55 protein-coding genes, 1 tRNA gene, 1 pseudogene and 1 riboswitch (1 of these 58 cut by a window edge) are annotated in these 57,025 nt (G+C 53.3%); of the genes and pseudogenes, 37 read left to right on the top strand and 20 right to left on the bottom strand.

Going from position 1 to position 57,025, the window contains the following annotated elements:
* Positions 1-151, bottom strand: partial view of an NADH:ubiquinone reductase (Na(+)-transporting) subunit B gene (locus tag B5F38_RS08600; RefSeq protein WP_087408884.1) — the 5' end (the start) only. 1,070 nt of this gene lie to the left of the window's left edge; the window shows 151 of its 1,221 coding nt (coding positions 1-151); its start codon is at positions 149-151; the stop codon falls past the left edge of the window.
* A 33-nt stretch (positions 152-184) separates the two neighbouring features.
* Positions 185-1,534, bottom strand: a complete 1,350-nt coding sequence (locus B5F38_RS08595; protein WP_087408883.1) for a Na(+)-translocating NADH-quinone reductase subunit A — start codon at positions 1,532-1,534, stop codon at positions 185-187.
* Positions 1,535-2,140: 606 nt separating this feature from the next.
* Between B5F38_RS08595 and B5F38_RS08590 the strand changes: the two genes are divergently transcribed.
* The 25 genes from B5F38_RS08590 to B5F38_RS08470 all read left to right on the top strand — a co-directional run bounded on the left by B5F38_RS08590 (position 2,141) and on the right by B5F38_RS08470 (position 25,322).
* Complete coding sequence (locus B5F38_RS08590; protein WP_087408882.1) at positions 2,141-2,950, top strand: MotA/TolQ/ExbB proton channel family protein; 810 nt, start codon at positions 2,141-2,143, stop codon at positions 2,948-2,950.
* A gap of 27 nt (positions 2,951-2,977) precedes the next feature.
* Entirely contained in the window at positions 2,978-3,595 is a 618-nt protein-coding gene (locus B5F38_RS08585; RefSeq protein WP_087408881.1) for a biopolymer transporter ExbD, read from the top strand.
* 21 nt (positions 3,596-3,616) lie between these two features.
* Positions 3,617-4,300: a biopolymer transporter ExbD gene (locus B5F38_RS08580; protein WP_087408880.1), complete on the top strand. Its 684-nt coding sequence runs from the start codon at positions 3,617-3,619 to the stop codon at positions 4,298-4,300.
* A gap of 25 nt (positions 4,301-4,325) precedes the next feature.
* The gene (locus tag B5F38_RS08575) at positions 4,326-5,144 is read left to right on the top strand and encodes an energy transducer TonB (RefSeq protein WP_087408879.1); all 819 of its coding nucleotides are present in this window, start codon (positions 4,326-4,328) and stop codon (positions 5,142-5,144) included.
* Positions 5,145-5,243: 99 nt separating this feature from the next.
* On the top strand, positions 5,244-5,483 hold the full coding sequence (locus B5F38_RS08570) for a hypothetical protein (RefSeq protein WP_087408878.1): 240 nt from the start codon (positions 5,244-5,246) through the stop codon (positions 5,481-5,483).
* Between the two features lie 12 nt (positions 5,484-5,495).
* The gene (locus B5F38_RS08565) at positions 5,496-6,464 is read left to right on the top strand and encodes a substrate-binding domain-containing protein (protein ID WP_087408877.1); all 969 of its coding nucleotides are present in this window, start codon (positions 5,496-5,498) and stop codon (positions 6,462-6,464) included.
* Positions 6,465-6,498: 34 nt separating this feature from the next.
* Positions 6,499-8,169 carry a tetratricopeptide repeat protein gene (locus B5F38_RS08560; protein WP_087408876.1) on the top strand — a complete coding sequence of 557 codons (1,671 nt, stop codon included), beginning with the start codon at positions 6,499-6,501 and terminating at the stop codon, positions 8,167-8,169.
* A 477-nt stretch (positions 8,170-8,646) separates the two neighbouring features.
* Positions 8,647-8,997, top strand: coding sequence for an NADH-quinone oxidoreductase subunit A (locus tag B5F38_RS08555; RefSeq protein WP_087408875.1), 351 nt, complete (start codon positions 8,647-8,649; stop codon positions 8,995-8,997).
* Positions 8,988-9,572 (top strand): NADH-quinone oxidoreductase subunit B, encoded by a 585-nt coding sequence (locus B5F38_RS08550; protein ID WP_087408874.1) that lies wholly within the window; start codon positions 8,988-8,990, stop codon positions 9,570-9,572. Before B5F38_RS08555 ends, B5F38_RS08550 begins: the two co-directional genes overlap by 10 nt.
* Positions 9,573-9,586: 14 nt before the next feature.
* A complete protein-coding gene (locus tag B5F38_RS08545; protein WP_087408873.1) occupies positions 9,587-11,209 on the top strand; it encodes an NADH-quinone oxidoreductase subunit C in 1,623 nt (540 codons plus the stop codon).
* 32 nt (positions 11,210-11,241) lie between these two features.
* Positions 11,242-12,318, top strand: a complete 1,077-nt coding sequence (gene nuoH / locus B5F38_RS08540; RefSeq protein WP_087408872.1) for an NADH-quinone oxidoreductase subunit NuoH — start codon at positions 11,242-11,244, stop codon at positions 12,316-12,318.
* Positions 12,319-12,354: 36 nt separating this feature from the next.
* Complete coding sequence (atpD, locus tag B5F38_RS08535) at positions 12,355-13,866, top strand: F0F1 ATP synthase subunit beta (RefSeq protein ID WP_087408871.1); 1,512 nt, start codon at positions 12,355-12,357, stop codon at positions 13,864-13,866.
* Positions 13,867-13,881: 15 nt separating this feature from the next.
* Positions 13,882-14,115, top strand: a complete 234-nt coding sequence (gene atpC, locus B5F38_RS08530) for an ATP synthase F1 subunit epsilon (protein WP_087408870.1) — start codon at positions 13,882-13,884, stop codon at positions 14,113-14,115.
* A gap of 18 nt (positions 14,116-14,133) precedes the next feature.
* Entirely contained in the window at positions 14,134-15,216 is a 1,083-nt protein-coding gene (gene atpB, locus B5F38_RS08525; RefSeq protein ID WP_087408869.1) for a F0F1 ATP synthase subunit A, read from the top strand.
* Between the two features lie 32 nt (positions 15,217-15,248).
* Positions 15,249-15,503, top strand: coding sequence for an ATP synthase F0 subunit C (gene atpE, locus B5F38_RS08520; RefSeq protein WP_087408868.1), 255 nt, complete (start codon positions 15,249-15,251; stop codon positions 15,501-15,503).
* Positions 15,504-15,512: 9 nt separating this feature from the next.
* Positions 15,513-16,010 carry a F0F1 ATP synthase subunit B gene (gene atpF / locus B5F38_RS08515; RefSeq protein ID WP_087408867.1) on the top strand — a complete coding sequence of 166 codons (498 nt, stop codon included), beginning with the start codon at positions 15,513-15,515 and terminating at the stop codon, positions 16,008-16,010.
* Positions 16,011-16,016: 6 nt separating this feature from the next.
* On the top strand, positions 16,017-16,559 hold the full coding sequence (locus B5F38_RS08510; protein WP_087408866.1) for a F0F1 ATP synthase subunit delta: 543 nt from the start codon (positions 16,017-16,019) through the stop codon (positions 16,557-16,559).
* 1 nt (position 16,560) lies between these two features.
* Positions 16,561-18,138: a F0F1 ATP synthase subunit alpha gene (atpA, locus tag B5F38_RS08505; protein WP_087408865.1), complete on the top strand. Its 1,578-nt coding sequence runs from the start codon at positions 16,561-16,563 to the stop codon at positions 18,136-18,138.
* A 3-nt stretch (positions 18,139-18,141) separates the two neighbouring features.
* On the top strand, positions 18,142-19,029 hold the full coding sequence (gene atpG / locus B5F38_RS08500; protein ID WP_241147836.1) for an ATP synthase F1 subunit gamma: 888 nt from the start codon (positions 18,142-18,144) through the stop codon (positions 19,027-19,029).
* Positions 19,030-19,126: 97 nt separating this feature from the next.
* Positions 19,127-19,591, top strand: a complete 465-nt coding sequence (locus B5F38_RS08495; protein ID WP_087408863.1) for an NADH-quinone oxidoreductase subunit I — start codon at positions 19,127-19,129, stop codon at positions 19,589-19,591.
* Positions 19,592-19,603: 12 nt separating this feature from the next.
* Complete coding sequence (locus B5F38_RS08490) at positions 19,604-20,122, top strand: NADH-quinone oxidoreductase subunit J (protein WP_087408862.1); 519 nt, start codon at positions 19,604-19,606, stop codon at positions 20,120-20,122.
* A gap of 5 nt (positions 20,123-20,127) precedes the next feature.
* Complete coding sequence (gene nuoK / locus B5F38_RS08485) at positions 20,128-20,439, top strand: NADH-quinone oxidoreductase subunit NuoK (RefSeq protein WP_241147835.1); 312 nt, start codon at positions 20,128-20,130, stop codon at positions 20,437-20,439.
* 5 nt (positions 20,440-20,444) lie between these two features.
* Positions 20,445-22,352: an NADH-quinone oxidoreductase subunit L gene (gene nuoL, locus B5F38_RS08480; RefSeq protein WP_087408947.1), complete on the top strand. Its 1,908-nt coding sequence runs from the start codon at positions 20,445-20,447 to the stop codon at positions 22,350-22,352.
* 34 nt (positions 22,353-22,386) lie between these two features.
* The gene (locus B5F38_RS08475; protein WP_087408860.1) at positions 22,387-23,877 is read left to right on the top strand and encodes an NADH-quinone oxidoreductase subunit M; all 1,491 of its coding nucleotides are present in this window, start codon (positions 22,387-22,389) and stop codon (positions 23,875-23,877) included.
* 11 nt (positions 23,878-23,888) lie between these two features.
* The gene (locus B5F38_RS08470) at positions 23,889-25,322 is read left to right on the top strand and encodes an NADH-quinone oxidoreductase subunit N (RefSeq protein ID WP_087408859.1); all 1,434 of its coding nucleotides are present in this window, start codon (positions 23,889-23,891) and stop codon (positions 25,320-25,322) included.
* Positions 25,323-25,414: 92 nt separating this feature from the next.
* Here the strand turns inward: B5F38_RS08470 and ccsA are convergent, their stop codons facing one another.
* The 5 genes from ccsA to B5F38_RS08445 form a co-directional block, all read right to left on the bottom strand.
* Positions 25,415-27,598, bottom strand: a complete 2,184-nt coding sequence (gene ccsA, locus B5F38_RS14575) for a cytochrome c biogenesis protein CcsA (RefSeq protein WP_087408858.1) — start codon at positions 27,596-27,598, stop codon at positions 25,415-25,417.
* Positions 27,599-27,691: 93 nt separating this feature from the next.
* Positions 27,692-29,314, bottom strand: a complete 1,623-nt coding sequence (locus tag B5F38_RS08460) for a di-heme oxidoredictase family protein (protein ID WP_087408857.1) — start codon at positions 29,312-29,314, stop codon at positions 27,692-27,694.
* 22 nt (positions 29,315-29,336) lie between these two features.
* Positions 29,337-30,560 (bottom strand): imelysin family protein, encoded by a 1,224-nt coding sequence (locus tag B5F38_RS08455; RefSeq protein ID WP_087408856.1) that lies wholly within the window; start codon positions 30,558-30,560, stop codon positions 29,337-29,339.
* A 39-nt stretch (positions 30,561-30,599) separates the two neighbouring features.
* Positions 30,600-32,066, bottom strand: coding sequence for an autotransporter outer membrane beta-barrel domain-containing protein (locus B5F38_RS08450; protein WP_241147834.1), 1,467 nt, complete (start codon positions 32,064-32,066; stop codon positions 30,600-30,602).
* Positions 32,067-32,283: 217 nt separating this feature from the next.
* Positions 32,284-33,210: a helix-turn-helix domain-containing protein gene (locus B5F38_RS08445; RefSeq protein WP_241147833.1), complete on the bottom strand. Its 927-nt coding sequence runs from the start codon at positions 33,208-33,210 to the stop codon at positions 32,284-32,286.
* 175 nt (positions 33,211-33,385) lie between these two features.
* Here B5F38_RS08445 and B5F38_RS08440 point away from each other — a divergent pair, with 175 nt between their 5' ends.
* The 3 genes from B5F38_RS08440 to B5F38_RS08430 are packed head-to-tail and all read left to right on the top strand — an operon-like array spanning position 33,386 to position 38,923.
* Positions 33,386-34,444: an efflux RND transporter periplasmic adaptor subunit gene (locus B5F38_RS08440; RefSeq protein ID WP_241147832.1), complete on the top strand. Its 1,059-nt coding sequence runs from the start codon at positions 33,386-33,388 to the stop codon at positions 34,442-34,444.
* 5 nt (positions 34,445-34,449) lie between these two features.
* Entirely contained in the window at positions 34,450-37,593 is a 3,144-nt protein-coding gene (locus B5F38_RS08435) for an efflux RND transporter permease subunit (protein ID WP_241147831.1), read from the top strand.
* 13 nt (positions 37,594-37,606) lie between these two features.
* The gene (locus tag B5F38_RS08430; protein ID WP_087408853.1) at positions 37,607-38,923 is read left to right on the top strand and encodes a TolC family protein; all 1,317 of its coding nucleotides are present in this window, start codon (positions 37,607-37,609) and stop codon (positions 38,921-38,923) included.
* 157 nt (positions 38,924-39,080) lie between these two features.
* On the opposite strand, the gene B5F38_RS08425 is transcribed toward B5F38_RS08430, so the two are convergent.
* Positions 39,081-40,289 (bottom strand): acetate kinase, encoded by a 1,209-nt coding sequence (locus tag B5F38_RS08425; protein ID WP_087408852.1) that lies wholly within the window; start codon positions 40,287-40,289, stop codon positions 39,081-39,083.
* Between the two features lie 18 nt (positions 40,290-40,307).
* On the bottom strand, positions 40,308-41,315 hold the full coding sequence (gene pta / locus B5F38_RS08420; protein ID WP_087408851.1) for a phosphate acetyltransferase: 1,008 nt from the start codon (positions 41,313-41,315) through the stop codon (positions 40,308-40,310).
* Positions 41,316-41,546: 231 nt separating this feature from the next.
* Here pta and B5F38_RS08415 point away from each other — a divergent pair, with 231 nt between their 5' ends.
* The 3 genes from B5F38_RS08415 to B5F38_RS08405 all read left to right on the top strand — a co-directional run bounded on the left by B5F38_RS08415 (position 41,547) and on the right by B5F38_RS08405 (position 45,214).
* A complete protein-coding gene (locus B5F38_RS08415; protein WP_087408850.1) occupies positions 41,547-41,930 on the top strand; it encodes an START-like domain-containing protein in 384 nt (127 codons plus the stop codon).
* 112 nt (positions 41,931-42,042) lie between these two features.
* Positions 42,043-43,989: an LptF/LptG family permease gene (locus B5F38_RS08410; protein WP_087408849.1), complete on the top strand. Its 1,947-nt coding sequence runs from the start codon at positions 42,043-42,045 to the stop codon at positions 43,987-43,989.
* 4 nt (positions 43,990-43,993) lie between these two features.
* Positions 43,994-45,214, top strand: coding sequence for a bifunctional 3,4-dihydroxy-2-butanone-4-phosphate synthase/GTP cyclohydrolase II (locus B5F38_RS08405; protein WP_087408848.1), 1,221 nt, complete (start codon positions 43,994-43,996; stop codon positions 45,212-45,214).
* Between the two features lie 160 nt (positions 45,215-45,374).
* Here the strand turns inward: B5F38_RS08405 and B5F38_RS08400 are convergent, their stop codons facing one another.
* The 5 genes from B5F38_RS08400 to dacB all read right to left on the bottom strand — a co-directional run bounded on the left by B5F38_RS08400 (position 45,375) and on the right by dacB (position 50,295).
* A complete protein-coding gene (locus tag B5F38_RS08400) occupies positions 45,375-46,019 on the bottom strand; it encodes a hypothetical protein (protein WP_087408847.1) in 645 nt (214 codons plus the stop codon).
* A gap of 93 nt (positions 46,020-46,112) precedes the next feature.
* Complete coding sequence (locus B5F38_RS08395; RefSeq protein WP_087408846.1) at positions 46,113-46,988, bottom strand: hypothetical protein; 876 nt, start codon at positions 46,986-46,988, stop codon at positions 46,113-46,115.
* 18 nt (positions 46,989-47,006) lie between these two features.
* Complete coding sequence (gene rsmI / locus B5F38_RS08390; protein WP_087408845.1) at positions 47,007-47,732, bottom strand: 16S rRNA (cytidine(1402)-2'-O)-methyltransferase; 726 nt, start codon at positions 47,730-47,732, stop codon at positions 47,007-47,009.
* A gap of 9 nt (positions 47,733-47,741) precedes the next feature.
* A complete protein-coding gene (locus tag B5F38_RS08385; protein ID WP_087408844.1) occupies positions 47,742-48,725 on the bottom strand; it encodes a hypothetical protein in 984 nt (327 codons plus the stop codon).
* A gap of 163 nt (positions 48,726-48,888) precedes the next feature.
* Positions 48,889-50,295: a D-alanyl-D-alanine carboxypeptidase/D-alanyl-D-alanine-endopeptidase gene (gene dacB, locus B5F38_RS08380; protein WP_087408843.1), complete on the bottom strand. Its 1,407-nt coding sequence runs from the start codon at positions 50,293-50,295 to the stop codon at positions 48,889-48,891.
* 175 nt (positions 50,296-50,470) lie between these two features.
* On the opposite strand from dacB, the gene B5F38_RS08375 reads away from it, so the two are divergent.
* From B5F38_RS08375 to B5F38_RS08365, 3 genes are all read left to right on the top strand, one after another.
* Positions 50,471-51,073, top strand: coding sequence for a thymidine kinase (locus tag B5F38_RS08375; RefSeq protein ID WP_087408842.1), 603 nt, complete (start codon positions 50,471-50,473; stop codon positions 51,071-51,073).
* Positions 51,074-51,131: 58 nt separating this feature from the next.
* Positions 51,132-52,277 carry an AI-2E family transporter gene (locus B5F38_RS08370; protein WP_087408841.1) on the top strand — a complete coding sequence of 382 codons (1,146 nt, stop codon included), beginning with the start codon at positions 51,132-51,134 and terminating at the stop codon, positions 52,275-52,277.
* 98 nt (positions 52,278-52,375) lie between these two features.
* Positions 52,376-52,448, top strand: a tRNA-Lys gene (locus B5F38_RS08365).
* Between the two features lie 280 nt (positions 52,449-52,728).
* Here the strand turns inward: B5F38_RS08365 and B5F38_RS08360 are convergent.
* Together B5F38_RS08360 and B5F38_RS08355 are read right to left on the bottom strand one after the other, a co-directional pair.
* Positions 52,729-53,268 carry a flavodoxin family protein gene (locus B5F38_RS08360; protein ID WP_087408840.1) on the bottom strand — a complete coding sequence of 180 codons (540 nt, stop codon included), beginning with the start codon at positions 53,266-53,268 and terminating at the stop codon, positions 52,729-52,731.
* 18 nt (positions 53,269-53,286) lie between these two features.
* Complete coding sequence (locus B5F38_RS08355; RefSeq protein ID WP_087408839.1) at positions 53,287-53,670, bottom strand: nuclear transport factor 2 family protein; 384 nt, start codon at positions 53,668-53,670, stop codon at positions 53,287-53,289.
* Positions 53,671-53,826: 156 nt separating this feature from the next.
* Between B5F38_RS08355 and B5F38_RS08350 the strand changes: the two genes are divergently transcribed.
* The 3 genes from B5F38_RS08350 (at position 53,827) to B5F38_RS08340 (ending at position 55,127) form a co-directional block, all read left to right on the top strand.
* Positions 53,827-54,174: a helix-turn-helix domain-containing protein gene (locus B5F38_RS08350; protein ID WP_087408838.1), complete on the top strand. Its 348-nt coding sequence runs from the start codon at positions 53,827-53,829 to the stop codon at positions 54,172-54,174.
* Between the two features lie 126 nt (positions 54,175-54,300).
* Positions 54,301-54,363, top strand: a riboswitch (Fluoride riboswitch).
* 22 nt (positions 54,364-54,385) lie between these two features.
* A complete protein-coding gene (gene crcB, locus B5F38_RS08345; RefSeq protein ID WP_087408837.1) occupies positions 54,386-54,763 on the top strand; it encodes a fluoride efflux transporter CrcB in 378 nt (125 codons plus the stop codon).
* Position 54,764: 1 nt separating this feature from the next.
* A complete protein-coding gene (locus B5F38_RS08340) occupies positions 54,765-55,127 on the top strand; it encodes a DUF190 domain-containing protein (protein ID WP_087408836.1) in 363 nt (120 codons plus the stop codon).
* Positions 55,128-55,248: 121 nt separating this feature from the next.
* Here B5F38_RS08340 and B5F38_RS08335 read toward each other — a convergent pair whose 3' ends face one another.
* The 4 genes and pseudogenes from B5F38_RS08335 to B5F38_RS14280 form a co-directional block, all read right to left on the bottom strand.
* A complete protein-coding gene (locus B5F38_RS08335) occupies positions 55,249-56,217 on the bottom strand; it encodes a permease (protein ID WP_087408835.1) in 969 nt (322 codons plus the stop codon).
* Positions 56,218-56,275: 58 nt separating this feature from the next.
* Positions 56,276-56,632, bottom strand: coding sequence for a nitrophenyl compound nitroreductase subunit ArsF family protein (locus tag B5F38_RS08330; protein ID WP_087408834.1), 357 nt, complete (start codon positions 56,630-56,632; stop codon positions 56,276-56,278).
* An 11-nt stretch (positions 56,633-56,643) separates the two neighbouring features.
* A complete protein-coding gene (locus B5F38_RS08325) occupies positions 56,644-56,874 on the bottom strand; it encodes a thioredoxin family protein (protein WP_087408833.1) in 231 nt (76 codons plus the stop codon).
* Positions 56,873-57,025: pseudogene (locus B5F38_RS14280) on the bottom strand (IS982 family transposase); the annotation flags it as partial. The pseudogene B5F38_RS14280 and the gene B5F38_RS08325, both read right to left, overlap by 2 nt.

Below are 57,025 nucleotides of genomic sequence, written 5' to 3'. Positions count from 1 at the left end.
TGTCGTGAATGTGTACTCCCGAACGCGAGGTGGTGTTGGGAACAAACAGGAATGATTCAAACCCTTCGAATACCGATTGGAACATAGACAATTTCCCGCCCGGTTCGAAGTGGGGTTTGATTTTGTCTATATAATTCTTTAAAGCTTTCAAAGTTGTTTTGTATTAAAATGGTTATTGTTTCTCTTAGTTCATCTCTTTCATCAGGTGGTCGAGGCCGTTACGCACGATTTTCTGCAACTCGAGTTTCGAGGTGTCGACAAATTCGCACAGGGCAAAATCCTCGGGAGCCACTTCGTAGATACCCAGATTCTCCATCTTGTCGATGTCGAACGCCAGGATGGCCTTGATGAGGTATTCGGGATAGATGTCCATGGGGAATACCCGGTCGTACTCGTCGGACATGATGATGGCCCGCTCGCCGCCTCGTATACGGGCGTCGATGTCGTAGCGACGTTTCTTGCCCAGCAGCCACGAGAGGTACGAGTGGCTCATGCTGTATTTGTGGGGATTGAGCGAGGCCCAGCCCATGAACTCGTTGCAGTTGTTGCCTTCGGGGATTACGGTCACCTGGGCCTGTCGGGCACCCAGATAGCCGTCGGCTCCGGCGTTGAACCCGGTGAGTACGTTGCCGCTGATGTAGCGGCGCTCATAGTGGGCCGGCTTGACCATGCCCTGGGTAATCGAGGCAATAGACGCTCCGGCGCAGGTGCGCACATAGTGGGGCTTGTTCACCTCTGCACCGGTGACGGCCACCAGCCGCGAGAAGTCGACATGACCCGTCTCGAGCAGTCGTCCGATGAACAGCAGGTCGAGGGCGTTGATGGTCCACACGATTTCACCCTTGTTGATGGGGGAGATGTGGTTGATCTGCACCCCTACGTTGCCGGCGGGGTGGGGACCGTCGAATACGACCGTTTCGCCGTTCTTGACCTCGATGGGCGACCGTTTGGAGACACCCACATAGACCTTGCCCGGGGTGAGCCGTGCCAGCGCCTTCAACCCCGTTTCGAGGTGGTGCATCTCGTCTTTCAGCACAAAGGCATAGTCGGGGGCCAGCGGGGCCGAGTCGAATGCCGTCACGAAGATGTCGCGCGGCGTCGTGTTGGGGTTGGCGATAATGTCGTAGGGACGTTGCTTGATAAATGCAAACGTGCCCGACTTCAGCAGCAGCGCCTTCAGGTCGCTTGCCTGCATCGTGTCGGGCGATACTTTACCGAACTCGACGGCTTGTTGTGTGGCGTCGGGCTTGATGGTGATCTTCATCACCTTGCGCCGTTCGCCGCGCTCTACGGCAACTACCTCGCCGCTTACGGGCGAAGTGACCACTACATCGGTGAGCGTCTTGTCGTGCATGACTGGCGAACCGGCCAGAACCTTGTCGCCCGGTTTGACGTCGACCTTGGGAGTCAATCCCGTAAAATCGTCGGGGATAATGGCGTATAGCTGACTGTTTGTCGAGTTGGATATTTCAAGGGCTGGAGCACCTTCCAACTGAATGTCGAGCCCTTTTTTGATTTTGACTACATGATTCATCATGGATGTAGAAAATGAAATTTTTGGCAAAATTACAATTCTTTTCGGTTTCTGATAGAAACTTATCTCTATTTTTTTAAAGCGGTGTTTGTTGTGCACGCTTCTCGAGGGGGGCGTAAGGGGTGGTGCCGGGTGTAGAGGGTGGGGTATCCCTGCTTTTCGATAAGGCGTTCGACCAGAGACGTTCGGCCGAATGGCCGGCCCGGGATGCCGGAATGCCGGTGGCCGATTCGGGCTCTCGATTGCGGCCGCAGACAGTCGGGCAAAGGGGCAAAAAAACTCATTGTAAAGCGGTTGTGATTCCCTGTCTACATCGGAAATAGAGAACAAAGTGTCACAGAAAAAAAAAGAGAATTATTTTTTTCTCTCGAAATAATGTGCTACATTTGACGCACAAATGCAAAAAAGGTAACAATTGGACTCGAAAAGAAGGGATGAGCCCTCGGAAAGAGCCCTTTGCATATAATAAATGTAGGAGTGTATACGTTTTATGAAATAGGCAGTGTGCGAGCGAGGATAATTTCGCGGGATACAGTGCCGAACGGGTGAAATAAAGGATTGAACTGAACTAAATAACTAATACAAACACTTAGATTTTATTTAATTATGGAAGCTAAAAAAGCTAAAAAGAACAAGGTGCGCGGTATAAAAAACGCATTTATTGTAATCATCATCTGTTTTATCATCGCATTGGTGGTATTTACTCAAGTACTTGGTGCTCCTACAAACTTTGAAGGTGGCGATCCCGAGGGTGGACATCCTCTGAATCTGCTGGGTACAATCTATAAAGGTGGTTTCATCGTACCTATTCTGCAAACTTTGCTGTTGACGGTAATCGTTCTCTCGGTTGAGCGTTTCATCGCCATGTTGAGCGTTAAAGGTAAAGGTAGTGTCGACAAATTCGTTGCCGCTGTAAAAGCTGCTTTGGAAAAAGGCGACATCGCCGGTGCTCAAGCTCTCTGCGAAAAACAACGTGGTACGGTTGCCAGCGTAGTTGCTTCGGCTCTTATCCGCTACGGCGAAGTTGAACACGACGACACGCTGTCGAAAGAACAAAAAATCGAGGCTATCCAAAAACAACTCGAAGAGGCTGCTGCTCTCGAAATGCCTGCCATGCAACAGAACTTGCCTATCGTTGCTACCATGACGACGCTGGGTACGCTGGTCGGACTTCTCGGTACTGTGTTGGGTATGATCAAATCGTTCCAGGCTCTGGCCACTGCCGGTGCTCCTGACTCGGTTGCCCTGTCGACCGGTATTTCCGAGGCCCTTGTAAACACGGCATTCGGTATCGCAACTGGTGCACTCGCTGTAATTTCGTATAACTATTTCTCTAACAGAATCGACAACATCACCTACGCTATCGACGAGGTAGGTTTCTGCATTGTTAACACATTCGCTGCTACTCACAAGTAATCGGCATAAAATCGAAAGGACCATTATATGGCTAAAGTAAAAGTAAAAAAGAAGAGTACGCTCATCGATATGACCGCGATGAGTGACGTTACCGTGCTTCTGCTTACTTTCTTCATGCTGACATCGACCTTCGTTCAGAAAGAGCCTGTGCAAGTGAGTACCCCCTCTTCGGTATCCGAAATCAAAATCCCTGAAATCAATGTGCTTCAGGTGTTGATCGAGCCGTCCGGGAAAATCTTTATCAGTCTCGACAAACAAGAGGATAGGGTGAATGTATTGAACGCAATGAGTAGTATGTACGGAGTCTCGTTTACTCCCGAGCAAATAAATAAGTTCAGATTGGCAAACTCGTTTGGTGTACCTATCAAACAGATGCCGGGTTTCCTTGATCTGAAATCCGATATCCAGGATAAGACCCTCAAAAACTACGGTATCCCCTGCGACAGTACCAACAACGAGTTTAAAGAGTGGGTACGTGCTGCCCGCAAGAACAATCCCGATTTGAAGATTGCCATCAAGGCCGACCAGTCGACCCCCTATGACAAAATCAAAAACGTGATGAGTTCGTTGCAGGACATCAAGGAAAACCGTTACAATCTGCTTACTTCATTGAAGAGTTTACCCGCAGAAGAAGAAAATAACTAAAGTCATGAAAGGAATTGAATTATGGCAGAAGTAGAAGTAAAAGACTCGGGTAAAGGCGGGAAGAAAGGACAACAGAAGAAAATGAAAATCCATGTGGACTTTACTCCCATGGTTGATATGAACATGCTTTTGATCACCTTCTTCATGTTCTGTACGACGTTGAGCAAACCCCAGACAATGGAGATCAGTATGCCTACCAACGACAAGGTAACAGAAGAAGAGCAAAATAAGGTGAAGGAATCGGAGGCTATAACCATCCTGTTGGGCGACAACGACCGGGTATTCTACTACCTGGGACAACCCAAATACGAAGATTATACCTCGCTGGTTGAATCGTCTTATGGAGCTGATGGTCTGAGAGCTCTCCTCCTTGAACGCAACAAGACCGTTGTGAACAAGGTGAAAGATTTGAAGGAACGTAAAAAGAGAAAAGAGATCGACGAGGTGACTTTCGATTCGCTGGTTACCGAGGCCAAGAAAACCAAAGGTTCGCCTGTGGTGATGATCAAGGCCAAACTGGCTGATGAGAATGGTAAAAACGGTGCTTCGTACCGCAACCTGATCGATGCCCTCGACGAGATGATTATCTGCGATATTGGCCGTTATGCCATCGTCGATATCACCGAAGGCGACCTGTTCCTGATAGAGAATTACGAGAAGAAGGGTGCTCTTTCCGATCAGATAGACACCGCATTGAAGAACTAATAGTACACATTAAAGGAGAAGAAAAATGTCAAAGAATGTAGATTTAACTTCGAAAGAATGGTGCGACTTAGTTTTTGTCGGGAAAAACAAAGCATTCGGCGCATACCTGTTGCGGGTAAATTCGCCTAAGCGTTACACATGGGCCACCGTAGGTGTTATCTGTGTTGTAGCTTTTGCCTTTGCGCTCCCGTATATTGTGGATTCTTTCAAGATTGGTGAAGCTGAAGAAGAGATTTCTACCGTAGTAGAAATGTCGCAACTGCCCGAGGCCGAGGTAGAGAAACAAGAGGTTCAACCCTTGGTAGAAACGCCTCCCCCCCCTCCCTTGAAGAGTTCTATCAAATTTACCGCACCTGTAATCAAGAAAGACGAAGAGGTTTCTGACGAAGAAGAGTTGAAGTCGCAAGACGAGTTGACTCAGTCGAAAGTAAACATCTCTATCGCCGACGTAAAAGGTAATGACGAAGAACACGGTCAGGATATTGCCGACTTCCGCGAAGTGATTGCCGAACCTGTCGTAGAGGAAGAGAAACCCTACGAAGCTGTAGAGCAGATGCCTACCTTCCCCGGTGGCGAAGCCGAGCTGATGAAGTTTATCCGTGATAACCTCAAATACCCGGTTATCGCTCAGGAAAACGGTATTCAGGGTCGTGTAATTCTGCGATTCGTCGTATCGAAGACCGGTACCATCGACAACGTGACTGTATTGCGTAGTTTGGACCCCACTTGCGACAAGGAGGCTATCCGCGTTGTGAAGAGCATGCCCAAGTGGATTCCCGGTAAGCAAAACGGTAACAACGTGCCGGTATACTTCACATTGCCCGTTGTATTTAAACTTTTGTAATCTCTCGATTGTTTTAATCAAGAGATTCGTGAATATAATACTCGCAGCCTATTATCCCATGATTTTAGGTTGCGGGTATTTTATAAAAAATCAATATTTATGGAACAGAAATACGGCCGCTATGACGAAGAAGAGAACGCCGAGGCAAAACGGCGTCCGCTGGGTATGAATGTCGTTTTGGGCATGATTATGATAGCCATCTATCTGAGTATGGCTTATTTGTTGCTTTTCACCACCTTCTTTTCCAACTTGTATGACATTGTGCGCTATATTATGGGGGTCGTGTTTGCTGTATATGGAGTTTTCAGGGGATACCGATTGTTCGTAGGAATGAAATAAAAAAATGGGATTATGAATAAGTTGCTGTCATTTTCGTTTGTCGTGCTTCTTGCAGCCCTCGTTTCGTCGTGCTCGTCGTGCCAAAACAGTGAAGATGAGAAGGGCGAGCGCAAAGTGAAGGAGACCATCACCTCGGGGGTAATCGACATTAGTTGTGACGAAAGTTTCGAGCCCATCATGGAGCAAGAGATTACCGTATTTGAGGCCGCTTATCCCAAGGCTTCGATTATTCCCTATTATGTGAGCGAAGCCGAGGCGTTGAACATGTTGCTGCAAGACAGTGTGCGGTTGGCTGTAGCCACCCGCAAGCTCACTCCGCAGGAAGAGGCGTCGTTCAAGTCGCGTCAGTTGCGGGTACGTACCGTACAGATTGCTCTCGACGGCATCGCTTTTATTGTGAACAAGAACAACAAGCACGACGTCATCTCGGTCGATGAGTTGCGCAAGATTGTGACCGGCGAGGCTACGGCCTGGAATCAGATCTATCCCGGTTCGTCGCTGGGCAAAATCAATTTCGTGTTCGACAATCAGGGCTCCAGTTCCATGCGCTATGCCATAGACTCCTTGTGTCAGGGCAAACCTCTGTACCAAGGGCTGTATGCCCAGAAATCCAATCAGGCTGTTATCGACTATGTGGCACAAACCCCCAATGCGATAGGTGTGATAGGTGCCAGTTGGATAGGCAATGAGGCCGACTCGACCAACACCTCGTTTACCGATGTGGTCAAAGTGATGGCCGTTCGCAAGGCTCCGGGATACGATCCCTACAAACCTTATCAATACTACATAGCTACGGGCGACTATCCGCTCACCCGTCCGATTTACATGATTACGACAGATCCGCGCAACGGACTGCCCACCGGTTTTACCAAGTTTGTCTCTTCGCAACGTGGTCAGTTAATAATTTTTAAGACAGGTATTGTACCTTGGCAAGCCAATATCGCGTTAAAAAGAGATGTAAGCATTACCGAAAATTTTTAACTAAGCAGAAAATTATCAACTTAAATATATATCAATGAAATCAAGTCTTAAATTCGTATTTTCACTGTTCCTTGCTGCCGGCACGTTGACCGCTTTTGCTGCCAGCTACACCGATGGAATAGAGTATTTCAAAGCAGGTCAGCCCGATCGGGCAAAAATCCTGTTGGAGCGTACGCTCGACGATGCAGGAACCAATAAGGCAGAATCGTATTATTACCTGGGCGAAATCGCTTTCGGTAACAAAGACTACACCACGGCTGCCGAATATTACAAGAAAGGTCTCACCGAAGATCCCCTCTATGCCTACAATATCGTAGGCCAAGGTAAACTCGCTTTGACCGGTTCGGACAAGGAAGCTGCCGAAAAAGAGGCCGAGAAATATTTCAAGGAGGCTCTCAAAGGCAAGAACAAGAAAGATGCCGGTATCAATCTGGCAATTGCCAAAGCCTACTACGAAACCGGTACCCCCGGCTACGAAGAGTATATGAAGAAATCGTACAAGGCCGATAAGAAATACCCCGACTATTTCATGTTCGAGGGCGATGTGCTGGTAGACCAACAGAAGTATGGCGACGCTTGCGGACGCTATGAAAACGCAATCTATTTCGACCCCAACTGTATCGAGGCTTATGTAAAGTATTCGCACATCTACTTCGACATCAACCCCACGCTGGCTATCCAGAAACTCGAGGAGTTGCAGGAGATCGCTCCCAACTCGGCTATTGCACAGCGCGAAATGGCCGAAGCCTATTACAAAAACTCGCAATACACCAAGGCCGCTGCCGCTTATGAGAAGTATATGCAGAATCCCAACCACTTCCAGACCGACCGTCCCCGTCTGGCTACGCTGCTCTTCTACGGCAAGCGCTATGACGAGTCGCTGGAGCTGGCCAAAGAGATTTTGGCTCACGACCCCGAGAACTTCGTAATCCGCCGTATCGTCATGTACGACAACTACGAGTTGGGCAACATGGAGGCTGCCGAGCAGGCTGCCATCGAGTTCCTGGGCATGAACCCCGGCGACAACGTATTCACCGCTCGTGATTACCTGACCTATGGCGACATCCTCTCGAAAGAGAAAAAATATGCCGAGGCTATCGTACAATACGAGAAAGCCTACGAACTGGACAACACCCGTACCGACATTCTCAAAGTGTTGAGCGATACCTACGAGCGCAACAAAGACTATGTAAATGCCATCAGCGTATACGAGCAATACATGGCTGCCGACACCGTAAACAACCAACGCGTGATGGACTACTATCTGCTGGGTCAGATCTGTTACAGCGCCGGACAGGCTGCCATGGACAGCATCCCCTTGCGCGACATGTATCTGATTAAAGCCGACTCGATGTTCCAGGTGGTTGTAGAGCGTTCTCCGACGGACTACCGCGGTTATCTGTGGCGTGCCCGTGCCGCCGCCGTGCGTGACCCCGAACTGAAAGAGGGCTTGGCCAAACCGCTCTATGAAGAGACGCTGGGTATCCTCGACCAGGATGCTACCAACAAAGAGAAGGCCGCTACGAAACGTGTTTACATCGAGGCTTACAAATACCTGGGTTACTACAACTATCTGCAGACAACCAATCCCGCCAAGAAAAACGAGGCCATCGCTGCTACCAAAGACTATTGGAACAAGATGCTCGAACTGGATCCGCAGAATACCGAGATTATCGAGGCCCTCAAGACACTCGATACCTTGTAATCGAATCGACTCGCTCGATATATGCCCGAGCGGCAGCCATAAGGCTGTCGCTCGGCTTTTTTATGGGACTGTCCCAAATCCCGGATAATTCGGCTCCAAATGCAGATAAAAATAAAAAAGAACAGACCCTTGGCCTTTTGTTGAAAATAAAATTTGTATATTTGTGCGACAAAAATTTTCGAGGGATAATTTGCAGTAAAACGAAGGATTTCTGGACGGACAACGCTGCTCGGGAATATCTGAAATTGCGGCATTAACCCCTTGAATAGAAATAAAATAGAATTTATATGCAAGTCTCGGAATGGAATAAGGCGATATGGAACTGCACGAAGGGTTGTATGGCAGGGCCGTGTCGTATCTCTTTTTCGGGATTCGTGTATAACAATTATCAACCGGGCCTTGTATTGCATTCGTGACAATACGGGGCTTTGTTATTTGGAAAGGAAAATAAAAAATAAATACAAACTAAATTAACGTATGAATTCTGCACTATTTGTAGTTGTATTGATTACCGGATTGGCGCTGGTAGGAGCGGCTCTGTTGATAGCCGGCCTCATTTCGCCACGCTCGTTCAATCCGCAAAAGGGAGAGCCCTATGAGTGTGGTATCCCCTCGCGAGGAGAATCGTGGATGCAGTTCAAGGTAGGCTATTATCTGTTTGCCATTCTGTATCTGATGTTCGACGTCGAAACGGTATTCTTGTTCCCCTGGGCGGTTATATTGAAAGATTTAGGTGTAGCCGGATTATTTAATATTTTATTTTTCATGGTAGTACTTATCCTGGGATTGGTATATGCCTGGAAGAAAGGAGCACTCGAATGGAAGTGAAAATCAAATCGATGAAGTATGAAGACTTCAAAGACAATGAATATATTGAACAGCTTATCAATGAACTCAAAGCGTCCAATACCAATGTGGTGGTGGGATGCCTTGACGAGGTTATCAACTGGGGCCGCTCCAACTCGCTGTGGCCTCTTACCTTTGCGACAAGTTGCTGCGGTATCGAGTTTATGTCGCTCGGCGCAGCGCGGTACGACATGGCCCGTTTCGGGTTTGAAGTAGCTCGTGCCAGTCCGCGTCAGGCCGACTTTGTGATGGTAGCCGGTACCATCGTACACCGCATGGCGCCTGTATTGCGCCGGTTGTACGACCAGCTGGCCGAGCCCAAGTATGTGGTAGCCGTGGGTGGTTGTGCCGTATCGGGCGGGCCGTTCAGAAAATCGTATCACGTATTGAAAGGAGTTGACGAAATTCTTCCGGTCGATGTCTATATCCCGGGGTGTCCTCCGAGACCCGAAGCCATGTTCTACGGCTTGATGCAGTTGCAACGTAAGGTGAAAGTGGAGAAATTCTTCGGTGGCGTAAATCGTCAGGAAAAACGAGAGAAAGTATTAGGAAAATAATATAAGTTACCTATATGGCAAACATACAGCAAGAAATAAGCAGTTTTCTGCCGGAGGCTACCTTTGTAGAAGGAACCATTCTGGAAGTGTCGGTTCCCGATGCCAAGTGGCACGATTTGGCACTCTATTTGCACGACAAACTGCACTTCGACTATTTGGTTTCTATCGTAGGCATGGACTGGGGCGAGACCTTAGGTTGTGTCTATTATTTCACATGCACGGCCGACAATTCTCAAATTTCGGTAAAAGTCGAAACGGCCGACCGCGAAAACCCGTTGCTCCATTCGGTTACCGACCTTTGGAAATCGGCCTATCTGTACGAACGTGAGGTCTACGACTTCTTCGGCATCCGCTTCATCAACCACCCCGACATGCGCCGGTTGTTCCTGCGCAACGACTGGGTGGGATACCCCCTGCGCAAAGACTACGATGCCAGCCCCGAGGTTAACCCCATTCGGCTTGAGCACGAGGCTGTCGACGATGTAACGCACGCTATTGTCGAGACTCCCGACGGTAAACTCGAGGAGCGCACCAACACGATATTCGCACCCGAAGAGTTCGTCGTGAACATCGGTCCCCAACACCCCGCTACGCACGGTGTATTGCGTCTGCGCACCTCGCTCGAGGGTGAGATTGTCAAGAAAATCGATGTCTATTGCGGTTATGTACACCGCGGAATCGAGAAGTTGTGCGAATCGCTCACCTATCCGCAGACACTCCACTTTGCCGACCGTCTCGACTATCTGTCGGCTCAGCAAAACCGTCACGCCGTGTGCCTCTGTATCGAGGATGCCCTTCAACTCGAAATCCCGGCCCGTGCACAATATGTGCGCACCATCATGGATGAGTTGATGCGTATCTCGTCGCACTTGCTCTTCTATGCAACCTTTTGCATGGACTTGGGTGCAACGACGGCTTTCTTCTACGGTTTCCGCGATCGTGAGAAAATACTCGACATCTTTGAAGAGACTTGCGGTGCCCGCATGACCTTCAACTACTATACGATTGGCGGTCTTATGGCCGACATTCATCCCGACTTCCAACGCAAGGTGAAAGAGTTTTGCGCCTACTTGCCCGGCATGCTGAAAGACTATCACACCCTCTTTACGGGCAACGTGATTGCACAGCAACGTATGAAAGGCGTAGGTCTGCTCTCTCGCGAGGATGCTATCTCGTACGGCATTGCCGGCCCGTCGGGCCGTGCTTCGGGCTGGGCCTGCGACGTGCGCAAGAACCACCCCTATGCCATGTACGACAAGGTAGAGTTCAAAGAGATTGTCCGCACCGAGGGCGATGTATTTGCCCGCTACATGGTGCGTATGGATGAAATACTGGAGTCGATCCACATCATCGAACAACTCATCGACAATATCCCCGAGGGCGATTATGCACTGAAGATGAAACCTATTATCAAACTGCCCGAAGGCCGTTACTTCCGTCAGGTCGAGGCCAGTCGTGGCCCGATAGGTATCTTTATCGAGAGTCATGGGGATAAGAATCCGTATCGGTTGAAAATCAACTCGGCCTGCTTGCCGCTGGTCGGCGGGCTCGACCCGATGTGTCGTGGTGGTAAAATTGCCGACCTCATTGCCATCGGCGGTTCGCTCGACTATGTAATCCCCGATATGGACAGATAATTAGTAATCAAAAATAAATTAAAGAATAAGTTATGTTCGACTTTTCGATAGTTACCCACTGGATAGATAATTTGTTGAGGAGTGTAATGCCCGGCTGGGGAGCTTTGCTGATTGAATTTGTACTGGTAGGCGTGGCGCTGCTGCTGTTGTATGCGGTGTTGGCCCTGTTCTACATCTATTTCGAGCGTAAGGTGTGCGCCTTCTTCCAATGCCGTCTGGGTCCCAATCGAGTAGGCCCCTACGGTATATTCCAGAGCGTGGCCGATATGTTCAAGATTCTGATCAAAGAGTTGATCTCGTTGAACCACATCGATAAGTTCCTGTTCAATCTGGCTCCTTATCTGGTTATTGTGGCCTCGATGTTGGCCTTCGGCTGCTTGCCTTTCGGTAAAGGGTTGCAGGTGATCGATTTCAACATCGGTATCTTCTTCCTGATAGCCGTATCGTCGATTGGCGTGCTGGGTATCCTGCTGGCCGGTTGGTCGAGCCACAACAAATACACCCTGATCGGTGCCATCCGAAGCGGTGCTCAAATGGTGAGCTATGAGCTCTCCATCGGGTTGTCGGTGTTGACGATGGTAGTCTTTGCCGGTACGATGTCGATTACCGGTATCGTCGAGGCACAGAACAACGGCTGGTTCATCTTCACGGGTCATATCCCCGCCATCGTGGCTTTCCTCATTTACCTGGTTGCCGGTACGGCCGAGACCAACCGTGGCCCGTTCGACTTGCCCGAGGCCGAGAGTGAGTTGACGGCAGGTTATCACACCGAGTATTCGGGTATCCACTTCGGTTTCTTCTATCTGGCCGAGTATTTGAACCTGTTCATTGTTTCGGGTGTAGCCTCGCTGCTCTTCCTGGGAGGTTGGATGCCGTTGCATATTCCCGGATGGGAGAGCTTCAACCACGTTATGGACTATATCCCGTCGGTGGTTTGGTTCTTTGGTAAAGCCATTGTGATTTCGTTTATAATCATTTGGTTCAAGTGGACTTTCCCTCGTTTGAGAATCGACCAGCTGTTGCGTCTCGAGTGGAAATACTTGTTACCGCTGAACTTGATAAATCTCTTTGTAATGGTGCTCATCGTGATTTACGGGCTGCACTTTTAATGGATAAAATATAATACTGATAATAGAGGTAAAGCTATGGCAGATAAATTTGGATATATCACGCAGGTCATCGGGCCGGTTGTCGATGTCACCTTCGAAGGCGAAGGTAACGACGTGCCGCCTATTTATGCTGCACTGAAAATCGAGCGTGAAAACGGCTCCGACCTGATTGTCGAAGTGGAGCAACATATCGGTGAAAATACGGTACGCTGCGTCGCAATGGATTCTACCGACGGTCTTGTCCGCGGTATGAAAGCAATCGACTTGCAACGGCCCTTGTCAATGCCTACGGGCTCACAGTTAAAAGGGCGTTTGATGAATGTGTTGGGCGAGACGATCGACCATCTTCCTGCTCTGGATTATACCGAATTGAAATCGATACACCAGGAGGCTCCGGCTTTTGACGACCTCTCTATCAGTACCGAGATACTTTATACGGGAATCAAGGTAATCGATTTGCTCGAACCCTATTCGAAGGGTGGTAAAATCGGTTTGTTCGGTGGTGCCGGTGTAGGTAAGACCGTGCTGATTAAGGAACTTATCAACAACATTGCCAAGGGACACAACGGATTCTCGGTATTCACCGGTGTAGGTGAGCGTACTCGTGAAGGTAATGACCTCTTGCGCGAGATGATCGAATCGGGTATCATGTCGTATGGCAAGAAGTTCGAGGAGGGTATGGCTCGTGGCGAATGGAATCTGCAGGATGTCGATATGGGTCAGGTGAACCAGTCGCAGGCCACCTTGGTGTTCGGCCAGATGAACGAACCGCCGGGAGCCCGTTTGCGTGTGGCTCTGGCCGGTTTGACGGTTGCCGAGCAATTCCGCGACTCCGATGGCGGTGGTAAAGAGATTCTGCTCTTTATCGACAACATCTTCCGTTTCACTCAGGCCGGATCCGAGGTGTCGGCGCTTTTGGGCCGTATGCCTTCGGCCGTAGGTTATCAGCCGACGCTGGCCTCCGAGATGGGTAAATTGCAAGAGCGTATCACCTCGACCAAGCAGGGATCTATCACTTCGGTTCAGGCCATTTATGTGCCGGCCGACGACTTGACCGACCCCGCACCGGCCACGACCTTCAACTTCCTGGATGCAACTACGGTGTTGAGCCGTAAAATATCGGAGCTGGGTATCTACCCGGCCGTAGACCCGCTGGAGTCGACCTCGCGTATTCTCGACCCCCATATCGTGGGCGAGGAGCACTATCAGGTGGCTCAGGCCGTGAAACAGTTGTTGCAGCACTACAACGAGTTGCAGGATATTATCGCTATCCTGGGTGTCGACGAGTTGTCTGACGAGGACAAGCTGGTGGTAAACCGGGCTCGTCGAGCACAACGGTTCCTCTCGCAACCCTTCCATGTAGCCGAACAGTTTACCGGCGTGCCCGGTGTGATGGTTCCGCTCGAGGAGACGATTCGCGGTTTCAAGATGATTCTCAGCGGCGAGATGGACGAGTATCCCGAGCAAGCCTTCTTGAACGTAGGTACGATCGACGAGGCTATTGCCAAGGGTAAGAAATTGTTGGAGCAGGCCCAAGCGGCTCACTAAAAAGAGGAATGAATTATGGTACTTGAAATTATATCTTCGGAACAAATCCTTTTCCAGGGAGAGGTCGAATCGGTCACCTTGCCGGGTGCCCAAGGTTCGTTTACCGTTCTTGAAAATCATGCATCGCTGATTTCGACGCTCGATGCCGGTACCATTGAATATGTGACGGCAGGCGAACGCCATTCGGTACCTGTCGGTGGCGGGTTTGTCGATGTGGATAACAACCGTGTGGCTGTGTGCATACGGTAATTGCTGGAGTAAAAAGAGATGAGAAAACAAATCGCATACATAGTAGCTTTTTTGTTGATGGCCTTTTCGTTCAACCTGTCGGCTCAAGAGACGAGCGGCACGGAAGAGGAGAAAGCCTTTAACCCGAAAGAGACGATTTTTAAGCACCTGCTCGATGAATATAGCTGGGAGTTGCCTTTCTCGCACGAGCACAAGATCTCGCTTCCGGTTATTGTGAGAGACTATAAGGGCGACTGGAACATCTTCTGGTCGAGCCGTCTCGAACACGGGCAGCAGTACGAGGGTTTCTATATTGCTCAAGACGGCCCCAACAAGGGCAAGGTCGAGAGTGTCGACGACCAGGGCAACCGTTACCGGCCGCTCGATTTGTCGATTACGAAAAACGTGTTGGCCCTGATTATCGCCGCTCTGTTGTGCCTCTGGTGTGTGCTCTCGGTAGCTCGCTGGTACAAGAAGAAGCACTACAAGGCACCTCGTAAGGGGGTAGGAGCCATCGAGTTCCTCATCGAGTTTATCTATACGGGAGTCATCAAGAGCACGCTGGGCGACAAGGCCCCCCGTTTTGCCCCCTACCTGCTTACGATATTCTTCTTCATCTTGTTGATGAACCTGCTGGGGCTGATAGTCATCTTCCCCGGTGGAGCCAACCTGACAGGCAATATCGCCGTCACCATGGTGTTGGCCTTGTGTACCTTTATCGTGGTGAATGTGAAAGGAACCAAGGAGTACTGGAAAGAGACCTTCTGGCCCGATGTGCCTCTGTGGTTGAAGTTCCCGCTTCCCATCATGCCGCTCATCGAGGTGTTTGGTATCTTCACCAAACCGGCGGCCCTCATGGTCCGTCTCTTTGCCAACATGATGGGTGGTCACATGATTATCCTGTCGCTCATCTCGCTCATCTTTATCTTCGGCGCTTTTGGTGCCGTGGTCGTAGGCGGCATAACCGTCATATCGGTGCTCTTCTCGCTCTTCATGCTGATGATAGACACCCTGGTATCGTTTATCCAGGCCTATGTATTTACGATGCTTTCGACGCTGTTCATTTCGTTGGCACAGGTCGAGGGGCATCATGAAGGAAAAACAGAAAAAGTAGAAAAATAAAATAAGTGTATAATCTCTAAACAACAAACATTATGTTAGGAATGATTTTATTACAAGCAGCAGCCGGCGCAAGTCTGGCTAAATTGGGAGCATGTATTGGTGCTGGTATCGCAGCTATCGGAGCCGGTGTAGGTATCGGTAAGATCGGTTCGTCGGCAATGGATGCTATTGCCCGTCAGCCCGAAGCCAGTGGCGATATTCGAAGCAACATGATTGTGATTGCAGCCCTTGTCGAAGGTGTTGCCCTGTTTGCTGTAATCGTTTGCGTGCTGTCCTTGTTCATCTAATCATAAGATATGGAACTGTTCACGCCCGAAATAGGGTTGGTATTCTGGATGTTCGTTGTCTTCGTCATCCTGTTTGTCATACTCGCCAAGTTTGGCTGGCCGTACATCTTGCGCAGCCTCGACGAACGAGCCGAGTTCATTGACAAAGGGGTCGAGTATGCCCAAGAGGCAAAATCGCACCTGGACAACGCACAGGCCGAAGCCAAAGCTCTTTTGGTCGAAGCGCAGAAACAACAAATGGAGATTCTGCACGAAGCAGCCCAGATGAAGACTCAGATTATAGAAGAAGCTCGTCAGGCTGCCTCGGTAGAAGCTAAAAAAGTGATGGACGCTGCGGCCGTGTCGATCGAGCAGGCTCGCAAAGAGTCGGAACTCCAGTTCCGTCGCGAGGTGAGCCAGTTTGCCCTGCAAATTGCCGAGAAGATGGTGCGTAAGCAACTCTCCGATGACAAGACCCAGGTCGAAATGGTCGACAAACTGTTGAATGAAATTGAGAATCAAAACTAATAGAACATGAACGAGGGGTTAATACCGAATAGATATGCGAAGGCTCTTTATAAATATGCCCGGGAACATGGTGTAGCCGAGGCAATTTATGAAGAGATGAAACGCTTTGATGATGCCTTCAAGACACATCCAGAGTTTTCCAAGATATTGGGTAACCCGGCTCTATCTCCATCGGACAAGGTACGGGTGTTGTCATCGGCTTTCGGTGAAAAGCCCGACGACTACCTGCTCCGTTTTGTTCAGTTAGTTATCAAGAACCGTCGCGAAACGTTTGTAAGGTCTATCGGGTTGGCCTATCAGGATATCTACCGTCGGGCCAATCACATTGCCCGGGTGACGATAACCACGGCTACCGCTTTGCCTAAAGAGGTGCTGGGCCGTATCGGTGACCTTATGAAAAAGCAAACGGACAAGACGCTGGAATTTGTTTATGAAATAGATCCCACCCTTATCGGCGGATTTATTTTGCGCGTAGATTCGATGCAATTAGATGCTTCGGTCAATAGTGAATTAAAAAAATTGCGTTTGAAATTGCTAAACAGCAAGTGATATGATAAAACCCAGTGAAATATCGGATATATTGAAAAAACAACTCGACGAGGTCGATTCCAAAATCAATTTCGAAGAAGTAGGTACTGTTCTCGAAGTCGGTGATGGTGTGGCCCATGTGTACGGGCTCGACAATGTGCGCTCCAACGAACTGATCGAGTTTGAAAACGGCGTGCACGGCGTGGCCATGAACCTGGAGGAGAGTAATGTGGGTGTCATTTTGCTCGATAATGTCGATAAGGTTACCGAGAATATGACGGCTCGCCGTACCGGCGAAATTGCTTCTCTGCCCGTAGGCGAAGGTTTGCTTGGTCGAGTTATCAACACGTTGGGTGAACCTATCGACGGTGCAGGGCCTATCCAGGGCGATCTCATCCGATTGCCCCTCGAGCGCAAGGCTCCGGGTGTAATCTTCCGTCAGCCTGTGAACCAGCCTTTGCAGACCGGTATCAAGGCCATCGACTCGATGGTGCCCATAGGCCGCGGACAGCGTGAGTTGATTATCGGCGACCGCCAGATCGGTAAAACGGCTATCGCCATCGATACGATTATCAACCAACGAGAAAATTACAAAAACGGCGACCCCTTGTACTGTATCTATGTAGCTATCGGACAGAAAGCCTCGTCGGTAGCTGCCTTGGTCAATACGTTGCGGGAGCATGGCGCGCTCGACTATACGGTTGTGTTGGCGGCCAACGCCTCCGACTCGGCTGCGATGCGCTACTATGCACCGTTTGCCGGAGCCGCTATCGGCGAATACTTCAGAGACCGTGGCTGTCACGCTCTGGTCATCTACGACGACCTCTCGAAACAGGCTGTGGCCTATCGTGAAATTTCGCTGATTCTTCGCCGTCCGTCGGGTCGTGAAGCCTATCCGGGCGATATTTTCTATCTGCACTCCCGTCTGCTCGAGCGTGCAGCCAAGATTATCGACAACGACGAGGTTGCCGCTTCGATGAACGACCTGCCCGAGGTTTTGAAACCGATGGTAAAAGGTGGCGGTTCGCTCACGGCATTGCCTATCATCGAGACTCAAGCCGGCGACGTATCGGCCTATATTCCTACCAACGTAATTTCGATTACCGACGGTCAGATATTCCTGGAGACCGCCCTCTTCAACCAGGGTGTGCGCCCCGCCATCAACGTAGGTATATCGGTATCGCGTGTAGGTGGCGATGCTCAGGTGAAGGCCATGAAGAAGATTGCCGGTACCCTGAAGATCGACCAGGCCCAGTTCCGCGAGCTCGAGTCGTTCACCAAGTTTGGTGGCGATGTAGACCCCGTAACGGCCATGACCATCGACAAGGGTCGCAAGAACGAGCGAATCCTCATTCAGCCCCAATACTCGCCGATACCTGTCGAGGAGGAGATTGCCATCATCTATTGCGGTACGCAAGGCCTGTTGCACAATGTACCCCTCGAGAAGGTAGCCGAATTTGAGAAATTGTATTTGCAGATATTGAAATCAAAATATAGCCACGAGGTCCTGGACGAACTGCGTATAGGACATCTCGACGACAAGATTGCCGCCCTGATGACCGAAGTCGCTACCGAGGTGGCTAACCGATTTAAGGCATAAACTATGGCATCAATGCGCGACTTGAAAGGAAGAATCGGCTCGGTCGCTTCTTCCGAAAAAATAACCGGTGCGATGAAGATGATTTCGTCGGCCAAGATGCACAAAGCCGATATGGCTTTGCGCCGTGTTCGGCCGTTCCGGGATCAGATTCAGCGTACTATCAATCATCTTATTTCTGCCGATGCAGAATACAGTTCTCCGCTCACCGAGGCACGTCCCGTGAAGCGGAGGGCCGTAGTCTTGCTCAGTTCGGACGAGGGATTGTGTGGCGCATTCAACATGAATCTGTTTAAACGCACACTCGAGCTGATAAACCGGGGGCGTGAAGAGGCCGGTAATTCCGTGATGTTTGTTGTTTATCCGGTAGGAAAGAAAGCCTCTCAATTTGCCCGTAAACTGGTGGGCAAGGGTGTGGAGATTGCCGTAGTCGATTACATGACGGCCAAGAGTTCGGGCGAAGAGATTGCCCGTTTCACGAGCGAACTTACCCGCGACTTCCTGGCAGGCAAAATCGACGAAATAGAGGTCGTATATACCCATTACAAGAGTGCCAGTAAACAACTGTTGGCTACGCGCAAGCTATTGCCTATCTCGGCCGGCGATTTGGTTACCGGCGAGAAGGTCGAGCGCAATAAGCCCTACTTGTTCGAGCCCGATGTGAATACCATCTATAATGAGGTACTGCCGCTTTATGTCTTGGCAAATATGCAGGAAGCTATCAGTTCGAACCGGGTTTCGGAACAGGCGGCACGGGTGATGGCCATGCAGTCGGCAAACGATAATGCAAAAGAATTGTTGGACGATTTGCAGCTGGAATACAACAAGTTGCGTCAGCAAAGCATTACTTCCGAGTTGTTGGATATTGCAGGAGGACAAGGCGCACAAGATTGATATATCGAGATTGGGAGCTTGGTGTGCCAGGCTCTTTTTGACGAACGAAATAAACCATAGTGTTAACTAATAAAATAAGAGTTCTATAAAGAAATTTATGGGAAGTTTAAAAAATTACATGACATCTTTCTGGAAAGGATTGCTGAGCCTTCTTCAAGGAATGGGGGTTACCGGTAAATACTTCTTGAGCCGGAAAGTTACCGAACAGTATCCCGAAAACCGGGCGACCTTGAAAATCCCCGAGCGTTTCAGAGGTACGTTGACCTTGATTTACGATGAAAACGGGCAGCACAAATGTGTGGCTTGCGGTATTTGTCAGATGAATTGCCCCAACGGGACGATTAAGATCGAGGCGTCGAAGATTACCACCGAAGATGGTAAGACCAAGCGAGTGTTAGATAAATATGTGTATGACCTGGGCAGTTGCACCTTCTGTCAGATGTGTGTGACTACATGTCCTCACCATGCCATCAAGTTCACCAACGAATTTGAACACGCCGTATTCCGGCGCGAGAAACTGGTGAAGATTCTCAATCATACCGATAACCCAACCGAAAAATAATAGATTAACATTATGGAACAAATAGCAAATCAAGTTATTTTTGGCTTGCTGGCATTGGTCATCGTGGTGTGCTCGATCTTGACAGTCACCACGCGACGCATTTTGCGGGCAGCCACGTACCTCCTGTTCGTTCTGTTTGCGACAGCCGGTATTTACTTTCAGCTTGACTTCACCTTCTTGGGAGCAGTACAGTTAGCCGTCTATGCCGGTGGTATCGTCGTGCTGTTTGTCTTCTCGATCTTGTTGACGAGTCATCCCGGCGACAAGGCCCCGTTGCTCACCTCGAAGAGACGTGTGGTCGGGCTCATTGCTTCGATATTCGGTACCATCGTGTGCGGCTATACGCTGCTCACCTATCCGTTCTTCACCAAACCGCTCACCAGTGTCATCACCGGCGAGGTAGAGATGAAGGAGATAGGACATGCGCTCATGGGTATGGACAAGTTCCAGTACCTGTTGCCGTTCGAAGCGCTCAGTGTGTTGTTATTGGCTTGTATCATCGGTGGCATTATGATTGCCCGTAAAAGATAAGAACTATGGAAATACCAATGATTGCCTATTTGGTGGTAAGTACCATCATGTTTTTTGCCGGGGTTTACGGGTTCGTTACGCGTAAGAATATGCTGGCGATGCTCATTTCGCTCGAATTGATGCTCAATGCGGCCGACATCAACTTTGTGGTGTTCAACCGTTACCTTTTTCCCGAGGCATTGGAGGGATTCTTTTTCACCCTCTTTGCAATAGGTATTGCCGCTGCCGAGACAGCGCTTGCCATTGCGATCATTATCAACATCTTCCGCCACATCCGGAATGTTGACGTGCATAACCTTGATAAAATGAAATATTGATCGATATGGAATATTCAGTGATAATACTTTTACTTCCGCTTTGCATGTTCCTCTTTCTGGGACTTGTGGGGCATAAGTTGAGCGAGCGTGTAGCCGGTATTCTGGGAACCCTCGGGCTGACCGTAACGGCCGTGCTGGCCTATGTGGTAGCGTTCAACTATTTTACTATGCCGCGCAATGCCGAAGGCGTTTTTGAAACCTTGCAGCCGGTCAATTTTGAGTGGTTGCGCTTTACCGAGCACCTGCATATCGATCTGGGTATCTTGCTCGATCCTATTTCGGTGATGATGCTGGTTGTGATTACGACAGTCTCGCTCATGGTTCATATCTACAGTATGGGCTACATGCACGGCGAGAAGGGCTTCCAGCGTTACTACGCTTTCCTGTCGCTCTTCAGCTTCTCGATGCTGGGTCTGGTGGTAGCTACCAACATTTTCCAGATGTATATCTTCTGGGAGCTGGTGGGTGTTTCGTCTTACCTGCTTATCGGATTCTACTATACGAAACCGGCTGCGGTATCGGCTTCGAAAAAGGCCTTTATCGTGACCCGTTTTGCCGACTTGGGCTTCCTGATCGGTATCCTTATCCTCTCGTTCTTTACCCAGACGTTCGACTTCCAGACGCTGATGTCGAATCCCACGTCGCTGGTAACCGAGACGGCCGGCATGACCTTCATGGGTTGCTCGGTAGCCGCCTGGGCCATGGCACTCATCTTCATGGGTGGTGCCGGTAAGTCGGCCATGTTCCCGTTGCACATTTGGTTGCCCGATGCCATGGAGGGTCCTACTCCCGTATCGGCCCTGATCCACGCCGCCACCATGGTGGTAGCCGGTGTTTATCTGGTAGCCCGGCTCTTCCCCATGTATTGCGCCGTGCCCGAGGTGCTCGACCTCATTACCTGGGTGGGTGCCATCACGGCTCTCTATGCGGCTGTCGTTGCCTGTGTACAAACCGACATCAAACGTGTACTTGCCTTCTCGACCATCTCGCAAATCGCCTTTATGATGGTGGCTCTGGGTGTGGCATTCGATAGTGACCTGCACGCCGGTCTCGGCTACATGGCCTCTATGTTCCACCTCTTCACGCACGCCATGTTCAAGGCTCTGCTCTTCCTCGGTGCCGGTTGTATTATCCACGCCGTTCACTCCAACGAGATGTCGGCCATGGGTAACTTGCACAAGTATATGCCGGTGACTCACATCACCTTCCTCATTGCCTGCTTGGCTATCGCCGGTATTCCTCCCTTCTCGGGCTTCTTCAGTAAGGACGAAATCCTCACGGCCGCTTTTGAAAAGAGCACCCTTTGGGGCGTTTGGATGACGGCTGTGGCCGGTCTCACCGCCTTCTACATGTTCCGGTTGTACTACCGCATCTTCTGGTGGAGCAAACCCGACTACGGTCACCACACACCGCACGAGGCTCCTGCCACCATGTATCTGCCGTTGGTATTCCTGGCTCTGGTTACCTGCGTGGCCGGTTTCATTCCCTTCGGCGAATTTGTATCGGTAAACGGCGAGGCTTATCACATTCACCTCGACTGGTCGGTAGCTACGACGAGCATCATCGTGGCCGTTGCCGCCATTGCGCTGGCTACCTGGATGTACTTCTCGGAGAACTCCAAACCCAAAGCTCTGGCCGACAAGTTCCGTGCTCTGCACACGGCCGCTTATCACCGCTTCTATATGGACGAACTCTACATGTGGGTTACCCACAAGGTAATCTTCCAGCATATCTGCCGACCCATTGCCTGGTTCGACCGTCACATCGTCGACGGTACGATGAATATGTTGGCTACCGTGACCAACGGTGTTTCCTACGGCATCCGCAAGTTGCAGTCGGGTTACATCCAGTGGTATGTATGGGTATTCATTATGGGTGCATTGCTGATTGCCGTATTGGCCATGTGCTTTTAACTGATGGTTGAACGATAAAAAATTAAAGAAACATATGAATTTTCTATCATTATTTGTGCTTATCCCTCTCTTGATGATGCTGGGTCTCTGGATCTCAAGAGATATGAAACAGATACGAACGGTAGCGGTTATTGGTTCAACCTTATTGTTGGCGTTGTCCGTATATACTCTCGTTGAGTTTCTGGCCGAACGCGCTGCTGGAAATACAGCGACGATGTTGTTCACCGACAGCCGCATGTGGTATGCGCCGCTCAATATCCACTATGCCGTGGGCGTAGACGGTGTATCGGTGGCCATGTTGCTGCTCTCGTCTATTATTGTCTTTGCCGGAGTCTTCGCTTCGTGGAAGATCAACCCGCTGCCCAAGGAGTTCTTCTTGTGGTTCATGCTGCTGTCGACCGGTGTATTCGGATTCTTTATCTCGGTCGACCTCTTCACGATGTTCATGTTCTACGAGGTGGCTCTTATCCCCATGTACCTGTTGATTGGCGTTTGGGGTAGCGGTCGCAAAAACTATTCGGCCATGAAGCTGACCCTGATGCTGATGGGTGGTTCGGCCTTGTTGATGATTGGTATTCTGGGTATCTACTACCAGTCGGGTCTCCACTCGATGAACGTGGTAGAAATCGCCGAGCACGGCAATATCCCCATGAATTGGCAATACTTCCTCTTCCCGATGACTTTCGTGGGATTCGGTGTGCTGGGCGCCATGTTCCCGTTCCACACCTGGTCGCCCGACGGTCACGCTTCGGCGCCTACGGCCGTGTCGATGTTGCACGCCGGTGTGCTGATGAAGCTGGGAGGTTACGGCTGCTTCCGCGTAGCTATCTACCTGATGCCTCAGGCTGCTAACGAACTGGCTTGGATATTCTTGATTTTGACCGGTATCAGCGTGGTTTACGGTGCCTTCAGCGCTTGCGTTCAAACCGACTTGAAATACATCAACGCCTACTCTTCGGTAAGCCACTGCGGTCTGGTACTGTTTGCCATCCTCATGCTCAACACGACGGCCATGACCGGTGCCGTGATGCAGATGCTCTCGCACGGTTTGATGACGGCCCTCTTCTTTGCCCTCATCGGTATGATTTACGGTCGTACCCACACGCGTGACATTCGCGAGATGGGCGGCTTGATGCAAATCATGCCTTTCCTCTCGGTAGGTTACGTGATTGCCGGTTTGGCTTCGCTGGGTCTTCCGGGCTTGAGCGGTTTCGTGGCCGAGATGACCATCTTCGTCGGCTCGTTCGAGCATACCGATACGTTCCATCGGGTACTGACTATCGTAGCTTGTACTTCGATTGTGATTACTGCGGTTTATATTTTGCGCGTGGTTGGAAAACTGCTCTATGGTGCCGTACAAAACGAGCATCATCGCGAGTTGAAGGATGCCGAATGGTGGGAACGCCTCTCGGTCATCACACTCATCGTGTGTGTGGTTGCCATCGGTAGCTTCCCGCACTGGATTTCCGACCTCATTCGTGAAGGTGTAGAACCTATTACTAATTTGTTGTCTCAAGCTCTTTAATCATATAGTATATGGATTATTCACAGTTTTTAGTTATGCGCTCGGAAATATCGCTGCTGATTGTATTCTTGCTGATATTTTTCGCAGACACCTTTGGCGGGAAGAAAACCCTCAAAGGATTATCGATTACAGCGTGTGTCTTGTTTGCCTTGCATACGATCTGGAACATCATACCGGTCGAGACGACCTCGGCTTTTGGCGGCATGTATCAAACTTCGCCCATGGCCTCGATGGTAAAGACCGTGCTCAATATAGGTACCTTCATCGTGTTGCTGCAGTCGGTATCGTGGAGCGAGAATCCCGATGTGAAAGTGCGTCGGGGCGAGTTCTACGAATTGTTGCTGATAACCCTCTTCGGTATGTACCTGATGGTTTCGGCCGGTCACTTCCTGCTCTTCTTTATCGGGCTCGAGACCGCTTCGCTGCCTATGGCTGCACTCATCGCCATTACCAAGAAAGACAGCGAGTCGTATGAGGCCGGTGCCAAATACCTCTTTACAGCTGTCTTTTCGTCGGCTCTCTTCCTGCTGGGCCTCTCGTTCCTCTACGGAGTTTCGGGTTCGCTCTACTTCGGCGATATTGCCGTAGCCATCTCGGCCAACCGCACGCCGCTGCTCATCGCCACGATTGTATTCGTGCTGGCCGGTATGGGATTCAAACTTTCGCTGGTTCCCTTCCACTTGTGGACGGCCGACGTTTACGAAGGTGCTCCCACGCAGGTAACCTCTTATCTGTCGGTTATCTCGAAGGGTGCGGCTGCCTTTGCCCTGTTGCTGGTTCTCTACAAGGTCTTCTTCCTAGACCCGGCTATCTGGCAGGGCATCCTGTGGGCCTTGATTGTGCTGACGATTACCATCGGTAACCTGTTTGCCATCCGTCAGAAGAACCTGAAACGATTCCTGGCCTTCTCGTCTATCTCGCAAGCCGGTTACATCATGCTGGGTATTATCTCGGGTTCGGCTCAAGGTATGACGGCTTTGGTTTACTACGTGCTGGTATACATCTTCTCCAACCTGGCTGCCTTTGGTGTTATCTCGTCGATCGAGCGTAACAGCGGCAAGCTGAGCATGGACGACTACAACGGCTTGTACAAGACCAACCCCAAACTGAGTGTAATCATGATGCTGGCCATGTTCTCGCTGGCCGGTATTCCTCCCTTTGCCGGATTCTTCAGCAAGTTCTTCATCTTTGCTTCGGCCATTCACTCGGGCTTCTATATCCTGGTGCTCATCGCCTTGTTGAATACGATTATCTCGCTCTACTACTATCTGCTGGTAGTAAAGGCCATGTTCATCAACACCGAGAACGAGTGCGTGATTCCTGCCTTCCGCAGCGACAACGCATCGCGTGTGAGCCTCGTGGTTTGTGTAGCCGGCATCGTGCTGCTGGGTATTGCCAGCTGTGTTTACGGTTACTTTGCCGACCTCAGCATGCTGGGTATCTGATCGAACGAAAATCTTATTCCATACAGACAACGGCCGAAGAGCGATTTGCTCCTCGGCCGTTGCTTTTTGTGGGGTATGAGAGGGGGGGAGTGTCAGGCGTAGCTGTGCATGCCTCCCAGTAGGAAATTAACTCCGAAATAAGTGATGAGTACGCAACAGAAGGCTGCCACACAAAAGCCGTGGAAAAAGAGGGGCTTTCTAAACAGGGGCAGCGATTCTGTGTGTAGAGCCAAAGCGTAGACGAGCCATGTGATAAGCGCCCATACCTCTTTGGGGTCCCACCCCCAGTAGCGGCCCCACGAGATATTGGCCCAAATGGCTCCCACAAAGATTCCGGCGGCCAAAGCGAATATAGCGGGATAGAGCAGTATGCGCCCCACGACTTGCAATTGCTCGGACTGCCGGGGGTGTCGCCGGTATAGTAGGAGGCCGGCTATGCCATTGAACATGACGAAGGCCAACAGGGTGTAGGCGGCCATGACGAGGACAACATGTATTGAGAGCAACGGCGAGGTGAGTACCGGCATGAGCGGGGTAATCTGGGGATTGGATTCGCCCATCACCGAGACCATCATGGCCAGCCCGCCGACGAGGTAGCCGGCTGGTAGGATCAGTATGAACCGACGGTAACACAGCATCGTGATACCCAAGGCGCACCATGCCATGAACTGCATGGTTTCGAATCCGTTGGAGAGAGGCCAGTGCTCGGCGATGTAGCCTCGCAGGAGCAGTATGATTGTGAGGTAGATAAAACCGAGAGCAATCCCTGCCGGCAATAGCCGTCGCACAAGAGTCGAGCCCGGGGTTCCCCGGGTGATACGACGGCATATGTAGACAAAGGCTGCCGTCCCGGTGATGATGAGGAGTATGGCCAGAGCCAGCGAATAGTTCATGCGGTTATAGAGTCGCTCGGCTTGCAGCCGGGTCGCCGAAGGGAAATCTTCGCCACAGCACTTTTGCTGGTACCGGCTTATTTTGGTGAAGACCTGCGATAGTGCGGTGTAGTCGCGTTTGGCGACCAGTTCGTTTACATAGTTCATCGATTGTCTGATAAATACGCCTTGCTCGTAAGGCAATTCACGGGGGAGTATATCGACCTGAGAAGCCCAGTGTAGGGTGTCGTTCAACCGATAGGGGAAAATTTGCAACATGGAGCCGGTACAAAGCATCGCCACGAGGTTGAATTTTTCGTTAGCTTCGTTCACACCCCGGTTGTCGCTATTTCCGGTGTAGTCTCTCAGTGCCCGGTTGAAGTCGGTGAGTCGGGCATATCGGCCTTCTATTCCCAACAGTCGCCGAGCTTCGTGACTTTTTATCTTGATCATGGGCTCTTGTTTCCATTCGTCGTAATAGAACAGCCAGCCCGCCAGAACTTGCTCAGGTGTGAGTCCACGGTAACGGCTTTTTCCATAGAGCTTTGTGGTGAAGTCGCGAGCCAGTGTGGAGAGTGGGCAAATGCGTTGGTTGTAATATACACAGAGCTCTCCCAGTTGTGATGATTGTTCCCGGGGAAGGGTGGGGGGAGCCGTTTCGGTGGCTTGTGCCGGGAATAAGGAGGCAAGCAGGATTACGGTACCGAGGCCGATTCCCCGCAGGGCGCAATTATGTAGCAGTCGGCGGAAAGTTCCCATTCGATCGATGAGATGAGCGGCCATTGCCAAAAACAGCAATAGATAGCCTGTGTAGGTGATGGCGATACCCCACGGGTCGTGAGCCACCGACAAGCGTGTGCCGGCTCCGTCGGAGTCGTAGGACGATTGGTAGAAGCGGTAGCCCCGATACCGGGCGATGCGGTTCATGGCGACCGTCTCGCTCCTTGTCTGGTCACCGTCGATGAGGGTTACGCAACTCACGAAGTCGAGGGGCGCCCGGGTACCCGGATAGTATTCAATATGAAATTCTTCAAGGGCGACAGCAAATGGCAACTGTTCTTCCCGCCCCTCGTTGTCGAGATATACCGAGGTGGGTTTGTCGCCTAATCGCAGGTGCAGGGAGCCTTGCCGGCCGGTCAGGTAGGTGACGAAAGCTCCGCATAGAATGATGAGGAGGGCGATGTGCAGCAGACATGAGGCGGGTCGCAATGCCCGACGGCGGCGGAGGAGGTAGATCGCCGCAGAGAGGGCAAAGGTTAACCAGAGGGCTACGAATGTGGGAGATTGGTAGATATGGCGCGAGACAAATGGTGAGCCAAACTCTTTTTCGATGATCGTCGCCGCGGTGAGTACACACAGTATGGCGGCCAGCAGGACGAATGTAATACGTTTGAGAAGTTTCATCGTTCTTGGGATAGGGTTTCTTTATACCTCGAAATGCCGACGTGCGGTACGCCGGCATTTCGTAGGTTTTGTGATGTTATAGCACACAGACGGTTAAATCGCGTCGATGAATTTGACCACGGCATCACGATCTTCTTTGCTCAATGTCCGGAATTTCTCGACCGATTGGCGGGCGTCGCTTTCGGGCGCTCCGTGCCACATGATCGCTTCGATCACATTGCGCGCGCGGCAATCGTGCAGCCTGTCGCTCTCGAACGAACCGGTACATTTCTGGTGCAGGCCTCTACCCCACAGGGGCGTGGTGCGGCACCAGCCGGTGCGTATGTCGTTGGCCATGTGCAAGCGGTGTTGTACCAGGTCGGTGTAGGGCCATATCTTCTGGTGGGGATAGCGCGGCAGCTCGGTACCCCGGGTGAAGAATCCGCTGGGGTCGCTGTAATGGTCGTCGCCGGTGGTCCAGGTGGGGCGATGGCAGTAGCTGCACCCCATTTCGGTGAAGAGTTGTTTGCCCCGTTGTATGGTAGGATCGTCGAGGTTGCGGGCAGCCGGCACGGCCAATCCACGGTGCCATATCATCAAGTCGGTGTAATACTCGTCGCTCATCTCTACCGGGAGGTCGGTCGCCATCAGGTAGTTGTAGATGTCCTGTTCGACGCCGGCGTCGGTTTTCCGGTCGGGAAAATAGTCATAGAACCGGGCTTGTACCTCGGGATCTTTCGAAGCCTTTTCGGCGTATGCCGTTGTCATGTAGTGATAGCGACGGTTCGAGCGGGTCACGTTGGTGATGTTCCAAATAGCGTTAGCACCGGCTGCGTCTTGCAAGGGACCCCGGCTAAGGGCGTAGGTGAAGCGGAAAGGGTGTTTCTCGCCCGTACCGCCATCGCTGGGTTTGGTGTTGCTGTATTGGCTCACCCATTCGCCGTTTTGGAAAATTTTGGGATTCAATTCGAAGTAGTTGTCGTTTTCCTGTTTGGCATATTCGGCTTTCAAATCGTCGTCGTCGATGGCGTCGAGCAGCCCTGTCCCGTAGATACCGATGGTGGATTCGAGCCGGATATTCACTTGGTCGGGCGACAGCGTGCGGCCGTCGGTGGTGATGAGGTCTACATAATAGGCGTCGGCGGGAATGGCCACTTCGGGGTAGACCAGTTCATAGGTGGTACCGTCGGGGAAGGTGTTGTTCCAGCTGTCGGTGTGGTTTTTCCATGTAATCTTGATTTTATCCGGATTTATCGGCGCCTTGAAAGGCTCGACGGCAAAGAGTTGCGGCATGCCTGTGAGCGAGGCGATGTAGTTGTCGTTGTCGTCATAGATGACCAGCAGGTATCCGTTGCCTATCTCGGTGGCATTGAAGGTTCCTTCCTGACGTTTGCCGTGGCCGTAACCCGGGTGGCAGTGCATGCAGGAGGTGCGGATATAGAGCGGTCCCAGTCCGCCGCGAACCGAACCGTCGGAGGCCGGGGTGAAAATCTTTTCGAACAGGGCTTCACCGTTCTTGAACGAGGTGCTCATGCCGGCATTCTCGACGGCGGCCGACGGTTGTTCGAAGGCCGATGAGGTGGTGTTGAAGGCGGTACCCAGCTGGCCGCCCGTGTAATACTCTTCCGACAACTGCGGTGTAACGGGACGGGGTGTGTCGTCGGGGTTGTCATCTGTGCAACCGGCGACGCACAGCGCCGCCGTTGCAAAAGCCAGTAAAAAGGGATAAGATTTCATAGCTTTTGAAATTATGTGTTGTTTATTGTCCTATGGCCGATTGTGCTTCGTCGAGAGCCTTTTTCAAGTCGTTGCAAGCCGTCGTGGCCTTTTTCCACAGCTCGTTGTGCGAGCCGGCGTAGTTGACAAAGGGGGCTGGAGCTGCATCGATGGCGTTCAATGCCGCCTCGATGGCATTGCGTACGGCTGTGTCGGCCGTGGGGTTGATGCTGGCCAGGTAGTTGCTCACCGACGGGTCGCCCACGTTCATGCCCAGATAGGCGTTCTTGATGCTGACGATATTGTCGTAGAAATCGACTTTGGAGTTTTTGGCATAGGGCGATTCGATGTAGCTGAGGTCTTCCGAAGCTCCGGCGGCTGCTTCGTTGGGGCGTCCTATTTTTTGGTTACCCACCTCGTCGGCGATGTCCGAGCAGCCTTGAATAATTTCTTGGGCGGCTTCGAGATAGCTCTTGTATTTACTGCCTCCTTTACCGGCGTTTTTCATGCTCTCGCCATAGTCGAAGGAGGGTTCGAGTTCGGCCTCGGTAAGCATTGTCTGTTTCTCGGCCGACACGTTGTCAAAGCCTTTCCACGAGGCTTCCAAACGCACGCACTGGTTGGCTAAGTCGCCGGCCACGGCGGTGAGGTAGACCAACTCTTCTTTGCGGTTGAAAGCGCCCGAACGGGCTTTCCCCGTAGTCGAAGAGGCGTCGATCTGGTGGTCGAACAGCATGTACTCGATCGCATGGAATCCCAGCAGGCCGTAGCCCAATCCGGCGGCATACTCGGCGTCCATCATGCCCATGCGCACCGGGTCGTCGAGCAATGCTTGCAGGTCGGTCGCATTGAGCGGCCACGAGTCGATGTGCGGGTCGATGTTGTAGTCACCGGCGGCGCCATAGAGGAATGCCTCGCTCAACTCCCATTGTTTGCGAGCCTCGTACCATTTGGAGCAGGCTTGCTCGACAATGGCTTTTGTAGCGTCGCTCAACGAGCCCGAGGCAGCGATGTCGGTCGAGGCATTGGCTTGGGCCGAGGTTTCGATTTGGGCGCAGAGGTCGGCCAGTTCGAGGCTGGCATCGGCCAGCGAGGAGTAGGTGGGGATTACGGTCTTTTCGACAAAAGCGGTAGCCGCCGCCTGCAATTCGGTTTCGCGTTGTTCTTCCCAAGAGAAATCTTTCTCTTCTTCCGTGCAGGACACACCGCCGAGCAGCAGGGCCGACAAAGCAAATAGTTGTAACGAATTTCTGAAAACTCTTTTCATTGTAATAAATGGTTTTATGATTGAAACAATACGGTTTGATTATCGCGTGAATACCCCCGAGTAGGCGATGCCTATCGACACGGCGGGCTCGTTGTTGTAGTGGCCGATGCAGGTGGCACCGCTGGAGTCGGTATAGGTGTAGGAGTTGGCATTGAGCAGCCCGATGCTGTACTCGGCCTTGATGACAATCGACTTCAGGGGGCAGTAGTTGATGCCGGCGGCCAGCCGTTGGCGTCCGCACCATTTGTAGTGCTGCACGCGGGCCGGGGTCTTGAACATCGAGTCGTAGTATTCGTAGCGGCCGAAGAGGTAGAACTTCTGTCCCCGGGCCTGCAGGGTGGGCGAGAGCGAGAAAAAGTTGTAGCCCGCCTCGATGCCGGTGGCTATGGCGTCGGAGGCGACGGCCTGTTTGGCCGATACCGACGAGGCCGGCATGCTGCCGTTGAAGGCGGTAATCATATCGGCGTCGGAGAGGTGGCCGTAGTCGAAGTTACCCCGCACAATCCAGTGGTGGGCGTCATAGGCAAAGTCGAAGGCCCCGACGAGTACCGTCCCCTTCACCCCCTTGTAGCGGCTGTTGGTCTGCGGGTAGAGCGTATTGGAAAAGCTGTTGCCGCCGTATCCGCTCACGCTCAGGCGCAATCCCGGTACCGAGAAATTGTCGATGCGGAAAGCGCCGGCATAGGCGTTTCCTATCTTGAACTCATAGGGACTCCCGGCTCCGTCGTGTATCCACCCTTTGCTGTTGAAGCGGTCGGAGTCGAGGCCCGGCAGGAACATCACCTCGTAGCGCCACTGCCGCCCCAGCATGCCCCACAGGCTGATGCCCGTCTCGTGCCAGGTGCAGGGGAGGATCGTGTTTTCACCCTCGGGTCGGTAGACTCCGAAGAACTCGGTGGGCATGTGGTGCATGTTGGTCGCGCCTACCGGTACGATGATGTGCCCCATGCGCAGGTTGAGAGCGGGCGAGAAACTTTTTTGAATCCAGAACTGTTCGAGGGCGACTTCGCCGCCACGTTCGATTTCCGACTCGTATTCGCCGGCTTCCTCCTCTTCGATTTCAACGGCGCTTTCGGTTCCGCCATGTTCAAACTCGATTTCGCTACCCATACTCCAGCCCCGGCCGAAGTCATATCCGAGGAAGATGACGACATGAGGCAGGTCGAACCGCCCGTGGCTTTCGCCTTTATGCAGATGAGCGTCTTGATATTTCTTGTAGTCGTCGCTGAAAAAGTTGCGCGAGGCTACCGCTTCGCCATATCCCCCTATGGTGAGGCGGGGTTTCGGGGGCTCGGCAGGTGTCGTGTTTGAGGTTCCCCTTGAGGTTTTCGACTCTTGGCGTAGCTCTTCCAGAATTTCGGCCTTCAGTTCGGCCTTCAGTTGCGCTCTTGTGGTATCCGGGTGCTCGGTAGCTCCCGATACGGCATCGACCGTTTTACGGTTCTCTGCCTCGGCAGGCAGGGCGAGCCACAGGGCCACCGCAAGCCATAGACATTTGTATTGCATGGATTCTCTTTTTTTGATTTTCAATGCAAAATTAGAGGGTCGGTTTAGGGCGGGCAATACCTACAATTTAGTAAAAAAAAGTTGAAATTGGTATTTTTTAGGTAAAAGAGAGTCCGGCGATTCTATCTGTCCGGCGAGGTGTGGGGGATAGAATCGTACTATGTATGAGCGAGGTAGATGCCGGTGTGGTTTGTGTGTGAGTGAAAAAGCCTTGATGCTATGAATTTTGATAGGCCGACGGCGAGCAGCCCACGGCTTTTTTGAAATAAACGCCAAAGAACGATTGGTTGGCAAAGTTGAGCATGTCGCTCACTTGCTGTACATTGTATTGCCCGCTTTTCAACAGCGCTTTCGCTTCGAGAATGACATAGTCGCGAATCCATTCGCCGGCATGCCTGCCGCTGAAATTTCGTACGACTTGCGATAGATATTTGGGAGTTAGGCACAGCTGGTCGGCATAGAAGCCGATGCTCCGCTCCTGGGTATAGTGCTGCCTGAGCAAGAGGGTAAACTGGTCGAAAATCTGTTTCTTGCGCGAAACATACTGGGTATCTTGCTGCTCGATATAGGGGCTCATCAGTTGACATAAGCTGTAATAGAATATTTGTATGTAACTGTTGATAATCTCGTGAGTAAAGAGTCTTTCGGGTTGAACAAGCTGTTGGCGTATTTGGTGATAGAACCCTATCATCTCGCCCATCTCTCGGTCGGAGAGTTGCAACATGGCGTTGTCGATGAGGAACTTGCGCATGATAAGGGCGCTTTGCGGGTTACCTTCGGGCAAATTGTTGACGGTGGCAAATGCAATGATGGCTATGCGGCAGTCGGGCGAAATCTCGAGACACTGCCCGATAGAGCCTGGTGTGACAATAAGCAGGCAATTACGCTGCAACGTATGCTCTTTCAGGTTCTGACTGATTCTTATGTAACCGTCGAGGCAAAGGTGCATCATGGCAAACTGTACTTTAAACGGGTAGGGTGAGGTGATGAAGGCGAGAATCTCGGGATTGTTCAGCAGGTCGGGTAGGTGATTGGGGGCGTCGAAGTTGTCGGCCAGAAACAGTTCGTTATGGTAGGCGCAGGTCTGCTCGTTGAAGGGCAGCATGTTTAAGTTCAGCGTGTTGAGAGTCGAATCTTGTGGCATAGTCTCTTGTCGTTTTTCGAGGGCGAATATACCTATTTGAATAATAAATAGGGCGATATACTTGTTAAATAGGGTTACTTATCGACTTTTTGAACAATATGCTCGTAGAGTGCAACAAATTGCTGTCGCTGAAAAAAGAGAAATTTGCAACTGTGAAATCAACTAAAACCAGTATATGATGAAAACGAATGTGTGTATGGTGGCGGCCGCCCTGCTGTTGTGTGCCTGTTCCGGCGGAGACCGAGAGGCTGCCCGTGAACGGAGTGTCTGTTTGACCCGCCCCGAGGCATTGAGCGAGGAGACGGTAAAGCTCTATTCGGGAATTGTGAAGGAGGCGCACGAGATAAGCCTCGGGTTCAAGACGGCGGGACAGATAGCCCGCATCCATGTTGCGGAGGGCGACCGGGTGCGTCGCGGCCAGTTGCTGGCCGAACTCGACGATGCCGACTACCGGCTGGGGGTCGAGGCGTTGCAGGTGCAGTACGACCAGGTGCGCGACGAGGTGAAGCGCACCGAGCGGTTGCTGGAGCAGAAGAGCGTGTCGCCCAACGACTACGAAAAGGCTTCGGCCGGACTGAAGCAACTGGAGGTACAGTTGCAGGCCAACAAGAACAAACTCAACTATACGAAACTCTATGCTCCGGCCGACGGGTACATACAGGCCGTGAACTTCTCGCCGGCCGAGATGGTCGATGCCGGCACGGCGGTCTTTACCCTCATGGATGTGTCGCAGATGGAGGTGACGCTCGACATTCCGGGTAGCCTCTACCGGCAGCGGGGAGAGTTCGTGCGCTTCTTTTGCCGGGCATCGGGTGTCGATGAGGCTATGCCCCTCACACTCTCGAGCCTTACCCCTAAGGCCGACGGCAACCAGCTGTATCGGTTGCAGTTGGCCTTCGAGCAGCGCCCCGACCGCAAGTTGACGGCCGGACAGAATGTCGAGGTGGGTATTGTCGTGGGCGATACGGCATCGGCCCGTGGCTTTGCCGTGCCCTTGCAGTGTCTCTTCCAGGCGGGTGACTCGTCGTGCGTGTGGGTTTTCAATCCCGACTCTACGGTGACCCGCCGGCAGGTCGAGCTGGGCGATGTCGACCCCGAGGGTCGTGCTGTCGTTCTCGGCGGCCTCACCGGCGACGAGCAGATTGTGCGGGCTGGTGTGCATGTGTTGCAGGAGGGGGAGAAGGTACGCGTAATCGACGCCCCCAGTAGTACCAATGTAGGAGGGCTGTTGTGATGAAGATGACCGAGTTTTTCATGCGGCGGCCAGTCCTCTTCTGGTCGCTGATGGTAGCGATTATCATCGCCGGAGTCTTGTCGTTTGTGCAGATGCCCAAGCTCGAAGACCCGGCCGTGTCGGCCAAGCAGGCCATGGTCGTGGTGTCGTGGCCTGGAGCCAGTGCCCACGAGATGGAGCTGAAGGTGGCCCAACTCATGGAAGATGAGCTGCGGGCGCTCCCCAATGTCAAGAAGGTGAGGAGCGAGTGTCAGAACAGTGCGGCCCTGTTTACCGTCGAGTTTCAGATGACGGTGCTGAACCGGGACCTCGAACAGCACTTCGACCTGTTGCGGCGCAAGGTCAACGATGCGGCGTCGCGACTGCCGCAAGGGTGTTACGAGCCCATCGTCATCGACGACATGATGGATGTCTACGGCATCTTCTATGCCCTCACGGCCGACGGCTACGACTACCCCGAGATGTATCGCTATGCCCGCTACCTGCAGCGCGAGTTGCTCGACGTGAAGGGGGTGAAGCGCATCAATATCGTGGGGAACCGCGACGAGGTAATCAACATCGTCCTCTCGAAAGGGCAGATTGCCCGCAACGGCATTATCCCCACCCAAATCATGGCGGCCCTGCAAAGTGCCGGCAAGACGGTCAATGCCGGCCGCTACGGGAGCGACGGCGAGCGCATTGCCCTCTATGTCGACTCGCCGGTCAAGGACGAGGAGGACATTCGCAACCTGCAGATACAGACCCTCGACGGCAAGACCCTGCGCATAGGCGATGTGGCCCGGGTGGAGCGGGGATATGCCTCGCCGCAGCGCAACGGTTTCTTTGTCGACGGCAAGCCGGCACTGGCCATCTGTATAGCCATGGAGTCGTCGGCCATTGTGCCCGATGTGGGCCGGGCGGTCGATGCCCGGTTGGCCGAGGCCATGAAGAATTTGCCGGCCGGCTTTGAGACCGACAAGATATTCTTCCAGCCCGACAAGGTCGACGAGGCCATCTCGTCGTTCATGTGGAATCTGGTCGAGTCGGTCGTTATCGTCATTCTGGTGCTCATCTTCACGATGGGGTGGCGCAGCGGGCTCATCATCGGCTTCGGTCTGGTGCTCACGGTATGTCTCTCGTTCCCCATCCTGCTCATGTGCGGTACTACGCTGCAACGCATTTCGCTGGGGGCCTTTATCGTGGCGATGGGCATGCTGGTCGACAACGCCGTGGTGATTATGGACGGTATCCTGATAGACAAGAAGCGGGGCCTCCCGCCCGAGACCTACCTCTACCGTATCGGGCGCAACACGGCCATGCCGCTGCTCGGGGCTACGATTATTGCCGCCTCGACCTTCCTCTGTGTCTACCTCTCGCCCGATTCGGCCGGAGAATATGCCGGAGACCTCTTTCTGGTACTGTGTGTGAGCCTGTTGGCCAGTTGGGTGCTGGCCCTTGTGCAGGTACCCGTTTGCGCCCACTCGTGGCTGCCGCGCCGCGAGAAGAGGCGGGGCGGCGATACCACCGGGGCGGTGATGAACTCGCCGGTACACCGGTTCGTGCGCAAGACCATTTCACTACTGATCGGGTACAAGCGGGTTACGATTGCCGTAGCCGTGGCGCTGCTGGTCGTTTGTCTGGTGGGTATGAGGCAGGTGAAGAACCTCTTCTTCCCCGACTTTGACTACAAACAGTTTGTGGTCGAGTGCTTTTTCCCTGCGGAAGCCAATGCCGATACGGTGTGTGCCCGCCTGTTGGAGATGAGCGACCGGGTGTCGCAGAATCCGCAGATCGAGCGGGTGGCCGTCAGCCAGGGCAGTGCTCCGGCCCACTACTGTCTGGTACGCCCCATGACCTCGGGCGGTGACTGCTACGGCGAGCTGATTGTCGATTGCAAGGATTACCGCACGGTGGTCGAGCAGATACCCGTGGTGCGGGAGCAGTTGCGTCGCGAGTATCCCGAAGCCTATATCCGCATCCGCAAATACAACTTTTCGATTTCTACCTCGCATACCGTCGAGGTGGAGTTCTCGGGTCCCGACCCGGCCGTATTGCGCCGGTTGAGTGCCCAGGCCGAGGAGATTATGCGCCGTTCGCCCTATGTCGATGCCTATTCGGTGCAGAACAACTGGAAGCCGCGGGGAAAGGTGCTGGTGGCCGAGTATGACCAGCAGGACGCCTTGCGTTCGGGTGTCGGGCGCGGCGACGTGGCCAATGCCCTGCTGGCCGCTACCGACGGCATGCCGGTGGGTGTGCTCAACGACCAGGACCGTATGGTGATGCTCAACCTCCAGGTGCGCAACGACGACGGCACGACCATCCGTAATCTCGCGGATATACCGGTGTGGAGCATGCTCAACTTCCACCTCTCGAACGAGGCGTTGCAGAGTGCCTTGTCGGGCGGGCAGAGCATGAGCGACCTGCAGGACCAACTTTTCAAGGCCACTCCGTTGAGCAATGTGGCCCACCATATCCGGCTCGACTGGGACGAGGATGTGGTGCTGCGCCAGAACGGCCGGCGGGTTATCGAGGCCGAGTGCGACCCCAACCCCTATTGCGACGAGGCGACGCCAGCCAAGGTGGTGGAGTCGATCAAGGACGAAATCGAGGCTATCGGCCTGCCCGAAGGGTATCGCATGCGCTGGGTAGGCGAGGGTGAGTTGCAGGGTGAGGCCATAGGCAATCTGATGAAGTTCGTACCGCTTACGATATTTATCATTCTGGCCATCCTGCTGCTCCTCTTCAACAGTTGGCGCAAGGTGATACTGATTCTCCTCTGCATCCCCTTTATCTTCTGCGGCATTACACCGGTGCTGTTGGTGAGCGGTCAGCCCTTCACCTTCATGGCCATCATCGGCATGATGGGCCTGATAGGCATGATGGTGAAGAATGCCATCGTGCTGGTCGACGAAATCAACCGGTTGCAGACCGAGGAGAAACAGTCGCCCTATACGGCGGTAGTCGAGGCCACGGTGTCGCGTGTGCGTCCGGTGCTGATGGCATCGCTCACGACCATTGTGGGTATGATTCCGCTCGTGACCGACCCCATGTACAGTTCGATGGCCATTACCATCATGGGCGGCCTCACCGTGGGGACCATCATCACGCTCGTGTTGTTGCCGCTCTTCTATGCGGCGATGTTCCATATCAAGAAACCAGTTAACGCATAAAACCAAAAAGACGATGAATCTGAAAACGATATATACGATAGTTTGCGCTGTGGGGCTGGCCGGTACCGGTAGCGCAATGGCCCAGCCGCTGCTGCTTTCGCACAGCCAGTGCCGCGAGATGGCGCTGGCTCACAGCGAGGAGCTCGAGCAGGCCGATATCCGGTTGCGTCAGGCCGAACTCGACAACCGAATAGCCACGACGGCCTATCTGCCCAAACTCGAGGGGTCGGCCACGGGGGCCTATGTATTCCCCGACATCGACATGATGGGCATGGACCTGCGCATGCGGGGCATGTATATGGCCGGCATTACGCTGACCCAACCCATCTATACCGGCGGGAAAATCACGGCCGGCAAACGTATGGCCCGCATTGGCGAGGCGGCGGCCGGCGAGCAGTTGCGCATGGCCCGCATGGATATTCTGGTCGATGCCGATAATGCCTATTGGACCTATCTGGCGGTCGGGCGAAAGGTGTATATGCTCGAGAGCTATTGCGAGCAGATGGACACGTTGTTCAGCCAGATGAGCGGTTCGCTCTCGGCGGGCATGATTATCGAGAACGACCTGCTGCGCATCCAGGCCAAGCAGAGCGAGATCCACTACCAGTTGCAAAAGGCCCGCAACGGGGCCGACCTGTGCCGGTTGTCGCTGTGCCGGCTGATTGGGGTCGACGACACCACGGCCATCGTGCCTACCGATACGGCGTGGGTTGCTACCGAACCCGGTCTGCTCACGGCCGAAATCGACAACCGTCCCGAACTCTCCCTGCTCAAGCAGCAGGTCGAGATAGGCAAGTTGCAAATCAAGAATGCCCGGGCCGAGATGCTCCCCACCGTGGGGTTGTCGGCCGGGTATACCTACTATGGCAACATCAAGCTCAACAGCCTGGTCGATGTGGGTAACGGCACGATGATGCCCTATTCGGAGGAGTTCCGCGACGGTATAGGCATGGTGATGCTGGCCGTAAAGGTGCCCCTGTTCCATTGGGGCGAGGTGCACAAAAAGGTGCGTAAGGCCCGCTACGAGTTGCGCAGTGCCGAGTTGGACCTGCAGAAAAACAGACGGTTGCTCAACCTCGAGGTGCAGCAGGCCATGCGCAATGTGCAGGATGGTTATCGCCTGATAGGCACGGCGCAGATTGGGTTGCAGCAGGCCGTCGAGAATTTGCGGGTGATGCGCAACCGCTATGCCGCGTCGATGGCCACGCTCACCGATTTGCTCGATGCCCAGTCGCAGTGGCAACAGGCCGAGAGCAACCTAATTGAGGCTCAGACCCAATACAAGATTTACGAGACAGCCTATCTGCGGGCTACGGGAAGGCTCGAGTAGAGAGACTATTTTATTCTTCTTTCATAGGAAAGCGCCCTGTCGCAACCCGTTGAGGGCAGGCGACAGGGCGCTTGTTGTAAACTGCCGGTTGCGCCCTGCACGGTGGGGGCCCGCTTTTACGGGGTGTGCAGGGGTGTCGGCCAGCTGTATGGGTCTGTTATTTCTTCAGACTGTCGAGTACGGCTTTCGTGTCGGAGGCAATCATATACTCCTCGTCGGTGGGGATAACGACTACCTTCACCTTCGAAGCCGGGGTGCTGATGAGGCATTCGGTGCCCCGAATCGTTTTGTTCAGTTCGGCATCGATTTCCACACCCATGAAGGCGAGCGGTTTGCACACGGCTTCGCGGGTCTGGGTCTGGTTTTCGCCTACACCGCCGGTGAATACGATGATGTCGACGCCACCCAGAGCGGCAGCATAGGCACCGATGTATTTGGTGATGCGGTATTCATACATCTGCAGGGCCAGGATGGCGTGCTCGTTACCGGCGGCTACACCGGCTTCGATGTCGCGCATGTCGGACGAGATGCCCGAGATACCGGCTACACCGCTCTTCTTGTTCACGAGGTTGGCGATACCGGCCGAGTCGAGGTGCTCTTTATCCATAAGGTAGGTGAGTACACCGGCGTCGACATCGCCCGAGCGAGTACCCATCATCAGTCCCTCGACGGGGGTCATACCCATGGAGGTATCGACCGACTTGCCGTCCTTGATAGCTGTGATGGAAGCTCCGTTACCGATGTGGCAGGTGATGATGCGTTGTTGTTCGTAGGGCACGCCCAGAAATTCGCAAGCCCGACGCGACACGTAGCGGTGGCTGGTGCCGTGGAATCCGTAGCGGCGCACACCGTACTTGGTGTAAAGGTCGTAAGGCAGGGCATACATGTAGGCGTGAGCCGGCATGGTCTGGTGGAAAGCCGTGTCGAATACGCCTACCTGGGGAACCGAAGGCATCAGTTGCGAGATGGCCTCGATGCCGGCCATGTTTACCGGGTTGTGCAGGGGGGCTATGTCGTAGCACTCCTTTATCTTCTCAATCACTTCGTCGGTGATGAGGACGCTGGCGTTGAATTTTTCGCCGCCGTGAACCACGCGGTGACCTACGGCATCGATTTCGTCGAACGATTTGATGCAGCCGTACTCTTTGCTGGTAAGTACGTTGAGTATGTTTTGTATGGCCGAGTGGTGCTCGGGCATGGGGCTCTTGAGAATCACCTTCTCGCCGCTGGGCAAGGTGAGTTTCAGGAACGAGTCTTCCAGGCCGATTTTCTCGGCACCGCCTTGAGCCAATACGGTTTTGGTATCGATGTCGAACAGTTTGTATTTAACCGACGAACTGCCGCAATTTAATACTAAGATTTTCATAAGGTATGTGTATTAAGGTTATTTTTTCAAGCTGATGGCCTGGTTGCAGGTGATGGTAATCATCTTGTACACGTCGTCGACCGAGCAGCCGCGCGAGAGGTCGTTGACCGGAGCGGCGATGCCTTGGAGGATAGGACCCACGGCTTCGGCGTGAGCCAGCCGTTGAACCAGTTTGTAGGCGATGTTCCCTACCTCGAGCGAGGGGAATACCAGCACATTGGCATGGCCGGCTATATCGCTTCCGGGAGCTTTGCTGGCTCCTACGGCGGGAACGATGGCGGCATCGGTTTGCAGTTCGCCGTCGATCTTCAGCGTAGGTTCCATTTCGCGGGCCAGGCGGGTAGCCTCGACTACCTTGTCGACCATCTCGTGGCTGGCGCTGCCTTTGGTCGAGAAGCTGAGCATGGCGATGCGGGGGTCGATACCGGCGATGTCGCGGGCCGTTTTGGCGGTCGATACGGCAATCTGAGCCAGCTCTTCGGCCGTGGGGTTGGGTACTACGGCACAATCGGCAAATACCATCAGTCCCTCTTCGCCGTACGAGGTGTCGGGGATGAACATCAGGAAGGCACCCGATACCACTTTCACGCCGGGTACGGTCTTGATAATCTGGAAAGCCGAACGCAGCACGTTGCCGGTGGTATTGCGGGCTCCGGCCACTTCGCCGTCGGCATCGCCGTTCTTAATCATGAGGCAACCCAGGTACAAGGGGTCTTCGACCAGTTTCTGAGCCTTCTCCATAGTCATTCCCTTGGCTTTTCTCAATTCGTAAAGCAGTTGGGTATAGGTCTCTTTCTTGTCGTGGCATGCGGGGTTTACCAGCGTAGCCTTGTCGATATGGGTCAAGTGATATTGATTGGCAAGAGCCTTGATCTCGTCGGGGTTGCCAATAAGAATCACATCGGCGATGTTGTCGGCCAGAATGCGGTCGGCAGCCTGTAAGGTACGATCTTCAGTTCCTTCCGGTAAAACAATACGTTGTTTGTTTGCTCGGGCTTGTTCTACCATTCGTTCCATCAAATTCATAGTCGGATTGGTTTTTATGTTGTTTTTTATACCTGCAAATGTAGCAATAAAATGTAATATCCAGTTTGCAATTCTGGGTAAATATTATATAAAATAGCTCGAATTTTTGTTTTCACTCCATTTTTTCAGGTTTTACTGCTAAAGATAAGAATAATATCTCTATATTCGCCGTCGGAAAGAGAAAAATTTTCCTTTGTCTGAAGAGGGAAATGCTATAATATAGAGAGGTTTATGAATAAGGAAAAGTTTGTGATTGAATATGAGTTGAAAAGCGTTTCACCTGCTTTACTGTGGCCGTATATAGGGACCAAAAACGGGTTGGCCGACTGGTTTGCCGACGATGTGCAGAGCGACGGCAAACAGTTTACTTTTTTCTGGAACAAGACATCGCAGGAGGCCCACCAGATAGCTGTGCGCACGGGGCTCTATATCCGCTTTCACTGGGTGGACGACGAGGAGAGCCGGAGCTACTTCGAGCTTCGCATCACCACCTCGGAGCTGACGGGTGCCACCATGCTGGTCGTTACCGATTTTGCCTATCCCGACGAGATGGCCGACAGCCGCGACCTGTGGGATCACCAGATCGAGACCTTGCGCCGCAAGCTGGGTGTGTGACGCGGAGGGTAGAGAGAGGTCTCTTTTCGACGATTCTTCCCAATAAAGGTTATAGCCTTTTCGGAAATTCATTTTTTTGCTTTACTTTTGCATTCTGATAATCGGCAAAAGAATGTTCTATATCAAACGACTATACAGGTTTATCCTGAAGAGCTTCTTACCCCTGTTTCTGATGACATTCTTCATCTGCCTCTTCATCGTACTCATGCAGTTTTTGTGGCGGTACGTCGATGAGATGGTAGGGAAGGGTCTCGAAATGTCGGTTCTGGCCGAACTGTTTTTCTATGCTGCCGTGACCATGGTGCCCATGGCCCTGCCGCTGGCCATCCTGCTGGCTTCGCTGATGACCTTCGGCAATCTGGGCGAGCGGCTGGAGCTGCTGGCCATCAAGGCGGCCGGTATCTCGCTGCTGCAAATCATGCGGCCGTTGGTTATCTTCCTTATCTTTGTGGCCATCGGTGCCTTCTTTTTCCAGAACAACGTACTGCCCAAGTCGCAGGTGAAGATGTGGACCCTGCTCTACTCGATGCGGCAGAAGTCGCCCGAGCTCGATATTCCCGAGGGGGTATTCTACGACCAGATAAGCGGCTACAACCTCTATGTAAAAAAGAAAGATCACAAGACCGGCATGCTCTACGACGTGATGATTTACGACATGTCGGCCGGTTTTGACAACGCCATGATTATTCTGGCCGACTCGGGCAAGCTGAAGATGACCGACGACAAGCAGCACCTATTCCTCACCCTCTACAACGGCGAGTCGTTTGAGAACCTGCGCGACCAGCGCACCAGTGCCACCAACATTCCCTATCGTCGGGAGACCTTTTCGCTGAAAGAGATCATGATTGCCTTCGATGCCAACTTCAACCGCATGGACGACGGCATCATGCAGAACCAGTATATCGGTAAGGACCTGAATGCCCTGCAACTGTCGATAGACTCGATGACGACCCGGGTCGACAGCATCGGCGACAACTATGCCCGCAGCCTGCGGTCGTCGGGCTACTTCTCGCTCTACGACCGGCCGGGGGCCAAGATACCCGCCAACGATTCGGTGCGGGAGCAGGCGGCATTGGCCGAGGCGGCTACGCTCGACCTCGACAGCGTGTTCAACGGCGGCAGTCTGCAGCGCAAGCAGCTCTACCTCGACCGGGCCTTGGCCCGGGCCGAACGCTATCGGTCGGATTACGAGTTCCGCAGCTACACGATGAAGGAGGAGAACAAGGTAATCAGACGTCACCAAATCGAGATGTACAAGAAGTTTACCCTCTCGTTTGCCTGCATCATCTTCTTCTTCATAGGGGCTCCGCTGGGGGCTATCATCCGCAAGGGTGGACTGGGTATGCCGGTGGTGGTGTCGGTGTTCATGTTTATCTTCTACTACATCATCGACAACACCGGCTACAAGCTGGCCCGTGATGGCCGCTGGGAGGTTTGGGAAGGCATGTGGCTCAGCTCGGCGGTGCTTTTGCCATTGGGTATCTTCCTCACCTACAAGGCGGTGAAGGATTCGGCCGTATTCAACCCCGACGTCTATGTCAACTTCTTCCGGAAACTGATTGGGCGGCAAGAGCTGCGCAAGGTGGTTTTGAAGGAGGTGATTATCGAAGATATGTTTCCCCGGGTGGCCATTGAGAAGGCCGAACAGTTGTCGGTAGCCTGCAACCGGTATCTCGACAAGGTGGGGCGCAAGCGACAGTCGTATTGGAGGTATTGTCTGTATGGATATGCCAAGGAGGATATTACGGCCCTGGGAGCCCAGATCGACGATTTGGTCAACTACACGTCGAATAGTCACAGTCAGCTGGTTATCAGTAAGCTGATGGATTATCCCGTGTTGCGTAACCTCTGGGTCTATCGTCCGGCTCCTTCGCCCAAATGGGGCTATGTGCTGGCCATCTTTTTCCCCCTGGGATTGTTGCTTTACGGGGTAGGGGCGCACCAGCAGCGTCTGTTGCGCAACGAGGTAGAAGGGGTGATTCGCACCAATGGCGAGTTGCAGGCTCTGCTCGAGAAGGATGAGGCCGATCGAATGAACGATGAAGATAAAACTATATAAGGATATGAACAAAGAGACCATTTTAAGTACAATAGACGAGGCTGTCGAAGATTTTAGACAGGGCAAGTTTTTGATTGTCGTCGACGATGAGGACCGCGAAAACGAGGGCGATTTCATCATCGCCGCCGAGGCCATCACCCCCGAGAAGGTGAACTTCATGCTCACCAACGGCCGGGGTGTCTTGTGTGCTCCCATTACGCAGAAGCGTTGCGAAGAGCTTCAACTCTACCGCCAGGTGAGCCACAATACCTCGATGTTGGGGACTCCCTTCACCGTGACCATCGACAAGCTGGAGGGGTGCACCACCGGTGTATCGAGCCACGACCGTGCCGCTACGATACGGGCTTTGGCCGACCCCGCTTCGACTCCCGAGACCTTCGGACGTCCCGGTCACATCAATCCCCTCTATGCGCAAGACAAGGGTGTGTTGAAACGGGCCGGTCATACCGAGGCTGCCGTCGACTTGGCTCGCCTGGCCGGGCTCTATCCGGCTGCCGCCCTTATCGAGATTCTCAACGAAGACGGTACCATGGCCCGCTTGCCGCAGTTGACGCAGGTGGCCCAGAAGTTCGGCATCAAGATTATCGCCATTCGCGACCTGATTGCCTATCGGTTGAAACAGGAGTCGCTGATCGAGAGAGGTGTCGAGGTAGACATGCCTACCGAGTACGGACACTTCCGCCTGATTCCCTTCCGCCAAAAGAGCAACGGGCTCGAACACATTGCCTTGATTAAAGGCTCGTTCGAGAAGGACGAACCCGTTTTGGTGCGGGTACACTCCTCTTGTGCCACGGGCGACATATTCGGGTCGATGCGTTGCGACTGTGGCGAGCAGCTTCACAAGGCCATGCAGCAGATCGAAAAGGAGGGTAAAGGCGCCATTATCTATCTGAACCAGGAGGGCCGTGGAATAGGTCTGATGGAGAAGATGAAGGCTTACAAGCTCCAGGAAGAGGGTATGGATACGGTCGATGCCAATCTGTGCCTGGGCCATCAGGCCGATGAGCGTGACTATGGCGTGGGGGCCAGCATCCTGCGCGACATAGGTGTGCACAAGTTACGGCTGATGACCAACAATCCCGTGAAGCGTATCGGCCTCGAGGCTTACGGTCTGGAGATTGTCGAGAACGTGCCTATCGAGGTGACTCCCAACGAATACAACCGCCGCTACCTGCTCACCAAAGAGAAACGCATGGGCCACACGCTGCATGTCGAAGAAAAGTAGTGGTTGACTCTGGTGCGTTTGTCCCTCGGGAAGACCGGGATGTCTGTCCCATGAGATGATATACAAACAATCCCCGCAAGGCTCTGTAAAGGGCTTTTGCGGGGATTCTTGTTTATGGCGTGTCTCTATCCCTCGGGTTGCGGCTATGCCGGCCGACGGGTTACAGCGGGTGCGACTCGGTGCGTGTCGTGAAGTCGTCGTTGACGATACTGCCCTCCCACATGCCCTCGATGGTGATGGGGGTGTTGCTTGTCAATTCGGTGAGCCAGGCGGTGTAGGCTATGTTGTAGTAGTTGATGCTGTACCGGCCGTAGACGTAGGTCTCGGTGTGAGGCGGGATACATATCTCGTCGATGGTCCGGTCTATTTCGGCCAAGGTCACCTCAGCCGTGAAGGACTGAAAGCTGTACAGCGAATCTCCCAGCACGATGTGGTTGTCGTCATCGACATAACAGGGGGTTCTCACCCGCAGGGTGTCGGTGTAGATTTGGGCCAGCACGGGGTCTTCGCTGGAGAAGTAGGAGTAGTTGTAGAGCGGGTCTTGTGGGGGCGAGGGTGTATCGTACCATTCCTGGTCGAGCGAGTTTGAGATGATGACGATACAGGTCTCGTCGGCCAGTTGGGTGGTCTTGCTGCTCCAATAGTCGAAGTAGTATCGGATACTGTCGACGACAAAGCGGCGGTCGCGAGCCGGGGGCAGCTCGGGGCGCTCGGGGTTGTGCGGCAAGGCCGATTCCTTTTCAAAGAAGCTGTCGCACGAGGTGAACAGCAGTAGCGCCAGCAGGGTAGGCAGGTAGCGGGTCATGGGTACAAGTCGTGGGTGTTTAGGTAAGAACAGCCGACGAGGCCCGAGGCGTTGCCTCCGGCCCCGTCGGGGTAAATGGGGTTAATGTCCCGGTTAGTTGAGCTCGACTACCAGATAGCGGCTCAGGCTCCAGAAACTCTCGGGGTTGGTGATGACCAGCGTGATGTAGCCCTCGTTGTCCTTCTGCATTTCGTAGGTACCTTCGGGGTGCTTGGTCAGCAGCTTGGCCTTCTTGCTGTCGAAGGGGATGTCGCGCAGTTTGCGCATGTCGGCCGTGGTGAAGTAGTCTTTGTTGTATTCACCTTCCATCACCTTCTTCGACGAGAAGAGACCGCCTCCCTCGACAATCTTCTGCTCCTTCAGTTCCTTGTTGGTACCCAGGGCATAGTATACGGTATTGAGGGCCTCGTCTTGAGTCATCAGCACCTCTTTCTGTTGCTGGTTTTCGGTGGTGAGGTTCTCTACCTGACCGGTGAGGTTGTTGACAGCTTCGTCGAGTTCGGCAATGCGCACGTCGCGTTTGGCGAGCGACTCCTGCAGCGAGGTAATCATTTCGGTCTTTTCGGCAATTTCGCCTTGCAGGCGGGTAATGGTCTTTTGCAGGGCAGCCGACTGGTTCTTGCTCTGGTTGAGCTGTTTTTGCAGTTTGTCGAGCCGCTCCTTGTTCTTCTGCAAGGTCTCGGCCACCAGGGTCATATCGTTTTTAATCTGTTCGCGGGTCGTAAGCGAGACTTCGCCGTTGGCGTCCTTCTGGGTAACCAGATAGTTTTCGGCCTCTTTGATTTGGCGGAATCCCTCTTCTACGTCGTTCATCAGTTGAATCATTTCGTTGAAGTCGGCCGTCGTCTGTGCGTTGACTTGGAGTAACGAATCGTTTTCGGCCTGCAGTCTTTTCACTTCGGTCGATTGGTTGGTACAACCGATCATCAATACAGATGCTGCGATGGCAGCGGTAATAGCCTTTTTCATAATGGTTTTAAATTAAAATTATAGTTGTGTATCGCTTTTGGGATATTTGTCTCTCTTTTTCTCCTTGGGCTTTTCGGGGGCGCCGGCCACGACGATGACGATTTCGCCCTTGGGCTCGTGTTCGGTAAAGTGGGCGATGAGTTCGTCGAGGGTGCCTCGCACCGTCTCTTCGTGAATCTTGGAGATTTCGCGGCTCACCGAGGCTTCGCGTTCGCCGCCGAAGGTATCCTTGAACTGCACCAGGGTCTTGAGCAGGCGGAAGGGCGACTCGTAGAAGATGATTGTGCGGAGTTCGTCGGCCAGTTGGGCCAGCCGGGTGGCCCGCCCCTTCTTCTGGGGGAGGAAGCCCTCGAAGCAGAATTTCTCGTTGGGCAGACCCGAAGCCACCAGGGCCGGCACGAAGGCGGTGGCACCGGGCAGACACTCGACGGGGATACCCCGCCGGCGGCACTCGCGGACCAGCAGGAAGCCGGGGTCGGAGATGGCCGGTGTGCCGGCGTCGGAGATGAGGGCGATGGTCTCGCCCCCCTCGATGCGCGTCACGATACCCTCGACGGTCTGGTGCTCGTTGAACTTGTGGTGCGACTGCATGCGGGTGCGTATGTCGTAGTGTTTGAGCAGGATGCCGCTGGTGCGGGTATCCTCGGCCAGAATGCAGTCGACCTCCCGCAGCACGGCGATGGCCCGGAATGTCATGTCTTCGAGATTTCCTACCGGAGTAGGTACTACATAGAGCTTAGCCATGGTGCAGGATTATAGGAAATGTTTCTGTACGATTTTCATAAACTCGGCCACTTCGGGATTGTCGAGGTCCCAGTTCAGGTCGTTGAGTATGTAGTCCTCGGCCTCGTCGTAGGAGTGCATGGCGTCGATGAGGGCCAGGGTTTCGTTCATGCGGATGTCGCTGTTGCCGAAGAGCTCGCGGCGGAAGCGGAAGCGGTCGTTCAGACTCAGCGCCTTGCGCAGCTCCTTGGCCTGCTGGCGTTGCAGTGCCTCTTCGAGGGTGACCGGGGTGGAGGGTTCGTCGGCAGGGAGGTCGGCCGCGGGGGTATCCTCGTAGTCGGTCTCGTCGTAGTCGTCGGTCTCTTCGTCGTCATAGTCGACGAGTTTGTCGTCCTGTGCAGCCGACCGCTCCTCGTCGCTCAACTGCTCCCAGGGGTAGAGCGGCTCTTCGGGTTGCGGTTCCGGCTCGGCCGGGGTTTCTGGCTCGGGTTGGGGTTGATGCGATTCGTGCGATTCGTCGGCCGGTTCGAGGAAGACGTCCGTATCGGGTTCGTTCTTGTCCTCTTCGGCTGTTTCGGCCTCGTGAAGGGGGGTGGGTTCGATGGGCGTTTCGTGCTTCCCTTCAGCCCACGTATCAGCCGGTTCTTCTGCTTCGGAGGTTGGGGCAGACGGAGTTACCGGTATGTTCCACGGCTCCTCCTGATCGTCGAAAGCCTCGTTGGTCGCCGAGGCTTCCGCTTCGTGAGCGGGACGCTCTACGCCGCTCTCCGGAGTATAGGGGGTTGCCTCGTCGGCCGGGGCAGTATCGGCAAAAGGTTCGTGGTTCTGCAATTCGGTCCAGAATTGGGGCGACCTCAGTTCGCGGGTCGAACGGTCTATCGACTCGGCTTTCTCCCGGGCCAGCTTCAGCAGGATACCGGGAGCGGCATTGCCTGCCTGCTCGATGACGAGCAGGAGCTCCCGCAGTTCGCCCAGTTGGCCGATGATATATGCGATGCGACTGTCTCGTGACATAAATTCGGTATTTTGGTTATTCAAGGATAGCGGGGGACAAGTGCAGCGGCAAACGGGAAACACGGTTTTCGACACTTGCCTGTGCCTGACGGCCTTCTATCTTCCACAAAGATATACAAAAATAACAGATGTACGCCGAGAGCCGAAAAAATTTAGAGGTCGGTTACTCTTTTTTAGAGAGTGTTGCGGTGAGCCATGCGGCAATTTTCTCCTTCAACTGGGTGCGGGTGCAGGTATAGTTGTTGAACATCAGCACGATTGTATACCGTTTGCCCGAGGGGGCGGTGTAGTAGCCGGCATAGGCGTGGACATCGCTCATGGTGCCGCTCTTCAGCCGCAGTTCGCCGGGCAGGGGACTGTTGCGCATGAACGAGGCTACCGAGCCTTCGCTCCCGGCCAGGGGCAGTGACTGCACGAAGGTTTCGCCTACCTGCGGGTCGCGGGCCGTGGCGGCGAGTACCTGGGTCAGATAGCGGGCCGACACCCGGTTGTTGCGGGCCAGTCCCGAGCCGTCGTAGAGGAAGAGCTCGGTCGAGTCGGCCCCGAGGGGTTGCCAGTAGCTGCGTATCGTTTCGAGACCTTTCTCGGCACTGCCCCGGGGAGCCGAGGCGAGAGCGATGTGCCGCAGCAGGCTCTCGGCATAGAGGTTGAGGCTGTGCACGTTGAGGCTGCGGGCCAGCTGGGCGAGCGACTCCGAGGGGTAGTCGAGCAGTTGGGTTTCGGGGCCTCCCTCGGTCGTTTGGCCTGCTTCGGTACAGGCAATGCCGGCCTGTTTCAACTGTTTGTGCAATTCGCGCAGGAACAGGCTGTCGGGATGGTCGACGGCCAGGTCGAGCCGATAGCGCGCCCACTGACGGGGAATGGTGCCGGTGAGGGTGTAGCGGTTGCCGATGTGGGTGACCGATACCTCTTCCCGGTCGCCGGGCAGGAGCCAGCTGTCGAGGTCGATGCTGTGCGGCGGCGTGATGCGGGCGGTCTTGTAGTTGTGTCCGTTGTATCGCACCTCGATGCGTACCTGGTTGTCGCGGTACGAAAAGGCGTGGCACCCGGTGGCGTAGTACCAGATGAGATCCTCGAGCATCCACTTGGGCGAAACGGCCGGTCCGTCGAAGAGCGAATTGTCGACCACGATGGGTCCCTCGATGGCCCGGATGCCTTGCGTTTGCAGGGCGTCGATTACCCGGTCGACAAACTCTTCGGCCGGGCGGCTGCCGTAGGCCGAACCCAGCGAGGGGTCGCCTCCGCCTCGTATCACCAGCGTGCCGTGCAGGGTCCCCGCAGAGTCGATTTGTCCGGTGTATCCCACGGTAGTCGAGGTGCGGTAGTCGCTCCCCAGCAGCCGCAGGGCGGTAGCCGAGGTGATGACCTTGACGGTCGAGGCGGGAATGATGGCTTGCCGGTCGTTGTGCGACACGAGGGTTTCGCCCGTAGCCACATCGGTGATGCAGATGCCTATCGAGGCGGGCGTAAAGGCCGGGTCGGCCAGAAACGATTCGAGGCTTTGGGCCCGTGCGGGCGTATGCAGGAGCATGAATAGCGTGAGCAGTCCTGACAGGAAGATTCGTTGCATAATGTCTTGGTAATGTATGAGTATTGTCTTTGCAAAGATAGGCGATGAGAATTTCAGAGGCAAATTTTGTCGGCTGCTTTTGAGATAAATAGCCGGAGTAAAGGTTGGCAAAGTCGAACTATCTTTTTACTTTTGTTGCATCATTTAAACAGAAAGAAAAAAGAGAACGACAACTATGGTTTTGACCGAAAATAACTACGAGACCAGCCGCCGCGGAAGCATCGAAGTGATATGCGGCTCGATGTTCTCGGGGAAGACCGAAGAGCTGATACGACGCTTGAAACGGGCGAAGATTGCCCGTCAGAAAGTCGAGATATTCAAACCCGCCATCGATGTGCGCTACTCCGAAGAGAATATCGTTTCGCACGACAGCACCTCGATACTCTCGACCCCGGTAGACAATTCGCACAGCATTCTGCTCATGGCGTCGGGGGTCGATGTGGTGGGCATCGACGAGGCCCAGTTTTTCGACGACGGTATCGTCGAGGTCTGCTCCGAACTGGCCAACAACGGTACACGGGTGATTGTGGCCGGTCTCGACATGGATTTCCGCCGGGTACCTTTCGGCCCCATGCCGGCCCTGCTGGCCATCGCCGACGATGTGTACAAGGTGCACGCCATCTGTGTGAAGTGCGGCCATCTGGCCAACTACTCCTATCGGTTGGTCGATAACGACAAGCGGGTGCTCCTGGGCGAGAAGAACGAGTACCAGCCCTTGTGCCGCCGTTGCTACCTGCAAGAGATACAGGAGCGTAAAGAGAAACATCACGAAGGGTAAACCGCAACCGCTCCGAGATTGTTAGATAAAAATATTGATACACAAAAATAGAGTAGCCATGACCGAACGCCAGCCATACACCTTCGACCGGGTCGTCCGTATTTTGTTCGGAGCCGTTTTTGTCGTGGGGTTGTTCTACCTCATCTATATCCTCCGCGGGGCGTTGCTCCCTTTTCTCGTGGCCTGGATTGTGGCCTATATGCTCAACCCGCTGGTCGAGTATAACAAACGGGTCTTCAAGCTGAAGGGGCGCGTGCTGGCCATTACACTCACCTTTGTCGAGGTGATTATTACCTTTGCGCTGCTGTGTGTGCTGGTGCTGCCGTCGGTTATCGACGAGATAGGCGTCATGCGCAAGCTGTTGAGCGACTACGTCTACAACTCGTCAAGCATCCCCTTCGTGCCGCAGGAGGTGCACGACTTCATCCAGCAAAATATCGACTTCAGCCAGTTGTCGAGCCTGCTCAGCCGGGAGCAGTGGCTCTCGATTATCGAGGATAGTTTCTCGGGGGCCTGGGGATTCATCACCGGTTCGGTGGGCGAGATTATCAACATCGTCAGCTGGCTCATCGTGCTGCTCTACATTGTCTTTATTCTGCTCGACTACGACAAGATATTGGTCGGGTTCCAACGGATGATTCCGCAGAAGTACCGCCCTACGGTGGTCTCGATTGTCAACGACATCGAGGTGAGCATGAACCGCTACTTCCGCGGTCAGGCCGTCGTGGCCGGGCTGGTGGGCATCCTCTTCTGCATCGGCTTCCTCATCGTGGGGTTGCCCATGGCTATCGTGCTGGGGCTCTTCATCGGGTTGCTCAATATGGTCCCCTATCTGCAGCTTGTCGGCTTCATCCCCACCATCCTGTTGTGTCTGGTTTCGGCATCGGAGACCGGCACCAACTTCTGGTTGCTCTTCGGGGCCTGTATTCTGGTCTTTATCGTGGTGCAATTGATCGAGGACATATTCATCGTGCCCCGGGTGATGGGTAAGGTTACGGGGCTGAACCCCGCCATCATCTTGCTCTCACTCTCGATTTGGGGCACGCTGCTCGGCTTTGTGGGCATGATTATCGCCCTGCCGCTCACCACGTTGTTCCTGTCGTATTACGAGCGCTATGTGATAGGTGACGAGCCGGAAACTCCGCCCGAGGCGTCGGCTGGTTCGTCGGCCCCGGATGAAGAGGTGAAGCCTGAGAAAGAGTAAAAAAACTGTTCTTTAACATAAATTTGCGGAGGTATCGTTTTGTAGAATCAAAAATTAGCCTTACCTTTGCATCGCTTTTACAAAAAGCACCAAGGTTAGATTCGCTAGCTCAGCTGGTAGAGCACAACACTTTTAATGTTGGGGTCCTGGGTTCGAGCCCCAGGCGGATCACCGAAAGACGAGCGATTGACTTTCAAGTCGGTCGCTCATTCTTTTTTAAAGCTCCGGCAAAAGGTGGGGCGGAGGAGCCCCAGGGGACGGAATGAATCGACGTCAAAAGCGGATGGGGCCCTATGAAATCAAGTATACATGTTGACGCCCCAGAATCGGGAGAAAGGCTCTTTTTTGTTGTGGCATGAGCGATATTCCGGCACGAGGTGCGGCACAAAAAAAATCCCCGGGCCCTGCGGTGATGCAAGGGCCGGGGAGTGCGTGTAAATGAAGAGGGTAATCAGAATTTGTCGGCTAGGGCAGCAGCTTGCTGGCAGCCGTCGGTGTGGTCGATGTCGCCCACGTTGAGCACGCCGGGGATGAGGACTTCGCCTACCATCTCCCACTGCAGCAGGGCTGCGGTGCGCTCCATGGGGATGCGTACGCCGTCGAGTACGGTGGTGTCGTCCTCTTCGCAGCAGGCAATCAAGCCCCATTTCTTGCCGGCTACCTCTTTGCCGCCCACCACGAGCGAGAAGAGGCGGTCGATGGCTCCTTTGATCTGGGCCGGAATCGAATACCAATAGACCGGCATGGTGAATACCACGGCATCGGCCTCGAGTATGGCGGGGGCGATGTCGTTGAAATCGTCGTCGAACGAGCAGGCTTTGCCCGTTTTGTAACAGGTCATGCAGGCGTGGCAACCGCCTATCTTCAGGAAGGCGGCATCGAACCGGCGTACCGAGTGGCCCCGTTGCTCGGCTTCGTGGATAAAGGCTTCGGTCATGGCAAAGCTGTTGCCGTTTTTGCGGGGGCTGCCGGTGATGACTACTATTTTCATGGTTGTTTTTCTCCTTTCTTATTGTTGAATCGTATCGGAATTTTGGTTATAGGCTTTGGCTACACATTTCCACTCGCCATTGATTTTCAACAGCAGCAGGTAGTCGGTAAAGTCGATGCGTCCGCCCCACTTCTCTTCGAGCACGCGCACGACGGCTACCGTCTCTTCGAGGGCGACGATGTCGATGCGGGCATCGAAGTTCTCGCCGGCGCCCACGGTATCGACGTTGTGGTAGAACTGCTCGATGGAGCCATGTTCCAGTTTACCGTCCAGAAAGCCGAAGAGCACGGCCTCGTCGACAAACAACTCTTTGGCATAGCGGCTGTTGCCCTCTGCCACACTCTTGACAAACTTCATGGCAGCCGCTTCGACTGCCTTGTACTCTGCTATACTTGCTCTCATATTCGGTTGGGTTTTATGTTTGTTGCAAAGCTATGGGGTAATCCTTGTTTCTACAAGTACCGTAAAATTATTCGGGTACTGAAAATTTTTTCGGTATATCGCCATTTTGGGCAGTATGTTGTACATTTGTCTTTGTAATCAGAAAGGAGTGCGATTATGTATGAGCGTAAGATACCTGTCGATTTGGATTGTCCCTTGCGGCTGACCATGAGTCTGATCGACTCGAAGTGGAAATCGTGTATTCTGGACGAACTCCGGTACCGGTCGATGCGCCCCAGTGAACTGCACAAGGCTTTGCCCGAGGCAACTCCGCGGGTGCTCGACCTGCAGTTGAAGGAACTGGTCGAGGATGGCCTGGTCGAAAAGACCATCTATGCCGAGTTGCCGCCGCGTTCGCAATACTCCATCACGCCGCTGGGCATGACCCTGATTCCCATCATCGACGCCATGCTCGAGTGGGGTACGAAAAACAAAGAGCTGTTTGAGCGGAAGTACGGCAAGTGAGGCCGGTGGATTTTCTGTTTGAGACGGTATGAGGCCGCGCCTTTATCCTCTTTTTACAGAAGATAGGATGCGGTTCGGCCAAGCAAATAATGCAAGCATCTTTGCTTGTCGCTCACCTTTCACTATCTTTGCACCGGCTATGGGATTAGCCTTTAACCGCCTTTATGTGCTGATGATCCCTACTTGTGATACAATAATAAAATGACATTTTATGCTGAAGACATTGCTGATTGTAGGGGCCGGCAGTTTTACCGGGGGTGCGCTGCGCTATCTTCTTTCCAAAGCGATACAAAGCTGGGGCTTTCACTCGTTCCCGGTCGGCACCTTTTGTGTAAATATTCTGGGCTGTCTGGCCATAGGACTCTTTTACGGACTGTTTGAACGGAACAACCTGATGAGTGCGAATCTACGCCTGTTTCTTACCGTAGGACTGTGCGGCGGCTTTACCACCTTTTCGACATTTATCAATGAGAGTTTCCAGATGATCAGGGATGCCAACTTCTTTTACCTGTTTCTCTATGTGGGGTTGAGTTTGTTGGGCGGCCTTTTCATGTTGTATGTGGGGTATTCCCTTGTAAAATGGTTGTGATATGGAATTGGGAAAAAAGTATAAGGCATTGCGGGTCTATTTGAGCAATACCGATAAGGTAGATCACGCATCGGCTTATGAGACGATTGCCTACAAGGCCCGGCAATCTGGCTTGGCAGGAGCTACCGTATATAAAGGTCTCATGGGTTACGGAACCAGTAGCGAACTGACTCCGGTCAAGTTTTGGGAGTTTACCGAGAAGGTGCCGGTAGTGGTCGAGATGATCGATGAAGAGAGCAAGATCGATGCCTTTGTCGAGCAAATGGCTCCGTGGTTCGAATCGTTGCCTAAAGGCTGTTTGGTTACCTGCCAGGATGTCGAGGTTCTCTTCCTGAAAAAGGGGGACAGACCGGCCGTTCGGTAGATACACGATGCAGTGCCCGCAGCAGTCGGTACCGCTATCTTCGCCGTGCCGGTAAAAAGGAGAAACGGGGAGGGGAGTCGAGATGAAGGAATCCCGGCTCACTCTCCCCGATTGCTGTCGGTTACAGGATGGCGTTAAACAGGTATCCCGACAAGATAATAAAAAGGGTGATGATGCCGAAGAAGATACCAATAAGTCGCCAGGTCATCACCTTTTTCAGCAGGGTGGCTTCGGGGAGCGAGAGCCCCACGACGGCCATCATGAAAGCCAGAGCGGTACCGATGGGTATGCCCTTGGCTACAAATACCTCGATGATGGGCACGATGCCGGCGGCATTGGCATACATGGGTACGGCCAGCACAACCGAGAGGGGTACGGCCCACACGTTGACGCGCGACATGTAGTGCTCGAAAAATCCTTCGGGCACATACCCGTGCATGGCGGCCCCGATGCCTATGCCTATGACGATGTAGAGGAGTACCCCTTTCACGATGCCCCACGCTTCGCGCAGGATGGAGGGCAACCGTTTCACGAAGGGGGTCTGTTCGCGCTCCCAGGTGTTGAAGTCGGCCGAGGCGTTTTGTTGTATCTGCTTTACCCAGTCGCTCAGGTAGGGCTCCAGCTTCAACCGGCCCAGCACGAAGCCGCCAATCATGCCCAGCAGGATGCCGCTCACCACATAGACGAGGGTGATGCGCAACCCGAAGGTGCCGAGAAACATGGCCACGGCCACCTCGTTGACCAGCGGCGAGGTGATGAGGAAGGCAAAGGTAACCCCCAGAGGAATGCCTCCCTTGACAAACCCGATGAAGAGCGGTATCGACGAGCAGGAGCAGAAGGGGGTGATGGCTCCGAAAAGCGAGGCGAACAGATATTGCAGTCCGTAGAGGCGCCGCGAGGTGAGGTAGTCGCGCAGCCGTTCGATGGGGAAGTAGGCATTGACGATACCCATAATCGCACTGATGAAGAAAAGCAGGATAATAATCTTTATCGAATCGTAGAAAAAGAAGTTGAGGGAGCTGCCGAGCGGGGTGGCGGCATTCAACCCGAACAGGTCGTATACCAGCCAGTCGGCAAATTGTTGTATCATAACAGGCTAAGTTTTTTTGTTTGTAATATTACGAACGTTACGTTTAAAAATTTATCGTTCACAGGCACATCGGGGCAGTTCTTTCCCCAGAATCTCGGTCAGATAGAATCGGGAGAACCTCTCTTTTATCTGGTCGCGGGCCTGGACAAAGGCTTGCTTTATCGTCTCGGTCGGCCAGTTTTTCACCGTCGGGGGTCGAAATGTCGATGGCCCGGAATCGTACTTTTCCCTCTTTGACTTGAGCGTTAAACTGTTCGTCTATAACTTCGCGGGTGCAGCTCTCGATGGCTTTGCAGGTGACACAGCGCTGTTTGCCGTGAAAGTAGAGCACCTCGACATAGGTATCGGGTGTGGTTTGTGCCAGGCTCGCCGTCAGGTAGAGCAGGAACGAAAGGGTGAGGAGTATCGGTTTCATGGCTGCTGCGTTTATCGGGTGAGAATGCTTTTTATCTCGTCGGTCGATATTTTGCCTTTGGCTACCACCTTTCCGTCGACGACAAGAGCCGGAAGGGTCATCACGTTGTAGGCCATGATTTTTATCAAGTCCTCCTCTTTGGTGAGGGTGGCCGTCATACCCAGCTCGGCGAGGGCTTGTTCTACTCGTTCATACAATGCTTTGCACCCGGCACAGCCGGTTCCTAAAACTTTAATTTCCATTATTGTATCGTCTGCGGGAAATAAGATTGAAAATTTCAATCCTATATTCCTGTAGCTTTGCAAACAACAATGGCTTACTGTCAATACCAACAGTTTCTGATGTCATATTCAATGCCATTATTTCAAGGTCTGAGAATCCAGGGACTACTCC

This window comes from Barnesiella sp. An22, from assembly GCF_002159975.1.
Classification (GTDB): Bacteria; Bacteroidota; Bacteroidia; order Bacteroidales; family Barnesiellaceae; genus Barnesiella; species Barnesiella merdigallinarum.
This window is presented reverse-complemented; position numbering and strand designations above follow the sequence as displayed.

Bases quoted from the DNA above. Each gene is read 5' to 3' on its own strand.
- B5F38_RS08435 (WP_241147831.1), top strand. From the start codon at position 34,450: ATGACCGAGTTTTTCATGCGGCGGCCAGTCCTCTTCTGGTCGCTGATG.
- B5F38_RS08555 (WP_087408875.1), top strand. From the start codon at position 8,647: ATGAATTCTGCACTATTTGTAGTTGTATTGATTACCGGATTGGCGCTG.
- B5F38_RS08405 (WP_087408848.1), top strand. From the start codon at position 43,994: ATGAACAAAGAGACCATTTTAAGTACAATAGACGAGGCTGTCGAAGAT.
- B5F38_RS08460 (WP_087408857.1), bottom strand. From the start codon at position 29,314: ATGAAATCTTATCCCTTTTTACTGGCTTTTGCAACGGCGGCGCTGTGC.
- B5F38_RS08440 (WP_241147832.1), top strand. From the start codon at position 33,386: ATGATGAAAACGAATGTGTGTATGGTGGCGGCCGCCCTGCTGTTGTGT.
- nuoL (WP_087408947.1), top strand. From the start codon at position 20,445: ATGGAATATTCAGTGATAATACTTTTACTTCCGCTTTGCATGTTCCTC.
- B5F38_RS08550 (WP_087408874.1), top strand. From the start codon at position 8,988: ATGGAAGTGAAAATCAAATCGATGAAGTATGAAGACTTCAAAGACAAT.
- B5F38_RS08430 (WP_087408853.1), top strand. From the start codon at position 37,607: ATGAATCTGAAAACGATATATACGATAGTTTGCGCTGTGGGGCTGGCC.
- B5F38_RS08510 (WP_087408866.1), top strand. From the start codon at position 16,017: ATGAACGAGGGGTTAATACCGAATAGATATGCGAAGGCTCTTTATAAA.
- B5F38_RS08445 (WP_241147833.1), bottom strand. From the start codon at position 33,210: ATGCCACAAGATTCGACTCTCAACACGCTGAACTTAAACATGCTGCCC.
- B5F38_RS08360 (WP_087408840.1), bottom strand. From the start codon at position 53,268: ATGAAAATAGTAGTCATCACCGGCAGCCCCCGCAAAAACGGCAACAGC.
- B5F38_RS08325 (WP_087408833.1), bottom strand. From the start codon at position 56,874: ATGGAAATTAAAGTTTTAGGAACCGGCTGTGCCGGGTGCAAAGCATTG.
- atpG (WP_241147836.1), top strand. From the start codon at position 18,142: ATGGCATCAATGCGCGACTTGAAAGGAAGAATCGGCTCGGTCGCTTCT.
- B5F38_RS08410 (WP_087408849.1), top strand. From the start codon at position 42,043: ATGTTCTATATCAAACGACTATACAGGTTTATCCTGAAGAGCTTCTTA.
- atpC (WP_087408870.1), top strand. From the start codon at position 13,882: ATGGTACTTGAAATTATATCTTCGGAACAAATCCTTTTCCAGGGAGAG.
- atpD (WP_087408871.1), top strand. From the start codon at position 12,355: ATGGCAGATAAATTTGGATATATCACGCAGGTCATCGGGCCGGTTGTC.
- B5F38_RS08370 (WP_087408841.1), top strand. From the start codon at position 51,132: ATGACCGAACGCCAGCCATACACCTTCGACCGGGTCGTCCGTATTTTG.
- B5F38_RS08495 (WP_087408863.1), top strand. From the start codon at position 19,127: ATGGGAAGTTTAAAAAATTACATGACATCTTTCTGGAAAGGATTGCTG.
- B5F38_RS08570 (WP_087408878.1), top strand. From the start codon at position 5,244: ATGGAACAGAAATACGGCCGCTATGACGAAGAAGAGAACGCCGAGGCA.
- B5F38_RS08455 (WP_087408856.1), bottom strand. From the start codon at position 30,560: ATGAAAAGAGTTTTCAGAAATTCGTTACAACTATTTGCTTTGTCGGCC.
- B5F38_RS08385 (WP_087408844.1), bottom strand. From the start codon at position 48,725: ATGTCACGAGACAGTCGCATCGCATATATCATCGGCCAACTGGGCGAA.
- B5F38_RS08415 (WP_087408850.1), top strand. From the start codon at position 41,547: ATGAATAAGGAAAAGTTTGTGATTGAATATGAGTTGAAAAGCGTTTCA.
- B5F38_RS08470 (WP_087408859.1), top strand. From the start codon at position 23,889: ATGGATTATTCACAGTTTTTAGTTATGCGCTCGGAAATATCGCTGCTG.
- B5F38_RS08475 (WP_087408860.1), top strand. From the start codon at position 22,387: ATGAATTTTCTATCATTATTTGTGCTTATCCCTCTCTTGATGATGCTG.
- atpF (WP_087408867.1), top strand. From the start codon at position 15,513: ATGGAACTGTTCACGCCCGAAATAGGGTTGGTATTCTGGATGTTCGTT.
- B5F38_RS08450 (WP_241147834.1), bottom strand. From the start codon at position 32,066: ATGCAATACAAATGTCTATGGCTTGCGGTGGCCCTGTGGCTCGCCCTG.
- ccsA (WP_087408858.1), bottom strand. From the start codon at position 27,598: ATGAAACTTCTCAAACGTATTACATTCGTCCTGCTGGCCGCCATACTG.
- B5F38_RS08355 (WP_087408839.1), bottom strand. From the start codon at position 53,670: ATGAGAGCAAGTATAGCAGAGTACAAGGCAGTCGAAGCGGCTGCCATG.
- B5F38_RS08590 (WP_087408882.1), top strand. From the start codon at position 2,141: ATGGAAGCTAAAAAAGCTAAAAAGAACAAGGTGCGCGGTATAAAAAAC.
- B5F38_RS08335 (WP_087408835.1), bottom strand. From the start codon at position 56,217: ATGATACAACAATTTGCCGACTGGCTGGTATACGACCTGTTCGGGTTG.
- B5F38_RS08340 (WP_087408836.1), top strand. From the start codon at position 54,765: ATGGAATTGGGAAAAAAGTATAAGGCATTGCGGGTCTATTTGAGCAAT.
- B5F38_RS08395 (WP_087408846.1), bottom strand. From the start codon at position 46,988: ATGAAAAAGGCTATTACCGCTGCCATCGCAGCATCTGTATTGATGATC.
- B5F38_RS08560 (WP_087408876.1), top strand. From the start codon at position 6,499: ATGAAATCAAGTCTTAAATTCGTATTTTCACTGTTCCTTGCTGCCGGC.
- atpB (WP_087408869.1), top strand. From the start codon at position 14,134: ATGAGAAAACAAATCGCATACATAGTAGCTTTTTTGTTGATGGCCTTT.
- B5F38_RS08330 (WP_087408834.1), bottom strand. From the start codon at position 56,632: ATGAAACCGATACTCCTCACCCTTTCGTTCCTGCTCTACCTGACGGCG.
- B5F38_RS08565 (WP_087408877.1), top strand. From the start codon at position 5,496: ATGAATAAGTTGCTGTCATTTTCGTTTGTCGTGCTTCTTGCAGCCCTC.
- B5F38_RS08375 (WP_087408842.1), top strand. From the start codon at position 50,471: ATGGTTTTGACCGAAAATAACTACGAGACCAGCCGCCGCGGAAGCATC.
- B5F38_RS08490 (WP_087408862.1), top strand. From the start codon at position 19,604: ATGGAACAAATAGCAAATCAAGTTATTTTTGGCTTGCTGGCATTGGTC.
- B5F38_RS08575 (WP_087408879.1), top strand. From the start codon at position 4,326: ATGTCAAAGAATGTAGATTTAACTTCGAAAGAATGGTGCGACTTAGTT.
- rsmI (WP_087408845.1), bottom strand. From the start codon at position 47,732: ATGGCTAAGCTCTATGTAGTACCTACTCCGGTAGGAAATCTCGAAGAC.
- B5F38_RS08350 (WP_087408838.1), top strand. From the start codon at position 53,827: ATGTATGAGCGTAAGATACCTGTCGATTTGGATTGTCCCTTGCGGCTG.
- nuoK (WP_241147835.1), top strand. From the start codon at position 20,128: ATGGAAATACCAATGATTGCCTATTTGGTGGTAAGTACCATCATGTTT.
- B5F38_RS08545 (WP_087408873.1), top strand. From the start codon at position 9,587: ATGGCAAACATACAGCAAGAAATAAGCAGTTTTCTGCCGGAGGCTACC.
- pta (WP_087408851.1), bottom strand. From the start codon at position 41,315: ATGAATTTGATGGAACGAATGGTAGAACAAGCCCGAGCAAACAAACAA.
- B5F38_RS08585 (WP_087408881.1), top strand. From the start codon at position 2,978: ATGGCTAAAGTAAAAGTAAAAAAGAAGAGTACGCTCATCGATATGACC.
- dacB (WP_087408843.1), bottom strand. From the start codon at position 50,295: ATGCAACGAATCTTCCTGTCAGGACTGCTCACGCTATTCATGCTCCTG.
- atpE (WP_087408868.1), top strand. From the start codon at position 15,249: ATGTTAGGAATGATTTTATTACAAGCAGCAGCCGGCGCAAGTCTGGCT.
- atpA (WP_087408865.1), top strand. From the start codon at position 16,561: ATGATAAAACCCAGTGAAATATCGGATATATTGAAAAAACAACTCGAC.
- nuoH (WP_087408872.1), top strand. From the start codon at position 11,242: ATGTTCGACTTTTCGATAGTTACCCACTGGATAGATAATTTGTTGAGG.
- B5F38_RS08580 (WP_087408880.1), top strand. From the start codon at position 3,617: ATGGCAGAAGTAGAAGTAAAAGACTCGGGTAAAGGCGGGAAGAAAGGA.
- crcB (WP_087408837.1), top strand. From the start codon at position 54,386: ATGCTGAAGACATTGCTGATTGTAGGGGCCGGCAGTTTTACCGGGGGT.
- B5F38_RS08425 (WP_087408852.1), bottom strand. From the start codon at position 40,289: ATGAAAATCTTAGTATTAAATTGCGGCAGTTCGTCGGTTAAATACAAA.
- B5F38_RS08400 (WP_087408847.1), bottom strand. From the start codon at position 46,019: ATGACCCGCTACCTGCCTACCCTGCTGGCGCTACTGCTGTTCACCTCG.
- B5F38_RS08595 (WP_087408883.1), bottom strand. From the start codon at position 1,534: ATGAATCATGTAGTCAAAATCAAAAAAGGGCTCGACATTCAGTTGGAA.